Annotated in this window: 57 protein-coding genes, 1 tRNA gene and 1 riboswitch (2 of these 59 only partly in view); of the genes, 28 read left to right on the top strand and 30 right to left on the bottom strand. The window is 60.6% G+C overall.

Translation table 11 applies throughout. The annotated features are described in order from the left end of the window. From ACR0KJ_RS02125 to ACR0KJ_RS02105, 5 genes are all read right to left on the bottom strand, one after another. On the bottom strand, positions 1-2,487 hold the 5' portion of the coding sequence (locus tag ACR0KJ_RS02125) for a putative PEP-binding protein (RefSeq protein ID WP_480625872.1). The gene continues 75 nt to the left of window position 1, outside the view; 2,487 of the gene's 2,562 nt are visible here — the first part of the coding sequence; its start codon is at positions 2,485-2,487; its stop codon lies beyond the left edge, outside the window. Between the two features lie 68 nt (positions 2,488-2,555). Beyond that, a complete protein-coding gene (gene glyS / locus ACR0KJ_RS02120; protein ID WP_480626266.1) occupies positions 2,556-4,691 on the bottom strand; it encodes a glycine--tRNA ligase subunit beta in 2,136 nt (711 codons plus the stop codon). A gap of 57 nt (positions 4,692-4,748) precedes the next feature. Next, complete coding sequence (gene gltS / locus ACR0KJ_RS02115; RefSeq protein ID WP_480625871.1) at positions 4,749-5,963, bottom strand: sodium/glutamate symporter; 1,215 nt, start codon at positions 5,961-5,963, stop codon at positions 4,749-4,751. Between the two features lie 6 nt (positions 5,964-5,969). After that, positions 5,970-6,494: a DUF6446 family protein gene (locus ACR0KJ_RS02110; RefSeq protein ID WP_480625870.1), complete on the bottom strand. Its 525-nt coding sequence runs from the start codon at positions 6,492-6,494 to the stop codon at positions 5,970-5,972. Between the two features lie 155 nt (positions 6,495-6,649). Further along, on the bottom strand, positions 6,650-7,579 hold the full coding sequence (locus ACR0KJ_RS02105; protein WP_480625869.1) for a glycine--tRNA ligase subunit alpha: 930 nt from the start codon (positions 7,577-7,579) through the stop codon (positions 6,650-6,652). Between the two features lie 206 nt (positions 7,580-7,785). On the opposite strand from ACR0KJ_RS02105, the gene ACR0KJ_RS02100 reads away from it, so the two are divergent. Next, on the top strand, positions 7,786-9,528 hold the full coding sequence (locus ACR0KJ_RS02100; protein ID WP_480625868.1) for a serine protease: 1,743 nt from the start codon (positions 7,786-7,788) through the stop codon (positions 9,526-9,528). A 52-nt stretch (positions 9,529-9,580) separates the two neighbouring features. Here ACR0KJ_RS02100 and ACR0KJ_RS02095 read toward each other — a convergent pair whose 3' ends face one another. From ACR0KJ_RS02095 to metZ, 5 genes are all read right to left on the bottom strand, one after another. Then, the gene (locus ACR0KJ_RS02095; RefSeq protein ID WP_480625867.1) at positions 9,581-11,158 is read right to left on the bottom strand and encodes a 5-guanidino-2-oxopentanoate decarboxylase; all 1,578 of its coding nucleotides are present in this window, start codon (positions 11,156-11,158) and stop codon (positions 9,581-9,583) included. Next, positions 11,158-12,606: a TrkH family potassium uptake protein gene (locus ACR0KJ_RS02090; protein WP_170451465.1), complete on the bottom strand. Its 1,449-nt coding sequence runs from the start codon at positions 12,604-12,606 to the stop codon at positions 11,158-11,160. Before ACR0KJ_RS02090 ends, ACR0KJ_RS02095 begins: the two co-directional genes overlap by 1 nt. Positions 12,607-12,658: 52 nt before the next feature. Further along, positions 12,659-13,366 (bottom strand): hypothetical protein, encoded by a 708-nt coding sequence (locus ACR0KJ_RS02085; RefSeq protein ID WP_170451467.1) that lies wholly within the window; start codon positions 13,364-13,366, stop codon positions 12,659-12,661. Positions 13,367-13,651: 285 nt separating this feature from the next. Further along, positions 13,652-14,752: a GTP cyclohydrolase FolE2 gene (gene folE2, locus ACR0KJ_RS02080; protein WP_170451469.1), complete on the bottom strand. Its 1,101-nt coding sequence runs from the start codon at positions 14,750-14,752 to the stop codon at positions 13,652-13,654. A gap of 204 nt (positions 14,753-14,956) precedes the next feature. Further along, positions 14,957-16,147 carry an O-succinylhomoserine sulfhydrylase gene (gene metZ / locus ACR0KJ_RS02075; protein ID WP_480625866.1) on the bottom strand — a complete coding sequence of 397 codons (1,191 nt, stop codon included), beginning with the start codon at positions 16,145-16,147 and terminating at the stop codon, positions 14,957-14,959. A 65-nt stretch (positions 16,148-16,212) separates the two neighbouring features. Next, positions 16,213-16,290, bottom strand: a riboswitch (SAM riboswitch). Positions 16,291-16,423: 133 nt separating this feature from the next. Between metZ and ACR0KJ_RS02070 the strand changes: the two genes are divergently transcribed. Together ACR0KJ_RS02070 and ACR0KJ_RS02065 are read left to right on the top strand one after the other, a co-directional pair. Then, a complete protein-coding gene (locus ACR0KJ_RS02070; protein ID WP_480625865.1) occupies positions 16,424-17,359 on the top strand; it encodes a DUF726 domain-containing protein in 936 nt (311 codons plus the stop codon). A gap of 23 nt (positions 17,360-17,382) precedes the next feature. Further along, a complete protein-coding gene (locus tag ACR0KJ_RS02065) occupies positions 17,383-18,072 on the top strand; it encodes a glutathione S-transferase N-terminal domain-containing protein (protein WP_480625864.1) in 690 nt (229 codons plus the stop codon). A gap of 31 nt (positions 18,073-18,103) precedes the next feature. On the opposite strand, the gene ACR0KJ_RS02060 is transcribed toward ACR0KJ_RS02065, so the two are convergent. After that, positions 18,104-19,132 carry a VOC family protein gene (locus tag ACR0KJ_RS02060; RefSeq protein WP_480625863.1) on the bottom strand — a complete coding sequence of 343 codons (1,029 nt, stop codon included), beginning with the start codon at positions 19,130-19,132 and terminating at the stop codon, positions 18,104-18,106. An 84-nt stretch (positions 19,133-19,216) separates the two neighbouring features. Next, a complete protein-coding gene (locus ACR0KJ_RS02055; protein WP_170451479.1) occupies positions 19,217-19,582 on the bottom strand; it encodes an OB-fold nucleic acid binding domain-containing protein in 366 nt (121 codons plus the stop codon). A gap of 127 nt (positions 19,583-19,709) precedes the next feature. Between ACR0KJ_RS02055 and ACR0KJ_RS02050 the strand changes: the two genes are divergently transcribed. Continuing rightward, a complete protein-coding gene (locus ACR0KJ_RS02050) occupies positions 19,710-20,033 on the top strand; it encodes a 2Fe-2S iron-sulfur cluster-binding protein (protein ID WP_039534845.1) in 324 nt (107 codons plus the stop codon). Further along, positions 20,033-20,797 (top strand): FG-GAP repeat domain-containing protein, encoded by a 765-nt coding sequence (locus tag ACR0KJ_RS02045; protein ID WP_480625862.1) that lies wholly within the window; start codon positions 20,033-20,035, stop codon positions 20,795-20,797. The genes ACR0KJ_RS02050 and ACR0KJ_RS02045 overlap by 1 nt, the downstream gene beginning before the upstream one ends. Positions 20,798-20,889: 92 nt before the next feature. Here the strand turns inward: ACR0KJ_RS02045 and purD are convergent, their stop codons facing one another. Next, a complete protein-coding gene (purD, locus tag ACR0KJ_RS02040; RefSeq protein WP_480625861.1) occupies positions 20,890-22,152 on the bottom strand; it encodes a phosphoribosylamine--glycine ligase in 1,263 nt (420 codons plus the stop codon). Between the two features lie 76 nt (positions 22,153-22,228). Here purD and xseA point away from each other — a divergent pair, with 76 nt between their 5' ends. Next, the gene (xseA, locus tag ACR0KJ_RS02035; RefSeq protein ID WP_480625860.1) at positions 22,229-23,713 is read left to right on the top strand and encodes an exodeoxyribonuclease VII large subunit; all 1,485 of its coding nucleotides are present in this window, start codon (positions 22,229-22,231) and stop codon (positions 23,711-23,713) included. Positions 23,714-23,716: 3 nt separating this feature from the next. Further along, entirely contained in the window at positions 23,717-24,358 is a 642-nt protein-coding gene (locus ACR0KJ_RS02030; protein WP_480625859.1) for a glutathione S-transferase family protein, read from the top strand. 2 nt (positions 24,359-24,360) lie between these two features. On the opposite strand, the gene ACR0KJ_RS02025 is transcribed toward ACR0KJ_RS02030, so the two are convergent. Further along, entirely contained in the window at positions 24,361-24,756 is a 396-nt protein-coding gene (locus ACR0KJ_RS02025) for a hypothetical protein (RefSeq protein ID WP_170621598.1), read from the bottom strand. Positions 24,757-24,887: 131 nt separating this feature from the next. Here ACR0KJ_RS02025 and ACR0KJ_RS02020 point away from each other — a divergent pair, with 131 nt between their 5' ends. The 5 genes from ACR0KJ_RS02020 to ACR0KJ_RS02000 all read left to right on the top strand — a co-directional run bounded on the left by ACR0KJ_RS02020 (position 24,888) and on the right by ACR0KJ_RS02000 (position 29,138). Next, positions 24,888-25,523, top strand: a complete 636-nt coding sequence (locus tag ACR0KJ_RS02020; protein ID WP_480625858.1) for a lysoplasmalogenase family protein — start codon at positions 24,888-24,890, stop codon at positions 25,521-25,523. Positions 25,524-25,581: 58 nt separating this feature from the next. Further along, complete coding sequence (ftsY, locus tag ACR0KJ_RS02015; protein ID WP_480625857.1) at positions 25,582-26,721, top strand: signal recognition particle-docking protein FtsY; 1,140 nt, start codon at positions 25,582-25,584, stop codon at positions 26,719-26,721. A gap of 87 nt (positions 26,722-26,808) precedes the next feature. Beyond that, positions 26,809-27,711, top strand: a complete 903-nt coding sequence (locus ACR0KJ_RS02010) for an EamA family transporter (protein WP_480625856.1) — start codon at positions 26,809-26,811, stop codon at positions 27,709-27,711. Between the two features lie 16 nt (positions 27,712-27,727). Further along, a complete protein-coding gene (locus ACR0KJ_RS02005) occupies positions 27,728-28,333 on the top strand; it encodes an inner membrane-spanning protein YciB (RefSeq protein WP_170734515.1) in 606 nt (201 codons plus the stop codon). 136 nt (positions 28,334-28,469) lie between these two features. After that, positions 28,470-29,138, top strand: a complete 669-nt coding sequence (locus ACR0KJ_RS02000; RefSeq protein WP_170451495.1) for a Crp/Fnr family transcriptional regulator — start codon at positions 28,470-28,472, stop codon at positions 29,136-29,138. A gap of 191 nt (positions 29,139-29,329) precedes the next feature. Here the strand turns inward: ACR0KJ_RS02000 and ACR0KJ_RS01995 are convergent, their stop codons facing one another. The 7 genes from ACR0KJ_RS01995 to rpiA form a co-directional block, all read right to left on the bottom strand. Next, a complete protein-coding gene (locus ACR0KJ_RS01995) occupies positions 29,330-30,331 on the bottom strand; it encodes a DMT family transporter (protein WP_170451497.1) in 1,002 nt (333 codons plus the stop codon). Between the two features lie 146 nt (positions 30,332-30,477). After that, entirely contained in the window at positions 30,478-31,974 is a 1,497-nt protein-coding gene (locus ACR0KJ_RS01990) for a Do family serine endopeptidase (protein ID WP_480581682.1), read from the bottom strand. Between the two features lie 132 nt (positions 31,975-32,106). Then, on the bottom strand, positions 32,107-32,301 hold the full coding sequence (locus ACR0KJ_RS01985) for a DUF2065 domain-containing protein (RefSeq protein ID WP_170330952.1): 195 nt from the start codon (positions 32,299-32,301) through the stop codon (positions 32,107-32,109). After that, entirely contained in the window at positions 32,301-33,179 is an 879-nt protein-coding gene (gene hflC, locus ACR0KJ_RS01980) for a protease modulator HflC (protein WP_170451499.1), read from the bottom strand. Before hflC ends, ACR0KJ_RS01985 begins: the two co-directional genes overlap by 1 nt. Next, positions 33,179-34,321 (bottom strand): FtsH protease activity modulator HflK, encoded by a 1,143-nt coding sequence (gene hflK / locus ACR0KJ_RS01975; RefSeq protein WP_480625855.1) that lies wholly within the window; start codon positions 34,319-34,321, stop codon positions 33,179-33,181. The genes hflC and hflK overlap by 1 nt, the downstream gene beginning before the upstream one ends. Positions 34,322-34,393: 72 nt before the next feature. Further along, positions 34,394-35,752 carry a glutathione-disulfide reductase gene (gene gor / locus ACR0KJ_RS01970; protein WP_170621593.1) on the bottom strand — a complete coding sequence of 453 codons (1,359 nt, stop codon included), beginning with the start codon at positions 35,750-35,752 and terminating at the stop codon, positions 34,394-34,396. A 126-nt stretch (positions 35,753-35,878) separates the two neighbouring features. Beyond that, a complete protein-coding gene (rpiA, locus tag ACR0KJ_RS01965) occupies positions 35,879-36,667 on the bottom strand; it encodes a ribose-5-phosphate isomerase RpiA (RefSeq protein WP_480625854.1) in 789 nt (262 codons plus the stop codon). A 169-nt stretch (positions 36,668-36,836) separates the two neighbouring features. On the opposite strand from rpiA, the gene ACR0KJ_RS01960 reads away from it, so the two are divergent. Genes ACR0KJ_RS01960 through ACR0KJ_RS01945 form a run of 4 tightly spaced genes read left to right on the top strand, consistent with a single transcriptional unit; the run spans position 36,837 to position 40,311 of the window. Then, positions 36,837-37,538 (top strand): glutathione S-transferase family protein, encoded by a 702-nt coding sequence (locus tag ACR0KJ_RS01960; protein WP_480581690.1) that lies wholly within the window; start codon positions 36,837-36,839, stop codon positions 37,536-37,538. 1 nt (position 37,539) lies between these two features. After that, entirely contained in the window at positions 37,540-38,913 is a 1,374-nt protein-coding gene (locus tag ACR0KJ_RS01955; RefSeq protein WP_170451509.1) for an L-serine ammonia-lyase, read from the top strand. A gap of 21 nt (positions 38,914-38,934) precedes the next feature. Continuing rightward, the gene (locus ACR0KJ_RS01950; RefSeq protein WP_170451511.1) at positions 38,935-39,351 is read left to right on the top strand and encodes a GFA family protein; all 417 of its coding nucleotides are present in this window, start codon (positions 38,935-38,937) and stop codon (positions 39,349-39,351) included. A gap of 45 nt (positions 39,352-39,396) precedes the next feature. Further along, the gene (locus ACR0KJ_RS01945) at positions 39,397-40,311 is read left to right on the top strand and encodes a DMT family transporter (RefSeq protein ID WP_480625853.1); all 915 of its coding nucleotides are present in this window, start codon (positions 39,397-39,399) and stop codon (positions 40,309-40,311) included. On the opposite strand, the gene ACR0KJ_RS01940 is transcribed toward ACR0KJ_RS01945, so the two are convergent. Beyond that, positions 40,256-40,933: a thiamine diphosphokinase gene (locus ACR0KJ_RS01940; RefSeq protein WP_480625852.1), complete on the bottom strand. Its 678-nt coding sequence runs from the start codon at positions 40,931-40,933 to the stop codon at positions 40,256-40,258. The genes ACR0KJ_RS01945 and ACR0KJ_RS01940 overlap by 56 nt on opposite strands. A gap of 153 nt (positions 40,934-41,086) precedes the next feature. On the opposite strand from ACR0KJ_RS01940, the gene ACR0KJ_RS01935 reads away from it, so the two are divergent. Next, positions 41,087-42,637 (top strand): midas domain-containing protein, encoded by a 1,551-nt coding sequence (locus tag ACR0KJ_RS01935; protein WP_170451517.1) that lies wholly within the window; start codon positions 41,087-41,089, stop codon positions 42,635-42,637. 89 nt (positions 42,638-42,726) lie between these two features. Here ACR0KJ_RS01935 and ACR0KJ_RS01930 read toward each other — a convergent pair whose 3' ends face one another. The 5 genes from ACR0KJ_RS01930 to nthA form a co-directional block, all read right to left on the bottom strand. Further along, positions 42,727-42,963, bottom strand: coding sequence for a DUF2842 domain-containing protein (locus tag ACR0KJ_RS01930; protein WP_170451519.1), 237 nt, complete (start codon positions 42,961-42,963; stop codon positions 42,727-42,729). Further along, entirely contained in the window at positions 42,963-44,258 is a 1,296-nt protein-coding gene (locus ACR0KJ_RS01925) for an adenylosuccinate synthase (protein WP_170517796.1), read from the bottom strand. Before ACR0KJ_RS01925 ends, ACR0KJ_RS01930 begins: the two co-directional genes overlap by 1 nt. Before the next feature lie 215 nt (positions 44,259-44,473). Continuing rightward, positions 44,474-44,812 carry a nitrile hydratase accessory protein gene (locus ACR0KJ_RS01920; RefSeq protein WP_480625851.1) on the bottom strand — a complete coding sequence of 113 codons (339 nt, stop codon included), beginning with the start codon at positions 44,810-44,812 and terminating at the stop codon, positions 44,474-44,476. Beyond that, positions 44,809-45,486: a nitrile hydratase subunit beta gene (gene nthB, locus ACR0KJ_RS01915; RefSeq protein WP_480625850.1), complete on the bottom strand. Its 678-nt coding sequence runs from the start codon at positions 45,484-45,486 to the stop codon at positions 44,809-44,811. Before nthB ends, ACR0KJ_RS01920 begins: the two co-directional genes overlap by 4 nt. Continuing rightward, positions 45,483-46,097 carry a nitrile hydratase subunit alpha gene (gene nthA, locus ACR0KJ_RS01910; RefSeq protein WP_170451527.1) on the bottom strand — a complete coding sequence of 205 codons (615 nt, stop codon included), beginning with the start codon at positions 46,095-46,097 and terminating at the stop codon, positions 45,483-45,485. Before nthA ends, nthB begins: the two co-directional genes overlap by 4 nt. Positions 46,098-46,248: 151 nt before the next feature. Between nthA and secG the strand changes: the two genes are divergently transcribed. The 10 genes from secG (at position 46,249) to ACR0KJ_RS01860 (ending at position 54,685) form a co-directional block, all read left to right on the top strand. After that, positions 46,249-46,614, top strand: a complete 366-nt coding sequence (gene secG / locus ACR0KJ_RS01905) for a preprotein translocase subunit SecG (protein ID WP_170453086.1) — start codon at positions 46,249-46,251, stop codon at positions 46,612-46,614. A 160-nt stretch (positions 46,615-46,774) separates the two neighbouring features. Then, a complete protein-coding gene (locus ACR0KJ_RS01900; protein WP_170451529.1) occupies positions 46,775-48,418 on the top strand; it encodes a CTP synthase in 1,644 nt (547 codons plus the stop codon). 97 nt (positions 48,419-48,515) lie between these two features. After that, positions 48,516-49,292, top strand: coding sequence for an isocitrate lyase/PEP mutase family protein (locus ACR0KJ_RS01895; RefSeq protein ID WP_170451531.1), 777 nt, complete (start codon positions 48,516-48,518; stop codon positions 49,290-49,292). Positions 49,293-49,475: 183 nt separating this feature from the next. Further along, on the top strand, positions 49,476-49,925 hold the full coding sequence (locus ACR0KJ_RS01890) for a tellurite resistance TerB family protein (protein WP_170451533.1): 450 nt from the start codon (positions 49,476-49,478) through the stop codon (positions 49,923-49,925). A gap of 20 nt (positions 49,926-49,945) precedes the next feature. Beyond that, complete coding sequence (locus ACR0KJ_RS01885; protein ID WP_480625849.1) at positions 49,946-50,383, top strand: tellurite resistance TerB family protein; 438 nt, start codon at positions 49,946-49,948, stop codon at positions 50,381-50,383. Continuing rightward, positions 50,380-51,132, top strand: coding sequence for a phosphate/phosphite/phosphonate ABC transporter substrate-binding protein (locus ACR0KJ_RS01880; RefSeq protein ID WP_480625848.1), 753 nt, complete (start codon positions 50,380-50,382; stop codon positions 51,130-51,132). The genes ACR0KJ_RS01885 and ACR0KJ_RS01880 overlap by 4 nt, the downstream gene beginning before the upstream one ends. Before the next feature lie 125 nt (positions 51,133-51,257). Beyond that, positions 51,258-52,034, top strand: a complete 777-nt coding sequence (locus ACR0KJ_RS01875; RefSeq protein WP_170451539.1) for an amino acid ABC transporter ATP-binding protein — start codon at positions 51,258-51,260, stop codon at positions 52,032-52,034. Between the two features lie 33 nt (positions 52,035-52,067). Then, entirely contained in the window at positions 52,068-52,817 is a 750-nt protein-coding gene (locus tag ACR0KJ_RS01870; RefSeq protein WP_170451541.1) for a transporter substrate-binding domain-containing protein, read from the top strand. Between the two features lie 82 nt (positions 52,818-52,899). Then, positions 52,900-53,787, top strand: coding sequence for an ABC transporter permease subunit (locus ACR0KJ_RS01865; RefSeq protein WP_170517773.1), 888 nt, complete (start codon positions 52,900-52,902; stop codon positions 53,785-53,787). 91 nt (positions 53,788-53,878) lie between these two features. Continuing rightward, positions 53,879-54,685 (top strand): ABC transporter permease subunit, encoded by an 807-nt coding sequence (locus tag ACR0KJ_RS01860; protein WP_170451545.1) that lies wholly within the window; start codon positions 53,879-53,881, stop codon positions 54,683-54,685. 72 nt (positions 54,686-54,757) lie between these two features. On the opposite strand, the gene ACR0KJ_RS01855 is transcribed toward ACR0KJ_RS01860, so the two are convergent. Together ACR0KJ_RS01855 and ACR0KJ_RS01850 are read right to left on the bottom strand one after the other, a co-directional pair. Continuing rightward, positions 54,758-54,834 (bottom strand) — tRNA-His (locus ACR0KJ_RS01855). Positions 54,835-54,881: 47 nt separating this feature from the next. Then, positions 54,882-55,364 carry a GNAT family N-acetyltransferase gene (locus tag ACR0KJ_RS01850; RefSeq protein WP_170451547.1) on the bottom strand — a complete coding sequence of 161 codons (483 nt, stop codon included), beginning with the start codon at positions 55,362-55,364 and terminating at the stop codon, positions 54,882-54,884. Between the two features lie 77 nt (positions 55,365-55,441). Between ACR0KJ_RS01850 and ACR0KJ_RS01845 the strand changes: the two genes are divergently transcribed. Then, on the top strand, positions 55,442-55,630 hold the full coding sequence (locus tag ACR0KJ_RS01845) for a DUF6324 family protein (RefSeq protein ID WP_170451549.1): 189 nt from the start codon (positions 55,442-55,444) through the stop codon (positions 55,628-55,630). A gap of 6 nt (positions 55,631-55,636) precedes the next feature. Here the strand turns inward: ACR0KJ_RS01845 and ACR0KJ_RS01840 are convergent, their stop codons facing one another. Next, positions 55,637-55,840 carry the 3' portion of an MmcB family DNA repair protein gene (locus ACR0KJ_RS01840; protein WP_170451551.1) on the bottom strand. Its footprint extends 228 nt past the window's final position, so the window shows 204 of its 432 coding nt (coding positions 229-432); its start codon lies beyond the right edge, outside the window — the gene reads right to left on this strand; it ends in the stop codon at positions 55,637-55,639.

Raw genomic sequence — 55,840 nt, 5'->3', positions numbered from 1 at the left:
GGACACATAGTCAAAGCCAAGGTCCCGGCAAATCGCGATTGATTCGGGGTTCCCGCCGTGTTCGCCACACACCGAAAGCGTAACATCGGGTTTTGCCAGACGCCCCCGTTCGGCCCCGAGTTTCAGCAACTCACCCACGCCATCGGGGTCCAGCACATGAAACGGATCTTCGGTGAACACACCCTGACGGACATAAGCCGACATGAAACGTCCTGCGTCGTCACGCGACAGACCGTAGGTCATTTGGGTCAAGTCATTGGTACCGAAGCTCAAAAAGGCGGTGCTGGGGGCGATCTCCTCGGCCCGCAGGCAGGCGCGTGGTGTTTCCACCATGACGCCCAGACGGTATTCAAACTCCTGCCCCTGCTCTGCCGCAACCGCCGCCGCGACCGAGTCGATGCGGGATTTCACCAGTTCGACCTCGCGCTTGGCCGAGACCAGCGGGATCATCACCTCGGGTACCACGGGGGCACCGTTCTTGCTGGCCTCCAACGTCGCCTCAAAGATCGCGCGGGCCTGCATGTCATAGATTTCGGGCACGGTCACACCCAGACGCACACCGCGCAGGCCCAGCATCGGGTTATATTCGGTCATCGCCGCAACCCGGCGTTCCACATCCGAGACCGGCAAATCCAGCGCCTCGGCCAGTTCACGCTGGCCACTGCGGGTGGTCGGCAGGAATTCGTGCAAAGGTGGGTCGAACAGGCGGATACAGACCGGTTGACCCTCCATGATGCGGAACAGCTGCACGAAGTCCTCGCGCTGCATGGGCAACAGACGTTCCAGCACAGCCTCACGCCCGGACGATGTTTGCGCAAAGATCATCTCGCGCATCACGATCAGACGGCCGGGATCAAAGAACATATGCTCGGTCCGGCACAGACCAATGCCCTGCGCCTGAAAGTTCCGGGCGGTTTGTGCATCGGCGGGCGTATCGGCGTTGGCGCGTATCTCGATATCGCGCTCGGCGTCGGCCCAGCCCATAAGCGTTTGAAAACAATCGTCCAAAGCGGCTTCCAGCATCGCGGGTTGCCCCGCCAGAACCTGCCCCGAGCTTCCGTCAATGGTCAGCACGTCCCCGGTTTTGAACACCCGCCCATCCGGGGCGGTCAGCATTTTCTTCTTGGTCTGAAAGCGGATGTCGGACGCGCCGACGATACAGGGCAGGCCCAGACCACGCCCGATCACCGCCGCATGGCTGGTCATGCCGCCCTTCTCAGTCAGCACGGCCACAGCTGCGTGCATCCCACGCACATCCTCGGGCGAGGTTTCGCGGCGGACCAGAACACAGGCCTCACCCCGCGCCGCGCTGGCCTGCGCTTCGGCGGCGGTAAACACGATCTTACCGGTCGAGGCTCCGGGGCTTGCGCCAATCGCCGTGGTCAGCACATCGCGCTCGGCCTCGGGATGGACCTGACGGTGCAGCAGCTCGTTCAGCGCGTGGGGATCAACCCGCATCACCGCCTCTTGCTGCGGGATGATCCCGTCTTCGGCCAACCGAACGGCAATCCGCATCGCCGCACGCGCGGACCGCTGCACACGCACACCGTCCAGAATGTGCACATGGCCGTTTTCAATCACGAACTCGACCTGCATTTCCTCGCGCAGTTTCTCGCGCATCAACGCGGCCTGCGCCTTCAGGTCGGCGAACGCCTTGGGGGCTACCTCTTCCAGCGACTGCCCCCGCGGGTCCTTCTCAAGATACAGCGCCGAGACACCTTCGCCCAGCGCATCGCGCCCCTGACTCTGGCTCAGATATCGCCCCGTGATCTGGGGCATTCCGGTTTTGGAATCAACCAGTTGCAACACACCCGAGCCGCATTCACCCTGCCCCACGCCGGGGATCATTTCCTGAATGACCAGCCCAAGCCCCGCATCTGCTGGGGCCCCTTTGGCCTGACGCAGCAACCGGGCCGACGTTCCGTCCCATGCCCGCGCCATCGAGCGCAGAACGCCCACCAACTGCTCGCCCCGATCCTGCGGAAAGGCCTCGTCGGTCTCATCTTCATAGGCGCGCAGACTGTCCCGCAATCCGTCCATACCGACGGTATCGATATCGTCAAATACGTCGGCATCCAGACGCGCCACGTGAATGGCGTAGCTTTGCACAAATCGCAGCGACAAGGCTGCGGCGGCCTCGGACCCCATCTTTTCCGCGAAATCGCCGTATCGGGCTTCGTTCATACCAATATTCAGGATAGCCCCCGGACCGCCCCAATCCGGGTCTTCCGAACTGGGCCGCACGCACAACAGGGCGTCTTCGTCAAACTGGTCCAGAATCGCCGCGATATCCGGCACCTGCCCTTCCGCAATGCGGTGAACTGCATCGAAGGACAACGCCACCGTGCGAGGCACCGGCATCTCAAGCCGGACCAGACGTTGCAGACATTTCGCCCGCCCGCCATGGGTATTGGCAGCGATGGGCGCTTTGGGCGTGATGAGCGTGGTATGCGGGTTATTCTGCACTGCGGCACCTTTTGGTTTCACCGCAGCATAGGCAGCTTTACCCCTTGCGCAAGGGTGATATGGGCGCGCAAGGCCGCGCGCCCGGTGTCTTAGCCTTCGATCTTGGTCAGATCGGCGACGCTGGAACAGATCGTGCGGATCTGGCTCAGCAGGTTCAGACGGTTGCGGCGCAGGATGTCGTTGTCAGTGTTGACCTGCACATCCTCAAAGAACGCATCCACCGGGCCACGCAAAGCGGCCATGGCGGCCATGGCGGTCGGGAAATCCTCGGCCTTCAGCGCCGGATCAATCTGCGCCTGCGCCTGATCCAGCGCGGCAAACAGCGCCTTTTCGCTGTCCGTTTCAGCAAATTTCACATCCGCACCGTAGGAGTATTCGACGCCGTCCTTCTCCTCGGCCTGCGTCAGAATATTGTTGGCGCGTTTGAAGCCCTGCACGAGGTTCTCCCCATCCTCGGTCGCGATCACCGCATTCAGAGCGCGGGCGCGTTTGACCAGCAGGTTGAGGTCGTCATTCCCCTCCATCGCGATACAGGCGTCGATCACGTCGTGGCGGATGCCCTCGTCTCGGAGGAAGACTTTGAGGCGGTCGTGGAAGAAGGCGAGAAGGTCTTCGATTATTTTGAGTGTTTTTTCTGGATCATAAAGTGCCAATGCCGCTTCGTCGTCCTTGCGGTCTTGATCATTCCACTCACCCATAGGCTTGCCCACACGACGCCAATGGTTGGGGTAGACATGACCATTGTAGCCCATCGCAAGAATTTCCCGAAAACTCGGTGTGTCATTAAGGTGCAAGTCATTCTCTAACGCCAACCGAACAAAACCTAGCGCTGCCCGTCGCAACGCAAACGGGTCTTTCGAACCGGTCGGCTTCTCATCAATCGCCCAGAACCCGGTCAACGTGTCCAGCTTGTCGGCCAGCGCCACGGTCACCGACAGCGGCGCAGTGGGCACGTCATCCGATGGCCCCAGCGGCGAGTAATGCTCCTGTGCCACAGCAGCCACGGCGGTGTCCTCGCCTGCGGCTTCGATATAGTACCGCCCCATAAGCCCCTGAAGTTCGGGGAATTCATAGACCATCTCGGAACTCAGATCGGCCTTGGCAAGACGTGCGGCTTTCTCGGCCTGATCTGCATCCGCGCCGGTCACCGGGGCCAGTTCGCGGGCCAGCGCGGCGATGCGGTCGATGCGCTCGGCCTGCGTACCCAGCTTGTTGTGGAAGGTCACATTCTCCAGCGCGCGGGTCCATTGGATGATGTCCGATTTGGCAACGCGCAGGTCGTTCTCCCAGAAGAATTTCGCATCGGTCAGACGGGCCGACAGCACCTTCTGGTTCCCCGCCAGAATGGTCGCGCCATTGTCGGCGGTTTCGCGGTTGGCGACGGTGATGAAACGTTCGATCCGACCGGTCTTGGGGTTCCTCACGGAAAAGAACTTCTGATGCTCTTTCATCGAGGTCTGCAGCACCTCGGGCGGCAATTCGAGGAATTCCTCATCGATCTGCCCCATCAGCACCACGGGCCATTCGACCAAACCGGCCACCTCGGCCAGCAGGCCCTTGTCCTCGACCACTTCCAGACCGGCGGCAAAGGCCATGTTCTGGGCGTCGTTCCAGATATGCTCGGCGCGCTCGCTGGGCGACAGAACAACGAAAGCGCGTTTCAGTTGGGCGGCGTAATCCTCAAAGGAGTTAACCGAGAACTGGTTCGGCGCCATGAAGCGGTGGCCAGCCGTGGTGTCACCGGCTTTGATTCCCTCGATCTCCAACGGCACGACCTGCGCGCCAGTCTCATCATTTAGAATGCATAGGATCGAGTGCAGCGGGCGCACCCAGCGCATGGGACCACTGCCCCACCGCATCGACTTGGGCCACGGGAAGTTGCGGATGGTCGCCTCAAGCACCTCGGCCACGATTTCAGCCGCCGGACGCCCGGCTTTTTCGATGGTGGCGAAATAGACTGCGCCTTTGGGTGTGTCACGTTCCTCAAGCTGATCACGGGTCAGGCCCGCGCCGCGCAGGAAGCCCTCGATCGCTTTGTCCGGCGCGCCGACCTTGGGGCCTTTGCGTTCCTCGCGGATCGTTGGACTTTCCGCCAGCAGCCCCTCGACCGCCAGCGTCATGCGCCGGGGCGTGGTCAGGGCGGCGGCCCCGGCATAGGTCAGACCGGCCTCGACCAGACCATCGGTGATCCGCTTTTTCAGGTCCTCACCGCCGCGGGTCTGCATACGCGCGGGGATCTCCTCGGAAAACAGTTCGATCAGCAGGTCGGGCATTTTCGATCCTTAGAATGAAACGATCGTCTGGATGACGATGGCATTGGCGATATCCACAAAGAATGCGGATACAAGGGGCAGCACGATAAAGGCAATAGGCGACGGGCCATATCGCTTGGTTACGGCGGTCATATTGGCGATAGCGGTGGGGGTTGCGCCCAAAGCGAAGCCCCCGAACCCTGCTGCAAGCACGGCGGCGCGGTAGTTCGAGCCCATGACGGGGAACAGAACCCAGATCACAAAGACGACGGCAAACAGGGTTTGCGCAGTCATGATGACGACGATGGCCAGCCCCAGTTCCGCGATTGTCCAAAGCTGCAGGCTCATCAGCGACATGGCCAGAAACGCGCCCAGCGAGAATTCCGAGATCAGTGCCAGCGAAGGTGTGCGCGACACTTGCGGTGCATTCGGGGCAATCCAGTCGCGCAGATTGGCGATCACGATTCCCATGATCAGGCACGGAACAAACAGCGGTAGTTTCAGCCCGGCGGCCGTGATCGCCTCGCTCAGCACATATCCGAAGATGATAGCGAGGTTGAGGTGCAGAAGGACGCGCATGATCGTCAGGTGATCGATCTTGGAATTGCGCTCGTCCGCATCATCGGGAAGGCCGATTGTGTGTTCCTCATCCGGGCGCGCCGGTTGTAGGTTTCGGCCCTCGACCAGAACCCGCGCAATCGGCCCGCCGACAAGCGCGGCAAGAACAAGGCCAAGGGTCGCCACCGCGACACCCAACTCGGTCGCACCGTCCAGGCCAGTCACTTCGGCCACATCCGAGGCCCAAGCTATCGCCGTTCCGTGCCCGCCGATCAGGGAGGCTGAGCCAAACAGCACCCCGGCCTGCGCGGGATAGCCGAACGTCACCGCCCCGGCAGCACCAATCACGTTCTGGAATACGATAGTTGCAAGCGTCAGGATAAGCAGCAAAAACAGCGGCTTGCCGCCTGCAATCAAATCAGACAGCCGCGCATTCAGGCCGATCCCTGCAAAGAACACAACCAACAGGAAATCACGGGCCGCGAGGCCGAAGCTGAGTTCCAGATCAAACAGAAGATACAGCCCCAGCACGACAAGAGACGCCAACAGACCTCCGGTCACCGGCTCGGGGATGTTGAACTGGCGCAGCGCCGCGACCCGAGCGTTGACCTCGGCCCCGATCAGGTAGACCGCGAAGCCCAGCGTCGCCGTTAGAAAATCCGGGATCTGCAGGGTCTGCGCGTCCATGGCGTTTTAACTTTCAGGCCGGGGCGGGCATTCTTCGCCTACAACGGTGCCGTCATAGGCCTTTTCGCCACAATTGTTCAGCGCGTGCCAGATGTAACCTTTGCCATCCTGTGTGACAGCCACGATCCGATCCACGCCATAGTGGATATTCTTCTGCCCGATGAATGCCTGCGCCTGACCGGAGTCCAGAGCATCTGCCAGAGCGACCGCATCGTAACAATCAAACCAGCCCGGCGCGGTCAGGGGGGTCGCCTCGTCAGCCAACTGGTATGTCGATTGCAACTCATCCAGCGTCAGATCGGTGTCGAAACAGGCCCGAAACCGGATCGGAGAACTGTCGGCATCGATGGCCTGAAAACCCGAATATTCAATCGCAACCGGTGCATCGGCCCCTTCGACCAGCAGCGCCACGTCCTCACCCGGCGATGGCGCGACATCGTAATAGAACCCATAGACCTGCAAATAATACATCCCGCCGCCCGCAAGCGCGGCGGACACCAGAAGAAGGATGGCGAGCAATTTGCCAGTCATGTTTTGAAGGTCCCTCGTTCGCAGTCTTTCTCAGGTATTTCAGAGGTAGCGCGGGCTGCAGGACAGTACAGTCCGCCCGTCGCCCGCTGTCTAACTCTCAGTCCAAGGTCACCAAATCCCTGTGACCCTTGAGGTCGTATTTCCCGTCTGACGCATCAGGCCGCGTGCCCTGCGGCCTCGGTCTGAACAAAGGCATCCGCGCATTGTTTGGCCAGCGCCCGCACGCGCCCGATATAGGCCTGCCGCTCGGTGACCGAGATCACGCCCCGCGCGTCCAGCAGGTTGAAGATGTGCGACGCCTTGATGCATTGATCGTACGCGGGATGCGCCATGATGATGCGCTTGCCGGTTTTCGGGTCGTCATGTTCCTGCGCCAGAATGGAGGCGCATTCGGCCTCGGCCTCTTCGAAATGGCGCAACAGCACTTCGGTATTGGCCACGTCGAAATTCCAGCGGGCGTATTCCTCTTCTGTCTGTTTGAAGATGTCGCCATAGGTCAGCGGGCTGGGGGATTGCGGGTCGTTGAACGGCATGTCCATCACGTGATCGATGCCCAGCACATACATCGCCAGACGTTCCAACCCATAGGTCAGCTCGCCCGAGACCGGGGCGCAGTCATGGCCGCCGACCTGTTGGAAATAGGTGAACTGGCTGACCTCCATCCCGTCGCACCAGACCTCCCATCCCAGCCCCCAGGCGCCCAGGGTGGGGCTTTCCCAGTCATCCTCGACGAACCGGATGTCGTGCAGGTCCATATCGATGCCGATGGCCTGCAGCGAGCCCAGATACAGCTCTTGCAGATCCGGCGGGCTGGGTTTGATCAGCACCTGATACTGGTAGTAATGCTGCAACCGGTTCGGGTTCTCACCGTACCGCCCGTCGGTCGGGCGGCGCGAGGGCTGCACATAGGCCGCGGCCCAGGCCTTGGATCCCAGCGCGCGCAAGGTGGTCGCCGGATGGAAGGTCCCTGCCCCGACCTCCATGTCGTAGGGTTGCAGGATCGCACAGCCCTTGGACGCCCAATAGGTCTGAAGCCGCAGGATAATTTCCTGAAAAGAACGAGGTGCGCTGGACGGTTCGGTCATGACATTCCCTTTGGGCGTCGCTTGCGCCCTGTTCCGGTCGGTTTTGCCCTTCCTATGCAAGGGGCCAAGGGGCGTCAACGGGCCAATGGCCCCATGCTGTATCTGCACGGCCACACCGTAAATTCCCCGTATTCCCGCCATGGCATTTGAAGGACGAAATCGCGTATTCTGCGCCAAAGCACCAACACTGCATAAACGGGCAGACAATGACACGAGTTTTAACGGCATTTCTTTTGTTTCTTCTATTCGGCCTGCACGCCGCATCCGCTCAGCAAGACCAGGGCGTTTGGGTACAGGTCGAGGCTCAGCCTTCCTTGCGCGAGGCGCAGGAGCGCGCGCAGGTTTACGCCAGCGCCCTGCCCGATGTGAACGGGTTTCGTCTGAACAGCGGCTGGTACGCCATCGTCATTGGGCCTTACGCCCGCAGCGATGCCGAACAGGTTCTGCGCGTCTACCGCGCCGAAGGGGAAATCCCCCGCGACAGCTTCATCGCATTCTCCAGCGCCTTTGGTCAGCAGTTCTGGCCGGTCGGCGCCAACCTGCTGGACCGTGGAATCGCCACACCACCGGTAGAGCCCGAACCGCAGCCGGAACAAAACCTGTCCGAGGTGACACCGCAGGCGTCCGACGAAACCCGCGCGCAGGCGCTGCAATCCGAACGGCTGCTGAGCGCGCAGGAACGGAAGGACCTGCAAACCGCGCTACAGGCCGCAGGGTTCTATAACTCGACCATCGACGGAGCATTCGGGCAAGGCACCCGCCGGTCGATGGGCGACTGGCAGCGCTTTAACGGCTATGAGCCGACAGGCGTTCTGACCACCTTGCAGCGCAAGGCGCTGATTGATGACTACAACGCGCCGCTGATCAGCGTTGGCATGGCGCAATATGTGGACGATAAGGCCGGTATTGCGATGGACATGCCTTTGCAGGCATTGGCGTTTGATCGCTACGAAGCCCCCTTTGCCCATTTCAAGTCTGGTTCGGATATCGGAGCCAAGGCGCTGCTGATTTCTCAGAAAGGCGACAGATCCACGCTGCGCGCGTTGTATGAGGTGATGCAATCGCTGGAAATCGTACCGCTGGATGGCCCGCGCGAGCTGCGCGGCGACCGGTTCTCGCTGGAAGGGCGCGGCAATGGCGTTGTTTCGTTCACGCAAGCCAAGCTGGACGACGGGCGGATCAAAGGATTCACGCTGGTCTGGCCCGAAGGCGATGAGGCGCGCCGCCTGCGCGTTCTGGCGGCCATGGCGTCCAGCTTTGCGACCACCGACGCGGTTCTGGACGCAACCGCCGGGGCCAATTTGGATCAGCGGATCGATCTGGTTTCGGGCCTGCAAGTGCGCAAACCGCGCCTGTCCCGCTCGGGCTTTTTTGCCGACACAAGCGGCGCGGTGCTGACCGTGTCCGAGGCAGCGGACAATTGCACCCGGATCACACTGGATGGCGATCAGGAGGTTCAGGTCGCCTGGACCGATACCGATCTGGGTGTTTCTGTCTTGCGCCCCAACCAAAGCCTGGCCCCGATGAGCGTTGCCGCCTTCAGCGCAGGCACACCGCGCATTCAGTCCGAAGTGGCGGTGTCCGGGTATTCCTATCAGGGCGCACTGGGCGCCCCGACCCTGACCTATGGGCAAATCGCGGATGTTCGTGGTCTGAACGGTGAAGAAGGGGTCAAACGTCTGGCCCTGAACGCCCAGCCCGGCGATGCCGGAGGCCCCGTGTTCAACGACAGCGGCAATGTGGTGGGCATGTTGCTGCCGACACCCACCGAAGGACGCACCCTGCCCGCCTCGGTCAGCCTTGCGGCGACCGCGGACCGTTTGACGGACGTTCTGACACAGGCAGGCGTTTCCGGTCAGTCCGGCCCTGAAGAGGCAACGCAAATCTCGCCGAACGAATTGAACCGCCGCGCAACGGGAATGACTGTTCTGGTTCATTGCTGGGACTGATCCCAGCCCTATCCGCAGAAAAAGAAACGCCGCAGATTTCTGCGGCGTTTTCTTATTTCAGGATCTCCGGCGTGACGTGGATCAGCGTTGGAACCGGCGCATCGAACGCGGCCTTCACCGCCTCCTGCAGTGCAGCCAGAGTGCCGGGCGCGGCGGACCGTGCCCCAAACGCCTCGGCCAGTTTGCAGAAATCGGGATTGCGCGCCACGACCCCATTCGGCGCGATCTGACTGCGGACCATGCTGTCCTCAATCTCTTTCAACTTGCCGTTGTCCCACAGGATGATCGGCAGCGACAGGCCCAGTTCGACCGCGACGCCCAGTTCCTGCATCGTATAGTGAAACCCGTAATCCCCGGCGATCACAGCGGTTGGTTTGCCTCGCCGCGCCACAGCCCCGCCAATCCCCGCTGGCAGGCCATAGCCCAAGGTGCCAAAGCCGGTTGGGTGGTGCCAGTGATGGGGATAGGCCATATCCCAGACCTCTTTCGCGACATAGGCAAACTGGGTCATATCGGAATAGATCATCGTGTCGGCGGGCATCGTGGCGCGCAGAGCGTCAAGGATCGGTACGATGCCCGGACGTTCGGCATCAACCTCGGCCCGCCAACGGGCGCGCGCCTCGGCCACCTCTTCCTGCGTCCAGCCCGTGGCCGGATTCGCGTCTTCGGTGGCGACCCAAAGGGCGCGGGCAAAGCTTGTGCTATCCGCCTGAATCTTGATTGCAGCGCGGTGATGGTCTGACAGCACCTCGGGGTCCAGATCGACGCGGATCAAAGTGGCCGAGTGCCCCAGCTCTTTCCGCCAAAGATCAACCTCACCCAGTTCAGCCCCCACTGCGATGACCAAATCGGCCGAGGCGATCACCTCGGCGCTGCCGGGGCGCGGCAACATCGAGCCGAAGTCCAGGGGATAGTTCGCGCCAACCATGCCACGTCCGGCATAGGTGGTGAAACAAGCCGCACCCACCTGCGTCAAAATCTGCCGCCAGTCATTCGACCGGCATCCGCCACCCAGAATGAACAAGGGGCGTTTCGCGATGTTCAGCAAGGACACTACCGGCGCCACATCCGGCGGCAAAGCCTTGGTCCGCAGCGCGGGTTGGTTCGGAAACGGGGCCGGATCGGCATCCGCCTCAAGCTGTACGATCGGCACCTGAATGTGCTTGGGGCGGGGCCGCGACAGTTCGAATTCTTCAAATGCGCGTTCGATCAAGCCATAGGCGGCCTGCGCGGTATTCGCCTGTGCGGACCAATCGGCGACTGTACCCGCCGCCCCTTGCTGATCCTTCATCTGATGCAATTGCCCCCGCTGCGCGTGTGTCTCGTCCAGACAAGAGGACAGAACCAGCATGGGCACCGAGTCGCTATAGGCCTGCCCCATAGGCGTCATGGTATTGCACAGACCCGGCCCGGTGATCACATAAGCCACGCCCGGCTTGCCCGTCGCGCGCGCATATCCGTCGGCCATGAAGCCTGCCCCCTGCTCGTGCCGGGCCAGAACATGGTTGATCCCGGCCTCTTCGATGCCGCGGTACATTTCCTGATTGTGAACTCCGGGAATACCAAAGATCACGTCAACGCCACGATCCCTGAGCATATGCGAGATCTGCGCGCCAAGAGCTCTTTTCATCAGCTTCTCCAAAATTGAACGGTGAAGATTGCGTAAACGGCCAGCAACTCAAGCCGTCCGACCAGCATGCCGATGGTCAGCAGCCATTTCGCCGAGTCGTTCAGCCCGGCAAAATTACCCGCCGGACCGATCTGATCGCCCAGCCCCGGCCCCACGTTGGCCAGTGCTGTCGCCGCCCCCGAGACCGATGTTATGAAATCCAAACCGGTCAGGGCCAGCGCCCAGGACAGGACGCCCATGGACAACACGAAGAACATGAAGAAACTCATGACCGAAGTCAGGACATCGCGGCTGACAGGGCGTCCGTCGTAAAGCGGCATGAACACCCCATGCGGGGACCGGATGCGCCGGATCTGAGTTTTGATCGATGCAAACAGCAACTGGTACCGGAACACCTTGATCGAACAGGCGGTCGAGCCCGCGCAGCCGCCGATCAGGCCGATCAGGAAAAACAGCATCACCGGGAAACTGCCCCAGGTCATGTAGTTGACGCTGGCATAGCCGGTGCCCGAGATGATCGAGGTGATGTTGAACAGCGACTCGCGGAAGGCGCGCTCCCAGTGGTGCGGAAAGACGGACATCAGGAAGACGGCCATGACAACGACCAGAACGAAGATCGTCGCCAGAAATGCCTTGATCTGACTGTCCTGCCAAAGTGAGTTGGTCTTGCCGTTGGCCAATTGCACATAGCGGACAAACGGCAGCGCGGCGAGGATCATGAACACCGAGGCCGCATATTCCGCCGGACCGGTGAAGGTCGCGAACGAGGAATCGTAGTTCGAAAAGCCACCCGTTGCGATGGTGGTCATGGAATGAACTGTGGCGTCAAAGAAGCTCATCCCGAAGCTGGCGTACACCAGTCCGCACGCCAGTGTCAGAAACACGTAGATCAGGGAAATCTGGCCCGCAATCTCTTGCGCGCGCGGCAGGATTTTTCCCATGGTTTCAAACCCTTCCGAGCGGAAGATCTGCATCCCACCCACGCGCAGCTCGGGCAGGAACACCATGGCGACAACGATGATGCCGATGCCGCCCAACCATTGCAGGATGCCGCGCCACAACAAAAGGCCCTGTGGCAGATCATCCAGCCCGGATATTACGGTCGAGCCTGTGGTCGTCAGGCCGGACATCGCCTCGAAATACGCGTCGACAAAGCGCAGTTCCGTTTCACCGAACAGAAACGGGATCGCGCCAAAGACCGGCAGCGCGACCCAGACGCCGGTTGTCAGCACAAAGGTCTGCCGGATGGTCAGCCCCTCGCCCACCCCGTTCGAGCAGCTCATGGCCAGAACCGACCCGGTCAGCATGGTGATGATCGCGCTTTCCAGGAATACATACCATTCGCCGCGCCCTTCGATCAGGTCCGCGAGCATAGGAAACAGCATGGTCGCCCCAAGAATGGCGACCAGCAAGCCAATCACATATCCGACCGGGCGAATGTCCATCATGAGGCGCAGCGTTGGCGCGCCTGCCCGACCGTGTCAAGCCGATGATCCGCGATTACTCGTCGGATTTTGCAACAGGTTGCGGCATCACCGGTGGTTTTGAAGGCGCCCGGGTGCGGCGTGCCTGCGGCTTAGGCGCCTCGGAAGCGGCAGGTTTTGCCGTCTCGGGCGCTTTTGCCGGAGCCGCCTGAACAGGCTTGGCCGCAGGTTTCGGCGCTTGGGCAGTTTTGGCCTTGGGCGCGGTTTTTGCGACCGCTGCTTTGCGTGGGGCGGGTTTGGCAGCCGGAGTCTTGGGCGCAGTTTTGACCACCACCGTTTTTTCCGGCGTAGGTTTCGCTGCAGCTTGCTTTGCGGGTGCCGGCTTTGCCTCGGTGGTCTTTGCAACAGGTGCCGCAAGTTTCGGCGCGGGCGCTGCGGCTTTGCCGGGTGCTTTCGCCTCAGCTTCGGGCTTCACAGCCGGTTTGGCCACAGCGCGTGGTTTCGCGGTAAACTTGGCCGCAGGTGCCGATTTGGGCTTGGCCGCCGCAGGTTTCTTGACCGGGGTCGCCGCTGCACGCTTGGCAACCGGTTTGGTCGCAACGGGCTTGGCCTCTGCCGGAGCGGGTTTGGATGCCGTATTGTGCAACGCGTGGACCGGGGCCATGGGCAGTTCCAACGCCGAACGCGCCATGATCTGCATGATCTTGATTTGGCTCACCATGGCGTAACCTGCCACGCGAAACGCCGCTGCCTGAAGTTCCAGCGGTTGGGTAATCGGATTCATTACATGTCTCTCCTGTAGTAGCGATGCAGCCAGGTCTGTGAGAGTGTAAGACCCGCCCCGCTCCGATCGCTCGGGCGGCAGGTTGGGTATTGCAGTCCAAGGCGTGGCACGTCTCGGTGTCCCTCCGGGGCGGCACGCACACAGTACGCAGGCGTGCCGCAGCTGCATTCAGGACCATCCATACCTCAAACGACTGCGCAATTGCAGCATTTCTGCTGCATTGCGGCGAAAAAACGCTGGTAGTCGCACTATGCGATGAATTTTCAGCCGCTTACCGGCCGCGGTTCATCCCACGTGGAACAGAGTCGCAAACAATCTGGGATCAAGGCTGGCCGATTCGAATGTCGGCCCTTCGGTCAGAACCGATACCGCATCGTGGCTGTGAAGGCTTTCCTGATGGCTGGCAATCACGCGGAAATCGCCGACGTGGTGATCTGCCAGCAGCTCGGCGCAGAACAGACGCGCGGCATCCTCGACGAAAATCGGGTTGGCGGCGTTCAATTCGGCAAACGCCTGCTCGTCCTCGCGTTTGACCATGACCTGTGTTTCGGTCGGAACCGCGCGGCGGCACAGTTCGATCAGGTCTTCGAACCACAGGCAATCCGCGTCACGATCCACGACAACCGAAATCCGGGCGACCGACCGTTGCGAGTGTGGCGTTGCAAGCTGCCCGCGCTGAGACCTTGCATGTTCACTCAGCTCCAGCGAACAGGGGCACGTGGACGAATAGACATAGTCCAGATGCATGATCTTCTGGCGAACGCCGTTCTGTTCCACCAGTTCCAGCGCAATGTCGTAATACTGGTACCCTTCCAGCCCCGACCGCAGGCTTTTCACCTTGATCGGATAGGAGAACCGCATCTGGATACGCGCGTCAAAGCTGTCCAGATCGGTCAGATAATCGCTCAGCGCCGATTCCATCACTTCGAAACTGAACGTCCGCTCGGTATGTTTGTAGAAAGACCGCATGATCCGGGACATGTTGATGCCCTTTTTCTCGGCCTCAAGGCTCACCGTGCCGGTGATCGAGGTTTCCAGCGTCAGGACATCACCGTCCTTGCGGTGGAACCGGATCGGCAGTCGGAAATTGGAAATCCCCACATGCTGAATCTGTTGCTTTGCGCCACGGATCAGACTGGACGGGCCGTTTTGCAGATCGGGCAGCGATGCACGATAGGCGGCGTCCACGGCAAAGCCATCGGGATAGTCCCGCGCAAGGGTCGGATAATTCACCGCACCCGTCCCCGGCAAAAGACGCGCAACCGCCGGATCAAGCTGAGAGATTTCCAGCGACGACGCAGTCTCGGCCCATTTCCGCAGCACCTTCAGGGCAGCAGCAGCTTCATCACGATCCGGGGTGTCAATGTCGCGCGGGTGAACATTCATGGACTGAGGTTCCTCGATTGGTCGTCATTGATATATACCACGGCAAGTTATTTGCCAGATAAACCTACTACGCGTGCAATAGCAGTCCGGATCGAAATGAGTGACGCGTTTGCGGCATTTTCAGTCAAAAACCGCCCGCGAATGTAGCTGACAACCATTCAGCAGAGTAAATCCGGGGGCTGACAGGCCCCCGGCAGCGCCTTGTTAACCTTGCGAGGCTTTCAGCGCGTTCTGAATATCGGCCAGAAGATCGCCTGCATCCTCAAGCCCAACCGAAAGGCGGATCAGACCGGGTGTGATGCCCAACTCATCCTTCTGTTCATCGCTCAGACGTTGATGCGTGGTTGTGGCCGGATGGGTCGCGATGGACTTGGCGTCACCCAGATTGTTCGAAATCACGGGGATCGTCATCGCGTTCAGGAACGCAAACGCAGCATCCTTGCCGCCCTTGATGTCCAGCGACAGGACGGTGCCGCCCTTGCCGCCCAACTGCCGTTGCACCAGATCATTCTGCGCGTGCGTCTTCAGACCGGGATACAGGGTCCGTTCCAAGGCCGGGTGCCCTTCCAGCGCCTCGGCAATCTGCTGCGCGGACGCGGCCTGAGCGTTGACCCGCAGCGCCATGGTTTCCAGACCTTTCAGCATGATCCAGGCGCTGAACGGGCTCAGCGCACCGCCGGTGTGCTTCATATACGGCTCGACCGTGCCGCGAATGAATTCCTTCGTGCCAAGAATGACACCGCCCAGCGCGCGCCCCTGCCCGTCGATATGTTTGGTGGCCGAATAGATCACGACATCCGCGCCCTGTTCGATCGCGCGCGAGAACACCGGGGTCGAGAACACGTTGTCAACCACGACCAGAGCACCCACCGCATGGGCCAGTTGGGCCACGGCCTCGATATCGATCACTTCCAGCGTCGGGTTCGACATGGACTCGAAAAACACGGCCTTGGTTTCGGGCCGGATTGCCGCCTTCCACTGGTCCAGATCGGTGCCGTCCACAAAGCTCACGTCAACGCCAAAGCGGGTCAGGATGTTTTCGACGATGTACAAACAGGATCCGAACAGAGCTTTGGCCGAAACGATATGATCACCGGCCTTCAGCATCGAGGTCAGCGCGCCATTGACCGCCGCCATGCCCGATGCGGTGGCAAACGCGTCCTCGGCCCCTTCCAGCGCCGCAATGCGCTGCTCAAAGATCGAGACGGTCGGGTTGCCGTAACGCGCGTAGATGAACTCGTCCGGGCCACATTCCAGGAACCGGCCCTCGGCCTGTTCGGCGGTGTCATAAACGAAGCCCTGGGTCAGAAAGATCGCCTCGCTGACTTCATTGTACTGACTGCGACGGATGCCGCCATGGACGGCTTGGGTGCGTTTGTTCCAGCTCTCGCTCATGTCATTCCTTTCGGCCTCGATCCCCAAGGCGCATCAAAAAAACCCCAGACGCGGTCAAGCGAAAGGGGCCTTTCATCCTGACCTTTTAGCGGTGTTGTTTAGCGTGGCCCGCAATCCGGTAACAAATCGCCACGTGATGCTGTTGCCCTTACGCCGCAGTCGCGAATTCGTCAACCCCGACCGGGGCAACGTCACGGTTCTGTAATTGTTCATTCATCGAAGCGTCATAGCGTCATGACAAAGCAGCACCACAACATCTTGTATGAGGCAGAGCCAATGCCAGTAATCAGGATCAATGCTGTCGGCGGACACGCCCGGTTGCACGGCAGCCCCCGACCCATAAATGGGGTCTTGCGCCAAACGCGTCACACCAGCGGCCCGGTCATCATCATGACCCATGGCTACAAATACCGGCCCGATGACCCGAACGCCTGCCCGCACCTTCACATGCTGTCGCTGCGCCCCAAAGCAATGCCGTGGTACAGCCCCAACTGGCCGCAACATCTGGGCTTTGGCGCAGGGTTCCGGGATGAAGGGCTGGCCATCGCCTTCGGCTGGGACGCGCGCGGCCCGCTGTGGACAGCGCGGCGACGCGCGGTCGAAGCCGGGCGCGTTCTGGCCGATGTCATTCAACAGATGCGCAGTCTGAACCCCGATCGTCCCATACACTTTATCGGGCACTCCATGGGCACAGAACTGGCGCTGGAAGCGCTGCATCACATTCAGCCGGGGGTGCTGAACCGAATTGTCTCGCTGACCGGGGCCGTCTACCAATCGCGCGCCGTTGAAGCCTTGCAGACTGCCGCAGGTCGTCGGGCGGAATTCATCAACATCACCAGCCGCGAAAACGACCTGTTCGACTTCCTCTACGAAACGCTGATCCAACCGCCTGCACCGGGTGATCGCAGCATCGGGGCCGGTCTGAGCGCACCCAATGCCGTCACGCTACAGATCGACTGCTCTGCGACCGTGGATCACTTGTCCACTCTGGCCTTCCCCCTCGCGGCACCTCAGCGACGTATCTGTCACTGGTCCAGCTATACCCGACCCGGCGTTCTGCGCACCTACAACGCTTTGCTGCGCGACCCCGAGCGCCTGAGCCTGATCGCATTGCGGCGCGGTGTGCCCGACCAGCCGAACCGCCGCTGGTCACGGCTTTTTGCGGTGCCCTGCCCGCAAGCCCTCTTGCCGTTTGCGCAGAAAACTTCATGATTTCCTCAACCTGAGGAGACATCATGATCGATCTGTATTTCTGGCCCACGCCGAATGGCTGGAAAGTGTCCATCGCGCTGGAAGAGATGGGGCTGCCCTATACGACTCACCTGATCAACATCGGCAAAGGCGACCAGTTCGACCCCGCGTTTCTGAAGATCGCACCCAACAACCGCATGCCTGCGATTGTCGATCCCGACGGCCCCGGCGGCGCGCCCGTTTCCGTGTTCGAAAGCGGCGCGATCCTGATGTATCTGGCCCGCAAGACCGGGCGATTTTACGGCGAAACCGAGCGTGACCGGATCGCGGTCGAGGAATGGCTGATGTGGCAAATGGGTGGCGTCGGCCCCATGGCCGGACAAGCCCACCACTTCCTGAAATACGCCCCGCAACTGGACCCGCCACAGGACCTGCCCTATGCCAAGGATCGCTATCGCACCGAGGTCGGCCGGCTTTACGGCGTGCTCGACCGCCGACTGGCCGAGAATGAGTTTGTCGCGGGCGATTTCTACTCGATTGCGGACATGTCGATCTGGGGCTGGGCGAGCCTGTGGGAAGGGCAGCAACAAGTGCTGGACGACAAACCCCATTTTGCACGCTGGCTTGAAACGGTCAGCGCCCGCCCCGGCGTTCAGGCCGGTCGTGCGCTACATGCCGAATTGCGCGGCGATCATCGCGACAAGCAATCGCAGGGGGTATTGTTCAAGCGGTGAGCCGATTTTACCTTCCGTCTTGACCAAAGGATCAGATAACGCCCGCGACCGCAGCCAATATCACCCACAAGCTGAGAACAATCCACGTCCCGGTGATCAAACAGAACATCCCGGGCCGTGTTGCGCGGTCGATCGGCTCGACAAAATCAGCACGCCCGGTTCTGAGGGCAAGCCAGGTCCAGATCAGAAACAGGACACCCCAGAAAACCTGCAAATCCAAAAACACGGCAAGCCAAACGCATGTCACCGCGATCAGCGATTTCCACGCCAACCCGTGGATCTTGCGCGTCCCGTCAGAGGTCTGGCTATCGTCGGCTGCAGCCGAGGCACCAAACGCGGGCTGGAGCATGAAATGAGCACCCTGCCGGTCCGAGACCAATATACGCTCGTCCGGCAAGTCATTGTGATGGCACCCGCCCCGCGCTTTGATGCGCTGAACGGTGTCGGCCACCGATCTCACGCCGAAACATGGCATCCAATACCGAAACTTTCCCCGGATGGCCTCGGGCACCTCTTCGGCCTGTGCGACCACCGTGCCGTCGGGGTGGCGAATATCGTATCGGGGCCACGGGGTTGCCAGGCTTTTCTCAAATCGCCAGTTGAAGAGATCCGCGTAAAACGGTTCGATCAGCGCAATGTCCGGGACATGGTGAAATCGGGCCACAACTGCGCCGGGCCCCGACGTTGCAGAGGTGATATCCGGCCCCTCATACATTGTGAAACCCGCGCCTGATGGATCCCGGACCAGAGAAATGCGCGCCTCATTGCTGAACGGCTGGGGTTCCACTTCGATGATGACCCCTTCGTGCCGGCGTGCCTGTTCGACCTTCGCATCCAGATCATCGACATGGATATAGGACATCCAGAAAGACGGCATGTTCATCTGCGCCAACCGCTCAGGCATCGGGAAGATAGCCGCGACCTGCTGCCCGCTGATGCTGGCAAAGTCGTAGGCGCCATCGCCGCCGAAAGACCAGTTGAAGACGTCGCTGTAATCGGCTCTGGCCGCCTGCATGTCGTAGGTGGACAGGTCGGTCCATAGAAAATGCCCGTGTGCCATAGCGCCCTCTTCCCGTTTCGGTACCTACCCGAGCTATGACCGGAAATTCGGGCTGTCCAGAGGTCGCACTATACGCAGATTGCTTTATTGCCCCTCGCCCCGCACCAGCACATCCAGCATGTCTGAAATATCCTCGATCTCTTCCGCGATCACATGGGTCACCGAATGCGCCCGCTGCATCCGCCCCGTAACCCGCAGCAACCGACCCGATATCACCGCGCGGCGGAACTGCTCGTAAATCTTGCGCCAGACCACCACGTTCACGATACCCGTCTCGTCTTCGAGCGTGACGAAGATCACCCCCTTGGCGGTCCCCGGCCTCTGCCGCAGGATCACCAACCCGGCCACGGCCACGCGCGCGCCCTCGGGCGGTGCGGTCAACTGATCTGACGGCAAACAGGACGGCGGGCGCGGCCAGTCCCGCTTTGAAACCACGGGGCGAACAAGCATAAGAACAAAAATAGAACATATACACGGAAAGTCCAGACACGGCGTCACGAGTCGCAAATGGTACTGGAAAGACCTAAATGCCTTCACTAAGGAAGAATTCGAACATCGCAAAAGGAAGACGCACGCAATGGCAAAGATCACCTATGTCGAGCATGGCGGTACCGAACATACAGTCGAGGTCGCCAACGGACTGACCGTCATGGAAGGGGCCCGTGACAACAATATCCCCGGCATCGAGGCCGATTGCGGCGGCGCATGTGCCTGTTCTACCTGCCATGTCTATATCCACCCCGACTGGGTCGAGAAAATCCCCGCCAAGGATGACATGGAAGAGGATATGCTGGACTTCGCCTATGAACCCGACCCGGCCCGCTCGCGCCTGACCTGCCAGATCAAGGTCACCGATGCGCTGGACGGTCTGGTCGTGCAGATGCCGGAAAAGCAGATCTGATGCATCCCAAAGCGCCGCGCCTGCCCGTCCGCCTGTGGCAAGGATGGGCTCGCGGCGCGCTGACGGCCTTATGCATGTGGCTGGCGGGGGCACCCATGGCAACCGCCGACACCATAGCCTCTGCCCGATTCACAGAACCCACCACTCGTTATCCGCATGGCGTTCTGGGCGACACTATCGAATATGGCGCGCTGGAGCTCACCATCCAGACCGCTGACGCAAGCGCCAGCCCTTCAATATTGACGATACGTTTACCGCAAGACCGCGTTTTCGAAGACCTCGCGCCGCGGCTGGTGGATGTCACCAAAGACGGCTCACCCGAAGCCATTGTCGTCGAAAGCCAGGCCAACACCGGGGCACAGCTCGCGGTCTATGACGCACGCGGGGAAAAGATTGCCGCGACACCGCATATCGGTACACGCTTCCGCTGGCTCGCCCTCATCGCAGCGGCTGATCTGGACGGCGACGGCCATATCGAGATTGCCTATATCGACCGCCCTCACCTTGCCAAAACCCTGCGCATCTGGCGCTACCAAGACGATGCCCTGACCGAAATCGCCTCGCTCCCCGGTCTGACCAACCACAAGATCGGTGAGGATTTCATCTCAGGCGGCCTGCGCACCTGCGCCAACGGTCCGGAACTCATCGTTGCCAGCGCCGATTGGACCCGGATCATCAGTATCACGTACCAAAACGATTGGACCCAAACCGATATCGGCCCATTCGCCGGCCCCAAAAGCCTCGCCCAAGCCCTGGACTGCTGATCCGTTCTTCATCTGGCCAAAAATATCTCGGGGAGCGCGAGGGGCTGGCCCCTCGCCCAGAAAATTGAGACGGGCGCAGCCCGGCAATCAGATCACAGCGCCCGCCACCCGATATCCCGGCGGAAAAACCCATCGGGCCAGTCAACCCCATCCACCATCGCATAGGCCCGATCCCGCGCCTCCTGCAGCGTCTCACCCCGCGCGGTGACGTTCAGCACCCGTCCGCCCGAGGCCCGCACCAGCCCCTCAACCGCCTTGGTGCCCGCATGGAATACCATATTGCTGCTGTCTTCAGGCAGACCATCCAAGCCTTTGATAACCGACCCTTTCTCATACGCCCCGGGATAGCCTTTCGCGGCCATGACCACGGTCATCGCATGATCATCCGCCCAGTTGACGCGGGTCTCATCCAACCGCCCCTCGGCGGCTGCATGCATCAGGTCCATCACCTGCGCGCCCAGACGCATCATCAGAACCTGACACTCGGGATCGCCGAACCGGACGTTATACTCCACAAGACGCGGCTGCCCATCCTTGATCATCAGACCGGCATAGAGCACCCCCTGAAACGGAGCGCCCCGGCGTTTCATCTCGGCCATGGTGGGACGAATGATCTCATCCATAGCGCGGGCCTCGACCTCGGCGCTGAGAACCGGTGCAGGAGAGTACGCCCCCATACCGCCAGTGTTCAGCCCGGTGTCCCCTTCGCCAACCCGCTTGTGGTCCTGTGCCGTTCCAACTGACAGAATGTTCTCGCCGTCACACAGCACGAACAATGACGCTTCTTCACCATCCATGAACTCTTCAATGACCACTTCGGCACCTGCGCCACCGAACGCACCGCCGAACATGTCTTCGATGGCCTCCAGCGCGGTGCGTTCGTCCATCGCCACGATCACGCCCTTGCCCGCCGCCAGACCGTCAGCCTTGACAACAATCGGTGCGCCCTGCTCGCGGATATAGGCTTTGGCCGGTTCCGCCTCGGTAAAACGCGCATAAGCCGCCGTTGGTGCGCCAGAGGCATCGCAAATCTCTTTGGTAAAGCTTTTCGAAGCTTCCAGCCGCGCCGCCTCGGCCGAAGGGCCAAAGACCAGAACGCCTGCCTCACGCAGCCGATCCGCCACACCAGCTGCCAAAGGCGCTTCGGGGCCGACGATCACGAAATCAATCGCGTTGGCTTCGGCGAAGTTGACCACCGCGCCGCCGTTTTCGATGTCCAAAGACGCGCATTCAGCGATCTGAGCGATCCCGGCATTGCCCGGCGCAACAATCAGACGGTCGCATTTGGGGTTCTGCATCACCGCCCAGGCCAGGCTGTGTTCGCGCCCGCCGCTGCCGAGAATAAGGATGTTCATGGGGTCGTCTCCGATCTGCTTGGCCTCGCCTGCGCGGCGTTCTAAGCTGGCCGGGCATTTGACACAAGGCGCTGAAATGTCCGACCTGCTAGACGACCCCATTCCTGGCCAAAACACCCCTGAATATTCGGTTTCCGAGATATCCGGCGAGGTGAAGCGCACGCTCGAAGGGTCGTTCGGGCGAATCCGTGTGCGGGGTGAGGTCGGACGTGTGTTCAAGGCGCGCTCGGGTCACCTGTATTATGACATCAAGGACGACCGGAACGTGCTGGCCTGTACCACATGGAAAGGCCAGATCTCGGGCCTGTCGGTAGTGCCGGAAGAAGGGTTGGAGGTCGTTGTCACCGGCCGCCTGACCGCTTTTGGTGCTCAGTCGAAATATAACATGAACGTGGATGAGGTTGCAGTCGCCGGTCAAGGCGCGCTGATGGCGTTGCTGGAAAAGCGCAAGAAGCAGCTGGAAGCCGAAGGGCTGTTTGCCCCTGAACGCAAAAAGCCGTTGCCCTATCTGCCGCAAATCATCGGCGTTGTGACATCACCGTCCGGTGCGGTGATCCGGGATATTCTGCACCGCCTGCGGGATCGCTTCCCCCGCAAGGTTCTGATCTGGCCGGTCGCCGTGCAAGGCGCCAACTGCGCCCCCGAGGTCACGCGCGCCATCGAAGGTTTCAACGCGCTCACACCCGGAGGCGCGCTGCCCCGTCCCGATCTGATCATCGTCGCGCGTGGTGGTGGCTCCATCGAAGATCTCTGGGGGTTCAACGAAGAAAACGTGGCGCGCGCGGCGGCAGCCTCGGACATACCGCTGATCTCGGCTGTGGGTCACGAAACGGACACAACGCTGATCGATTTCGTCTCGGACCGCCGCGCGCCCACGCCAACAGCCGCTGCCGAACTGGCCGTGCCCGTACGGATGGAACTTCTGGCCTGGACCAACGAGCAAGGCGCACGCCTGTCCCGCGCGGCCAGCGACGCGGTCCAGCGCCGCGCCCAGCGTCTGCGCGATGTTGCCCGCGCTTTGCCGCGCCCGGACAGCTTGTTGAACACCCCCAGACAACGCCTTGATCTGATTGCAGAACGCCTGACCCCGGCCTTGAACCGAGGCGTGCAGAACCGCCGCCTGCAACTGGTCGAAATGTCCGCCCACCTGCGCCCTTCGACCTTGCGCGGTGTCGTCTCATCACGGCAGGAAAGCCTGCGCAACCTGTCCTCTCGCCTGTCCCTGCGCCCCATTCAGCGCGAGATCGACCAACAGCGGCAGGCCACCGCCCGGCTGGCCGAGCGTCTGAACGCAGCCCAAAACACCCGGCTGGATCGCCTGCGGCAGCAACTGGACGCCACGGATCGGTTGCGAGAAACGCTCAGCTACAAGGCCACTCTGGCGCGCGGCTATGCGGTGGTCCGCGCCGAAGGCGATGTGGTCACGACAAAAACACAGGCCGCCAAGCATCCGGTTCTGGAAATCGAATTTGCAGATGGTCGCCTGACGACCGGAGGGGCCGGTAAAACCCCTGCCAAAAAGGCCAAAGCGGACGCCCCGGATCAGGGCTCGCTGTTCTAAGCCATGCTGACGATCTGGGGCCGCAAAACGTCATCCAATGTGCAGGCTCTGATGTGGTGCGTCGGCGAACTGGGCCTGGATTATGAACGACACGATGTCGGCCATCGTTTCGGCGGTCTGGACACGCCGGACTTCGCGAACCTGAACCAAAACCGCACCATCCCCGTGATACAGGACGGCCCCAACCCACCCCTTTGGGAGACCGGAGCAATCCTGCGCTATCTCGCCGACCGCTACGGGCCCGACACCTTTTGGCCCAAAGACTCGGCTCATCGGGCCGAGGTCGACAAATGGGCCGAATGGGCCAAGATCAACATTGCGATGGCCTTCACCGTTCCCGTGTTCTGGCAGGTTGTGCGAACGGCCAAGTCAGAGCAGGATGAAAAATCCATCAACTCCGCCGTAAAAGCCCTTGAAAGAAAACTTGAAATTGCGGACACGCAGCTTGTAGGAAGGGCCTTCATTGCCGGAGCTGACCTGACTTTGGCCGACATCCAGTTGGGTCACATCCTGTACCGATATTATGATATCGACATCCCAAGGGCACCTTTACCAAATCTACAACGTTACTTTGACAGGCTGAGCCAGCGACCTGCGTATCAGGAACACGTCATGATCAGCTACGACGACCTTCGCGTAAACTAGGATCAGACCCCGACCTCGGGACCAAGGCACACCATGTCCTGGCCCAGATCCTCGATCCCATACAGCTCGGTTGCCTGAGGATCGCCGTCTGGCCGCGCGATCAGGCCACCGCCGGACCGTTTGAACACCCAGCATTGCGGATCCAGCCTGTCTTCGTAGACAAAACAGATCTGTTCCTCACGCTGATACCAGACGCCTTTCTTGCACTGCCCGTCCAGAAACGACCAGATGACACGCCGATCGGGCAGATACTGCTCAACCCCATAAACCTTCCCTTGGAAACCATAAAACAGGGTTTTTCCGCGCGTATACTCATCGAACTCCGCGCCGGAAAGCGCTGTTTGCGCGCCAACGGCTTGGGCCGAGAGGGCCAGTAGAATCGCAAGATACCTCACCATGCGACCATAGTGTCAGATACCGGCAGCCAAGGCTAATCGCATTGCCCGGTTTCGCCTGCCTCTACGTCACCTGTTGCCTGGGCTGCAGATCAGGAAGGACAGTAGGCCCAAAACAACCGAGAGGATACGACATGACCGTCCTGTTTTGGATCGCAGCGGCATGCGCACTGGTCTATCTCCCCTTGGCACCGCGCCCGGCAGGTGCTGCGCGAACGGTGCTCAAAACCGCCTCGGTCGCAGTGCTGGCCCTGATCGCAGCACTTGAAGGCGGCGCGATGCTGCTGATCGTCGCGCTGGCGCTCTGCGCGGTCGGGGACGCCTTGCTCTCACGCGAGTCCGAGGCAACCTTCATGGCAGGCATCGGCGCGTTTGCGGCAGGCCATATCGCCTATATTGCCCTGTTCCTGTCTCATCCTGCCAGCGCCGCAGACCTCATCCTTGATCGACCGGGGGTTTTCTGGTCACTGATCCTTCTGGGTGTCGTCGTCATGACAATCCTCCCGCCCCGCGCCGGCGATCTGAAGGTCCCTGTGCTGATCTATATCCCCATCATTCTCGGAATGGGAATATCGGTCCTGTCCCTGCCGCCCACTGGCATGCTGGTCTGGGCCCTTCCAGCCGCGCTGGCATTCATCGCCTCGGATCTGGTTCTGGCGACCGAAAAGTTCCTTCTGCCCCCAAACCACCCGGCCCTGAAACTCACACCCTATGCGATCTGGCCGCTCTATTGGGTGGCGCAAGCCGGGCTTCTGATTGCCTTTACCTGACCCTTTGCAACTCGGGTAAATCCGCATTAGGTGGGGGGAACACCTGCGGAGATCGAAAATGGCGTTTTTTTCAAAGCTGAAGGACAAGCTGTTCAAATCCTCTTCACGCCTTGAACAGGGGCTGGACGCCATTGTCGAAGACGGCGGTGAGGAAACCGCCGCTGATCCGGTGATCCCACAGCCCGAGCCCAAACCGCAGCCGGTGCCGGAGATTCCTACGCCCGTACCGACCACCGAGCCTGTCGAGGTGCCCGAGCCTGCCCCCGCAGACCCAACCCCGGCGCCTACGCCGCCCGAAGTCCCTGAAAACAAGGGGCTTCTGGGTCGTCTGTTCAGTCGCTCTGAAAGCAAAACCGAAATCCGCCGCACGCTGGATGACGATATGCTGGAACAGCTCGAAGAACTGCTGATCGCCTCTGACATGGGCGTCGACACCGCCTTGCGCGTCACTGCCAATATGGCCGAGGGGCGCTTTGGCCGCAAACTCTCGGCCCGCGAAATCAAGCAGTTGCTGGCGCAGGAAGTCGCCCGCGTGATGGAACCCGTTGCCCGCCCGCTGCCTATCTACCCCAAACGCCCACAGGTGGTTCTGGTCGTCGGCGTCAACGGCTCTGGCAAAACCACGACCATCGGCAAGCTTGCCAGCCAGTTCAAATCCGCAGGCAAAAAAGTCGTCATCGCCGCCGGAGACACGTTCCGCGCCGCCGCCGTCGAACAACTGCAAGTCTGGGGCGAGCGCGCAGGCGTCCCGGTTCTGACCGCCCCCGAAGGGTCCGACCCCGCCAGCCTCGCCTTCGACGCGCTGACCAAAGCACAAGAAGACGGTGCAGACCTGCTGATGATCGACACGGCGGGCCGCCTGCAAAACCGCGCTGACCTGATGGAGGAACTGGCCAAAATCGTGCGCGTCATCCGCAAGGTCGACGATACTGCCCCGCACAACACCCTGCTCGTGCTTGACGCCACCACCGGTCAAAACGCGCTCAGCCAGGTGGAAACCTTCCGCAATTTGGCCGACGTCTCGGGTCTGGTGATGACCAAACTCGACGGCACCGCCAAGGGCGGCGTGCTTGTCGCGCTGGCAGACAAATTCGGCCTGCCCATCCACGCCATCGGCGTCGGAGAACAAATCGACGACCTCGCCCCCTTCGACCCCGAGGAATTCGCCGCCGCCCTCACCGGCCTCGACCCAAGCTGATCCGATTCTTCATCTGGCTAAAAATATCTTCGGGGGTCTGGGGGCAGACAGCCCCCAGCCTCTCCCACCAGCACAAAGATCTGATACTTGAGCGACTGGCTGATCTCACTCGAAGGCACCGAAGCGGGCCACCAGCTTGCCCTTGGGCTGGCGCTGATGGCTGCCTTCCTGCACGCCGCGTTCGGCGCACTTCAAAAAGGCCGCCACGACCCGTGGCTGTCGCGGGGGGCCATCGACGCCTGCTATTGCCTGATGGCCGCCCCCTTCGCCTTCTTCGTCGTGCCATGGCCTGAACCCTATATGTGGCCCATCTTTGGGGTCGTCTGGCTGATCCACATCGCCTACAAAACGCTTCAAGCCATGGCCTATACCAAAGGCTCCTTTACGGTCGTCTATCCTGTCGTCCGGGGCACCGGCCCGCTGTTCACCGTGATCGGAGCCTATCTGCTGTTCGGGGAAACCTTTACAGGCACCCAGTGGCTGGGCGTGGCGGTCCTTCTGGCGGGGATATTCGGCCTCGCGATCTACAACCTGCGCTTTCTCGAAACCAACCGGGAAACGCTTGGCATCGCGCTGGCGCTGGCCGTGGCCACCGGGTTGTTTGTGGCGCTTTATACCACCTATGACGCCTATGGCATCCGCGCCACCGCCGACCCGTTCACCTTCCTTGCCTGGTTCTTCATGATCGACGGGGCCGCGATGCCGATCTACGCCTTCCTCAGATGGCGCGCCATGATCAACCGTCCGGCTATCGGGCCCCTGATGCTGCGCGGGCTTGCGGGCGGCATCATCGCGCCGTTGTCTTTTGGGTCCATCATGCTGGCCACGCGGCTGGACAAGGTGGGCGAGGCCGCCGTCTTGCGTGAAACTTCCACCGTATTCGCCGCCCTGATCGGCTGGCTGGTTCTGAAAGAAACCGTTGGCCCCAGACGCATTGCCCTGATGGCATTGATTGCATTGGGCGCCGTAATAGTTGAAATGGGCGGGTAAGCAGCAGGAAGACATGATGACAGGCAAAAAAGACATCAACCCGTTTCTGAAACAGGTGCTGGAGCTTGGGCCCCCGCTGGCCTTCTTCTTCATCTACCTGCGCCTGCGCGATGACAGCTTCCTGATCGGCGGCACCGAGTATTCGGGGTTCATTATCGCCACCATCATCTTCGTGCCGCTGATGCTGGCCGCGATGGGCATCCTTTGGTTCCTGACCGGGAAACTCAGCCGATTGCAGATTTTCACCGCCTTCATGGTCATCTTTTTCGGCGGGCTGACCGCCTGGTTCAATGATGAGCGGTTTTTCAAAATGAAAACCACGCTGGTCTATGGCGTTTTCTCGACGATTCTGGGCATCGGACTGCTGCAGGGGAAATCCTATCTGGCCTATGTGCTGGACGAGATGCTGCCGATGAAACACGAAGGCTGGATGATCCTGACGCGTCGTCTCTGCGCCTGTTTTGCTGTGCTGGCTGTCGCCAATGAAATTGTCTGGCGGACCTTGTCCACCGACCTGTGGGTCAAGATCGAAACCTTCGGCTTTCCGATTGCCCTGATGGCGTTCCTGATGCTGCAGTTCAGCCTGTTGCAAAACTACATGGACGACCCCGACCGCCAATAAACGGTTTGCGCCGTGGAACATGCCGTCGGGTTCAACCGTAAAGAGAGCAAATCCATACAAAAAACCTTGGCTTAGCGGGCAAGCTGTGAAAGGTTAAGGCACCACTCACCATTCACAGCCGGAGTTCACCGCCCGCATGACGGCCTTTCCCAATAGTGGCTTTTTGTCCGAAGCCTCAGACGAGCTACGAGATATGCTCTCGGCGCTTGCTTCCGAAATATCCCTGGACCAGGACGAAACCTTGTTTGAACAAGGGGATGAAGGCGATGCGCTTTATGCGATCATCGAAGGGACGCTTGAGGTGTCGTTTCTCGCCATGAGCGGCCGCAAACTGTCGCTGACCCTGATGCGCCCGGGTGAAGTCTTTGGTGAGATCGCCCTGTTCGACAGCGGCCCGCGCACCGCAACGGTTGCCGCGGCCGAGCCCACACGTGTCCTGCGCGTTAGGCGGCGCGATGTCATGAACCAACTCCGCCAACACCCCGATCTGGCCGTTGATATGGTGCGTCTGGCCGGTCTGCGCATGCGCTGGATGGGATCGCAATTGAACGAGCAGGTCTTTCTGCCGATGCCGATCCGACTGGCCCGCAAGCTGCTGCACCTGTCCAACCTGCAGGACAACCCCAACGAACGCATCACCTTGTCGCAAAGCGAACTGGCCGAGTTTGTCGGTGCAACGCGCGAAGCCGTGTCCAAGACCATCTCGACCTGGAAACGCGACAACGTGGTCGAGGCCTCCCGTGGCGGTCTGCAAATTCAGGATTTCGAAGCCCTGCGCGAGCTGGCCGAATCGGATTTGATCTGACGACAGATGCGCCCGTGTGAACTGGTTCACAGAACAGAACCCAGGTTCAAGCTAGCGTGATCTTGTTACCGTAGGAGGTCAGAGAATCATCCCCGATATCTGTCCACTGACCTCTCCCTGTACCTGAGCCATATGCTGTCCCGGCATATGGCTCATTTACCTTCAAGGGGGTGGCACGGCGGGTTTACGTGTCAGTACCGGCGGTTCACGCGCTTGCCGCGCAGCACCTTTCGGTTCTTTTGCTTTTCCCGAAGGAACACAAACAGGCCGGATCCCAGAATCAAAACGATCCCCCATACGACCGGCAGATCGGGCCATTCACCCCAGATCGCCCAGCCCCAAAAGATCGCCAAAGGCAGCCCCACATATTCGAACGGCGCTACAGTGGCCGCGTCGGCCATGCGATACGCCTGCCCCAAACAATAGCCGATGATGGCAGAATTCAGACCGAGGCCCGCAAAAAGCCAGACGTCTCGCCCCTCGGGCCAGACCCAGGCCCGCAGAAGAAACACAAGGCTTTCGTTCTCCAGCCCCTCTGCAAAACGCCCATCCCCGGCCACGGCCCAGAACAGGATGCTGATGGCGATGAACGCGGACTGGACATAGACCGCCATTGCAGACGCCTTGGATTTCGCGCCCAGAAACCGCGTCATCACGTTGTTCAGCGCATAGGTGAACGCCGCCGCCACGGGCAGTGCGTAAACCCACAGGCTGACTGAGCGCTCGGCCCCGCTTTCCCACGGGCGCGTCATGATGATCACACCGGCAAACCCCACCAAAACCGCGCCGATGCGCAACGGCCCGACCTTTTCGCCCAGCAGCGGAATGCTCAGCAACGTGATCATCAATGGCGCCACGAAGAAAACAGCCGTGGCCTCGGCCAATGGCATGACGGCCAGGGCGCTGAAAAAAGTGAGGTTCGCGATCACGATGAATATGGCCCGTAGCAGGTGCAGACCGGGTTGATCCGTTTTCAGAATGCGCCAGCCGCCTTCCAACTGAACCAGAGCCAGACTGAAGCCGATCCCGATAAAGGACCGGGCGAAAACCATCTGATGCAGAGGGTAACCGCCCGACAGGAACTTGATCATCATATCGTTGAACGAAATCGCCAACATGCCGAACAGGATGAAGGCGATGCCGACGGTAGGGTTTTGTAATTTCTGATGTTCTGCCACGGGATACCCTTTCATCCGGCCAGTAACACGGGCCTTGGGTCAGGTCACTTCCGTTTGCGACATAATGGATGGTCGCAATTCCCCGCCGTTCCAAAAGAAAAAGAGGCCCCGGATCGGAGCCCCTTTTCATGTCCTTACGACGCGTTCCTGCGCCCGGTCCGTTATTCCTCCAGACTCAGCGCCACAAAGCGTGGGTCACCGCCGCGACGGACCAGCAGCAGCAAGGATTTGCGCCCTGCAGTCCGGGCTTCTTCCATGCGCGCTTCAAGGTCCTCGACCGTCACAACCTTCTGCTGACCGGCTTCTGTGATCAGATCACCAGCGCGCAGGCCCTTGGCATAGGCCTCGGATGCTTCGTCCACATCCGACACCACCAGCCCTTCGGCATCCGCGTCCAGCCCCAGATCCTCGCGCAGCGTGTCGCTGAGCGGCGAGATTGTGAGGCCCAGAATGTCGGTGTTTTCGTCGGCTGGCGCGTCCGGGGTGTCCTCTTCCCCGTTCTCGGCCCGCTCGGCATCTTCACGGCGACCCAGAGTGACCAGAATGGTCTGCGTGGCACCATCGCGGCTGACCACAACGCGGACAGATTTGCCCACGGTGGTTTCGCCGACCTGACGCACCAGACCACGGGTATCCTCGACCTCGACCCCGTCAAAGCTGAGGATCACGTCGCCCGCTTTCAGCCCCGCATCCTTGGCCGGACCATCCGGCACGTCGCTGATCAACGCGCCACCGGGTTTTTCCAGACCCATCGCCTCGGCCATATCCTCGGTCACGTCCTGAATGCGTACACCCAGCCAGCCACGGCGAGTTTCTCCGAACTCGCGCAGCTGGTCGACCACTTTCACAACCACGTTCGAGGCCATCGAGAAGCCGATCCCGATCGAGCCGCCATTGGGCGACAGGATCGCGGTGTTCACGCCGATCACCTCGCCATTCATGTTGAACAAAGGACCGCCCGAGTTGCCCCGGTTGATCGCCGCGTCGGTCTGGATGTAGTCGTCATATGACCCGCTCAGCGCCCGGTTCCGGGCCGAGACGATCCCGGCAGAAACCGAGAATCCCTGCCCCAGCGGGTTGCCCATCGCGATCACCCAATCGCCGACGCGCGCAATGTCGCTGTCACCGAACTGCACATATTGCAGCGGCCCCGTGGCCTCGACCTTGAGCAGCGCGATATCGGTTTTCTCATCCGTTCCGATCACCTTGGCGGGCAGTTCTTTCTTGGGCTGACCGTCGCCCGGGAAGAACTCGACCAGAATCTCGTCCGCTTCGGCAATGACGTGATTGTTGGTCACGATGTAACCGTCCTCGGAGATCACAAACCCCGACCCCAGCGCATTGCTGCGACGGGGGCGATTGTCATCGTCGTCGTCCCCGTTTCGGTCCTGAAACTCGCGAAAGAAATCCTCGAACGGGGATCCTTCGGGCACGATACCCTGCGGTCCGGTCTGGCCTTCGATCAGCGTGGATGTGGTGATGTTCACTACCGCCGGGCTGATCTGCTCCGCCAGCGGCGCAAGGCTTTCCCCGCGCGCATAGGCCGCCACGGTTTGCGCCGCGATCAGGATCATCCCCGCAAATGCCAGCCACATCAGCCGCATGAAACCAACACCATCGTCCCGCCGGACGGAAATACTGCGTGCTTGTGCCTGCACTTGGGAACTCCTTGTCGTCAAATCCTTGTTGTCCGCCCGCAGGCAGACCTTTCTTGGCAACCAATGTAGTCGGTTTGTTCCCACTCGCAACTCAGGATCGCGGGGAAATCACCACCAAGTGAAACAGATGGGTTAAAACCCGACCTGATACGCGCCCCAAAGCAGGACCAGACCGCTGACAACACACAAAAGCCCTGCAAGTCGTCGCGCCTGTTCCGGCAATGATCGCAACGCCTCGAGCATACGTTCAATAAGCGAAGGGGCCAGCGCATAGGCCAGCCCCTCGACAATCAGAACCAGCCCGAAGGCCAGAAGGATCATACCCATTACTGGGTCGCCTGCCCGGTGGGCGATTTAAGGTAGTTGAAGAACTCGGAATCCGGGCTCAGCACCATCGAGCTGTTGCTACCGCCCAGCGCGCGTTCATAGGCCGACAGCGAGCGATAGAATTCGAAGAACTCCGGGTCTTTGCCAAAGGCTTCGGCGAAGATCGCGTTGCGTTCGGCGTCGGCTTCACCGCGAATGATCTCTGCCTCACGGTTGGCGTCGGACACCAGTTCCACCACGGTCCGGTCGGCCTGCGCGCGAACCCGCTGCGCGGCTTCGTTACCGCGTGCACGTTCGTCGGTTGCTTCACGCTCGCGTTCTGCCTTCATCCGGTCGAAGGTGGCTTCGAGGTTGGCCTGCGGCAGGTCGGTCGCTTTCAGGCGCACGTCGATCACGTTGACGCCCAGCGCCCGCGCTTCGGCAATCGCGCTGTTGCGGATGCGCAGCATCAGGGCCGCTCGGTCGGAACTCAGGATATCCCGCGAGGATACCGAACCCAGAACTTCCCGCGTTTCGGCGCGCAGGATGCGGTCCAGGCGATCTTCGGCGACCGGTACACCGCCAACACCAACGGCCTGACGGAACTGTTCAAGATCGGAGATCCGGTAACGCGCGAATGCGTCAACCACCAGACGACGATCATCCAGCGGGGTGACTTCCAATGGCTGCACGTCAATCGACAGAATCCGATCGTCGTACCGAACGACTTCCTGAATCAGCGGGATTTTGAACGCCAGACCGGGCTCTTCCTTCACGGCGACAACACGACCGAATTGCAGAACCAGCGCACGTTCACGCTCGTCCACGATGAAGATCGAGGACAACCCGGCAACGGCCAGAATTGCAACGATGATCAGGATAATGGGTGACTTACGCATCAGTTGCTCTCCGCGGCTGGGGTGCGACGCAGTTCGTTCAGCGGCAGATATGGCACAACGCCCTGCCCCTGACCGGTCGAGTTCTCGTCGAGGATGATCTTGTCGACATCACCCAGAACCTGCTCCATCCGTTCCAGATACAGGCGTTTGCGGGTCACATCAGGCGCTTTGGTGTATTCTTCGAGAACCGCGCTGAAACGGCTTGCCTCACCTTGCGCGCTGTTGATCTGCTGGGCGCGATAGGCTTCGGCTTCTTCCAGAACCTGCGCGGCTTCACCACGGGCTTCCGCCAGAACACGGTTGGCATAGGCGTCGGCGACGTTCTGCAGCCGGTCACGTTCCTGCGCAGCGGCCTGTACGTCGCGGAAAGCGGCGATCACGTCCTGCGGCGGGTCGGCCTTGTCAAAGTTCACACGGATGATGTTCACACCCGAATCATAGCTGTCCATGGTCGATTGGATCAGTTCCTGAAGACGCTCGGCAATGACGCCACGATCCCGGTTCAGAATCGGAGCCAGCTCGCTTTGCGCAATGATCTCACGCATCGCCGACTCCGACACGGCGCGAATTGTCTGGCGCGGGTCGCGCAGGTTGAACAGGAACTTGGCCGGGTCGTTGATGTTCCAGACGACCTGATAATCTATGTCGACCACGTTTTCGTCGCCGGTCAGCATCAGACCGTCGTCGCTGCCGCGTGTACCGCCCATATCTTCGGTTTGTTCACGGGTCACCGGGATAACCTCGGCGGTCACCACGGGCCAAGGCGCAAAGTTCAGACCGGGATTACCCACGGCTGAGAATTCGCCCAGAAACAGCTCAACAGACTGTTCTTCCGGCTTAACCGTGTAGAAACTTGCAGCCGCCCAAAGGCCAATCGCCACCAAGCCACCGATTATTACAGTGCCTTTGGTAAAGATCGGGCCACCGCCGCCCGAACCCTGACCATTGCCGCCACGGCCACCGCCGCGACCGCCCATCAGGACGCGCAGCTGTTCCTGGCCTTTTTTCATCAGCTCATCGATCTCGGGGATCTGCGGGCCGTCGCCTTCGGGGGGCTTGCGCCCGTCCCCGTTATTTCCCCGATTTCCTCCGTCGCCCGAGGAGCCTCCGCCCCCCCAGGGGCCACCGCTGTTGCCCGCCATATGTATCAATTCCTTCGTTTAGGCCCGTGTGATCACGGGGTCTCTTGTAACTTGTGTGCGCGCGCTTGCAAATCAAGCAGTGCGCACAGGTTGCCGCATTGTCACCAGTTCTTCGGCCATCACGGGATGAACCGCGACTGTACGGTCGAAATCTTCCTTGGTTGCGCCCATCTTTACGGCAATGCCTGCCAGCTGGATCATCTCACCCGCGCCCGGCGCAACGATATGACATCCCAGCACCTTTCGCGTCGCCTGACTGACAAGCAGCTTCATCAGAACCCGCTGCGTTCCTCCGGCAAACGCCTTTTGCATCGGTTTGAACGAGGTCGCATAGACCTCAATCGGCTCCTGCGCTGCCGCATCTTCTTCGCTGAGGCCCACGGTGCCGAATTCCGGCTGGGTGAAGATCGCGGTCGGGATCAACTCGTGATCCACAGGCGTTGGGTTGCCTTTGAACACGGTTTCGACAAAGGCCATGCCTTCGCGGATCGCAACCGGGGTCAGGTTCACACGGTCGGTCACGTCACCGATGGCGTAGATCGAAGGTACACCCGTCTGGCTGTATTCATCCACGATGATCTCGCCCTTGCGGCCGCGCTCGATCCCGACCTCTTCAAGACCCAGATTGTCGGCATTGGGCGCACGGCCCGTGGCATACATGACCACGTCGAACTGATCCTCGGTGCCATCCGTGGCTTTGACGCGGATCTTCTCGCCTTCTTTGGCCATCTCAAGCACGTTGGTGCCCAGACGCACATCGATGCCGTTCTGGCGCATCTCTTCACAGATCAGCCCGCGTGCCTCTTCATCGAAGCCGCGCAGGATTTGTGCCCCGCGATAGAACTGAGTGGTCTTTACACCCATCCCGTTCATAATCCCCGCAAACTCGCTGGCGATATAGCCGCCCCCGACGATCAGGATGCTTTCGGGCAGCTTCTCCAGGTGGAAAATCTCGTTCGAAGTAATCGCCAGATCCGAGCCCGGAAAGTCCGGTACAACCGGGCGACCGCCAGTGGCAATCAGGATGTGCTTGGCGGTCTTGCGAGTGCCATCAGCCAGTTCGACGGTATGCGGATCAACGACACGGGCGCGCTGATCAAAGCTTTCAACGCCGTTGTTCTTCAGGATATTGCGGTAGATGCCTTCCAGACGATCCAGTTCGGCCACCAGCTTGTCGTGGAACGTGTTCCAGTTCAGCGCGCCGGGCTGAATGTCCCAGCCATAGGCTTGCGCATCGCCGACCATGCCCGAAAACTCGCTGGCAAACACCATCAGTTTCTTCGGCACACAGCCCCGGATCACACAGGTGCCGCCATAGCGATCCTCTTCCGCCAGTGCCACTTTGGCTCCGTTTTCGCCAGCGGCGACGCGCGCCGCGCGAACCCCGCCCGAGCCGCCTCCGATGACGAACAGATCATAGTCAAAGCTCATGCTGGGTTCCTTCGTTCAGCTTTCAAAAAGTCTCTGGGTATCTGGGCGCAAAAACCAGACTGCCAACCCCTTGATGCACATATTTCGGTTTTTTCACGGATGCTTGCATCAAAGGTCGCGCCGGGATCAATCCGCAAGGTCCGAAAACAGGTTTTCGCGCGCGCCGCCGATCAATTGGTCCATCTCGATCGTGCCTGCATTGATATCGCGCAATTCGACCCGGCCATCGCCGTGGCCGACCACAACCTTGTCGCAGATGTCGATGAACAGGCCATTCTCGACCACACCCGGCACCTGATTCAAAACCAGTGCCATCTGGCGCGCATTACCGATCCGTTGCAGATGCAGGTCCAGAATGTGGTTGCCTTCATCGGTGACAAAGGGCGCCTCGCCATTCATGCGCAGGGCGGAAGTCGTGCCAAGCACATCCATCGTATCCAGCGCCTCTTCGATCAGGGTACGCGTGGTTTGCCAGCCGAACGGGATCACCTCGACCGGCAGAGGGAACGCACCCAGCGTTTCGACCTCTTTGCCTGCATCGGCGATCACCACCATCTGATCGCTGGCCGTTGCGACAATCTTCTCCTGAAGATGCGCGCCGCCGCCGCCCTTGATCAGGTTCAGATCACCGTCAAACTCATCCGCGCCGTCAATTGTAAGGTCCAGCCACCCGGCCTGATCCAGCGAGACGACCTCGATCCCGACCTCACGCGCCAGTTGCGCAGTACGGGTCGAGGTCGGGACACCCTTGAACCGCAACCCTTCTTGCTGCGCGCGCTCACCCAAACGTCGCACCAGCCAGGCGGCGGTCGAGCCGGTTCCCAATCCGACACGCATCCCGTCTTCGACCATCTCTGCCGCGCGTCGGGCCGCGACGTATTTTGCGGTATCGATTGGCGACAATTCTCCGGTCATTGGCAGCATTCCCTGATTGGTCTGCCAGACTTATACGGAATGCACATCGCGACTTCGAGACCCAATTCACCCGGCATCCCTGCGAAAGATGTCGCAAGACTACGCGTTTCCGATAGGAAACGTCGCAATCATGTCTTTTTGGATTTGCGGTGCGGTATAAATAGACCTCATGACGACGTCCTACCGCCTGCACTATGCCCCCGACAACGCCTCGCTGGTGATCCGGCTGGTGTTGGAAGAGATGGGCCAACCCTATGACACCGTTTTGGTCGACCGGCGGCAGAACGAACAGGACAGCGTGGCCTATCGTGCGCTGAACCCAAACGGGCTGATCCCGGTTCTGGAAACGCCCAACGGACCAATATTTGAAACAGCGGCCATTCTGTTGTGGTTGGCTGACACACATGGGCAACTTGCCCCTGCACCGGACAGCCCGGATCGGGCGGCGTTCCTGAAATGGCTGTTCTTTGCGTCAAACACGCTGCATGCCGATCTGCGCATTCTGTTCTATGCCGAGAAATACATCGATGCCGCGCAGGCCGAGCCTTTGCGCCAAGGTATCCGTCCAAGGCTGCGCACCCATCTGAAACATCTGGATACCGAGGCCGCAAAGGCCCCTGACTGGCTGAACGCTGACAAACCATCGATCCTGACCTACTACCTCGCCTGCATGATGCGCTGGATGGCGCTGTACCCGGCAAGCGCGGATCGCAGCTGGTATCAGTTGGCGGACACGCCGTATCTGCAGGCTATCCTGATGCAGCTTGAATCCCGCCCCGCGACCCGTGCGGCCGTTGCAGCCGAAGGTCTTGGTGTCACCCCGTTCACCTCTCCGATCCACGCCAACCCTCCAGAAGGCTCAGCTATCTGACATGTTCCTTTCCGTTTTTGATATGTTCAAAGTCGGCATCGGCCCGTCCTCATCACACACAATGGGCCCGATGGTCGCTGCGGCGCGTTTCCTTGACATGATGCGCGCCTCACCGTTTGAGTTCGCCGGGCTGCGCGGATCGCTGCACGGGTCATTGGCGTTTACGGGTGTGGGACATGCCACCGACCGGGCGACAATTCTTGGTCTGGCCGGGTTCGTGCCCGACACCTATGACAACGACAAGGCCGAGGCTGCCATGGCCGCGATTGCCGAGACGCATACGGTCACGCCTGAGGGGCTGCCGACCCTGAAGTTCGACCCCAAGGCAGATCTGGTCTTTGACTACGACCACAACCTGCCCGGCCACGCCAATGGCATGATCCTGATGGCCACCGATGCGCAGGGCGATGTGATCCTGCGGCAGGTGTTCTATTCCATCGGCGGCGGCTTTGTTCTGACCGAAGAGGAACTGGCCGAAGGCAAAGCGACAGATGAAGGCGCACCCGTTCCGTTCCCCTTCAAGTCAGCGGTCGAGATGCTGGAGATGGCCGCCTCCAGCGGTAAGTCCATCGCCCAGATGAAGCGCGAGAACGAAATCGCGCGCGGATGCGCGGACAGTTTCGCCAAAGGAAGCGCGCGTCTGTGGCAAGTGATGAACGATTGCATCGAACGTGGCCTGCACACCGATGGCATTCTGCCCGGCGGTCTGAGCGTGCGTCGCCGCGCCAAGGGCATCTATGACGCGCTGATGGCTGAACGCGGCATGAACCTGACTGCGCCGCACACGATCAACGACTGGATGAGCGTTTACGCCATGGCCGTGAACGAGGAAAACGCAGCCGGAGGCCAGGTTGTCACCGCCCCCACCAACGGTGCGGCGGGCGTTCTGCCTGCGGTTCTGCGCTATTACCTGGACCACGTGCCCGGTGCATCGGAAAGCCATATCGAGGATTTCCTGCTGACCGCCGCCGCTATTGGGGGTCTGGTGAAATTCAACGCCTCGATTTCGGGGGCCGAAGCGGGATGTCAGGCCGAGGTTGGCAGCGCCTCGGCCATGGCCGCCGCCGGTTTGTGCGCCGTGATGGGCGGCACGCCCGAGCAGGTGGAAAACGCCGCCGAGATCGCCTTGGAACATCATCTGGGCATGACCTGCGATCCGGTCGCGGGTCTGGTGCAGGTGCCCTGTATCGAGCGCAACGGCCTGGGCGCGATCAAGGCCGTCTCGGCCGCGTCGCTGGCATTGCGCGGGGACGGCAAGCATTTCGTACCCTTGGATTCCGTCATAGAAACCATGCGCCAGACCGGGCATGATATGCATGAGAAGTACAAAGAGACATCGCTTGGCGGCTTGGCTGTGAACATCCCAAACTGCTGAGGTCAGACAGGAGGCGGCATCATGCGTGGACATTGCCTATGCGGCAGGATCGCGTTTGAGGTTGATCCTCCGATCCTGTCCTGCGTCTCGTGTCATTGCGACAGCTGCCGCCGCCAATGCGCCGCACCCATGACCACCTATTTCGCGGTCCGCGACACCCAATGGCGCTGGACCAAAGAGGAACCGAAGAGTTTCAATTCCTCTCCCGGTGTCGTGCGCACATTCTGCCCGCATTGCGGAACGCCGATCTCTTTCCGCTCGGCCAAGATGTCGGATGTGCTGCACTTGTATGTTGCGACGCTGGAAACCCCCGAAGCGCTGCAACCGACCCTGCATGTGTCGCATGAAGAGAAACTGGACTGGCTGCATCTGGATGATGGTCTGCCGACCTGCACCGGCCCGGATTACACCAAGGTCCAACCCCTTCCGGACGCCTGAGAACAGAGCTTTCCCCCGCGCCGCGAAACCGCTAGCGTCGCGACCATGACCCAGGATCGTCCCGTATTCGGCATCGTTCTGATGCTCGGCTTTTGCGTGCTTGCGCCGCTTGGCGACTCGATGGCCAAGCTATTGGGGGAAACAACGCCTCTGGGCCTGCTGGTGCTGGTGCGCTTTGCCATACAGGCGGCGATTCTGATCCCGCTGATTGCAGTCACGGGACGGCCATGGCGCATGCGGGGGCGCGTTCTGCGGCTGACCCTGATCCGCACGGTTCTGCACATCATCGGCATAACCGCCATGTTCAGTGCGTTGCAGTTTCTGCCGCTGGCGGATGCAATTGCCATCGCCTTTGTCATGCCCTTCATCATGCTGCTGCTTGGGAGATACGTCTTGCAGGAAGAGGTCGGCCCGCGCCGCCTGATCGCCTGTATCGTCGGTTTCATCGGGACCTTGCTGGTGATCCAGCCCAGCTTTGCCGAGGTCGGATTGCCCGCCCTGCTGCCCCTGATCGTGGCCGTGGTTTTTGCCTTGTTCATGCTGGTGACGCGTCAGATCGCCAAGGAAACCGATCCGGTCTCCCTGCAGGCCGTGTCCGGGGTGTTTGCCACGGTCCTGCTGCTGCCGGTGGTCCTTTGGGGCACCAATGCGGGGATTTGGGAATTGTCCTTGATCATCCCCGCTGGCAACACCCACTGGCTGTTGCTGGCCATCGGCGTGCTGGGAACGGTCGCGCATCTGCTGATGACCTGGTCGCTGCGCTATGCGCCGTCGGCCACGCTGGCACCGATGCAATATCTGGAAATCCCGGTTGCGACCCTGATCGGCTGGCTGATCTTTCACGACTTGCCCGACGGGATCGCGGCGTTTGGCATTCTGATCACAATCGGTGCCGGGCTCTACGTCATTCTGCGTGAGAGGGCCACCGCCCGATCTGGTCCGACAGAAACGCCTGCATAACCTGATCCAGCGCCGCGCGCGGCACCATCAGCAACATGCCCGGCCCGTCCATATGCAGTTCGACATCCGACACCGCGCAGTTCGAGGTTCCGACCCGACCATCCGGTTCGAACACCAACCCTTCGATCGGCCATTCCAAACCCTGGCTGCGACCCGTGACACGCCGCATCGGAAACAAGGACACGATATCGCCGGGTGTCAGGTGCAGGGTGATCCGGGGCGGTGCGTGGAACACCACCTCATGTTCACCCAGCAGGATGCAGGGACGATCCAAGCGCGCGACCAGAGTGTTCAGAACCGCCAATTGATGATCCAACCGCCCGCCCAGAAACCCGGCGCCCAGCACCAGCGGGGCCTCTATGTGCCTCAGCGCCTTGTCGAAATCCGTACTGTTCTGCTCTGAGATTTGAAACAACCGATCCGCTGGCAGCTGCGCCTTCACAGGCTCACTCATCGAATCGAAATCGCCGATCACGGCCTCGGGAATTATGTCCGAATCGACCAAAATGGCCGCTCCGCCATCCGCCGCGACAACCGATCTGACGCGATTCAGCACCAAATCCAGGTCATCAAACCCGACAAATCCCCCTCCAAACAGGCCAATTGGACCGTTTGAACGCACAATCGGCTCATTTTTTCTAAGATTGATCATTTTTCCCGGATTTGGACACATTCAGACCACAAAATGATAGGTTCATGCAGAAAGTTCTGAGCCGATGTGTGTGCCCGATTCCGGGTAGGTTGGCTCTCGTAGTTTGTAGAGGACGTGCGTCTGATGGTACAGAATAACAAGGTATTGACCGTTTCTTATGGGACTTTCTCCTGCACTTTGGAAGGGTTTGACGACTCGTTCGAAACGATGAAGTCCATTGCCGAGTATTTTCGCGACCTCGCAGCAGATGACCGGTATTTCGGTTCGGAACCCCCCCAGCCCGACGCCGAGATGCTGACCCGTATTGCGCAGCGCGACGCCTCGCAGCACGTGGAAGCCCGGCAAAGCGAAAGCGGCCTGTTGCTGCGCGCCACCGAAGCCTCCCCCGCACCGTTGGCCGCGCCTGCCCCTGCCCCCGTACCATCTGAGGTGAACGTGGCCCGAACTCCGGCCCCGATGCCGGTGCACCAGCCCGCGCCGCAGACGTCGTTTGAACAAGCTGATGCCGTACCTGCCCCTGCTGCCGACAGCATCGCCGCAAAACTCCAGCGCATCCGCGCCGTGGTCTCGCATTCGGACGCCACCCCTGTCGCCTATTCCGAAGATGATGACTCGGCCCTGCTCAGCGCCGCCCCGGCTCCGGTTGACGCCGTAACCGCCGCGTTCGAGGCCGGTGCGCTGAGCGCCGAAGACCTCGAGCCGCAGAAGCCAACGTTCGAACCGCAGCCCGTGGCCATGAAAGAACCGGCGCCTGCTCCGGCCGCGTTCTTCGAAGATGAGGCGGAAGACGATCAGCCCGCCGATGTCTTGTTCTCGGATTTCGAAGATATCGCTGAAGACGATGCGGGTGATGATGGCATTCTGAACATCCTGAGCGATCACGAAGCGAAGGCGGAAGCCGAAGAAGAACCTCAGGAAGACGTTGCGCCCGGTGTTCTGACGCTGGACGACGAGGTCAACCTGCTGAACAAAATCTCGAGCGTCGAGGCAGATATGTCCGACCGCGTGGACCAGAAACAGCCGGATGAGCGCGCATCGGATCAGGACGTTCTACGCCTGATGGCCAAAGCTGATGAACAGATGGGCGACCCGGCCACCAGCGACGCGCGTGAGACATATTCGCACCTGCGCACTGCTGTAGCGGCCACCGAAGCCGAAGGTGAAATCGACAAGGCATCACCTGACCAGCAATACCGTGGCGATCTTGCCTCGGTTGTCAGCCCGCGCCGCCCGGAAATTCAGGTCACCAGCATGCGTCCGGAATCCGATGACGCCGCGCCGCTGAAACTGGTTGCAGAACAGCGTGTAGACGACGAAGCCGTCGAAGCCGGCCCGGTCATGCCCCGCCGCGTAACCACGCAGCAGGACGACAGCGCAGCGGATGAAGGCGGCTTTGCGCAATTCGCGCAGGATCAGGGCGCGCAGTCCCTGCCCGATCTTCTGGAAGCGGCGGCGGCCTATCTGTCCTTCATCGAAGGTCAGGAACAGTTCTCGCGCCCGCAGCTGATGAACAAGGTCCGCTCGTTGAAGCAGAACGAATTCAACCGCGAAGAAAGCCTGCGCTCCTTTGGTCAATTGCTGCGCGACGGAAAGATCCAGAAAGCAGGCGGTGGCCGGTTCGCAGCCTCGAACCTGATCGGTTTCCGCCCGGATGATGAACGCGCGGCGGGCTGATCACTCAATCAGAAAGACGAAGGGCCGAGAGATACCTCTCGGCCCTTTTCTTTTGCCAGCAGTTTAGGCGGCGATGTCTCAGTATCGAGTCAAGACTCGTCCGGATCCTCTTTGCCAACTCCCCGGAATACGAACTTGAAGGGCAAGGCCCAGACAATGCCAAGGGCAATGTAAACCAACAGCTCAACCAGGATCGACGGGCGATCCAGCCAGTTCACAACGGTCACCACCGCAACAATGTAAAGCGGCAGGCCGACCAGCAAAATCACCAGCGACCAGCGGCGGCGGGCCTTGTAACTCAGGCCCGGCTTTTTGTCCTTGCCCATCAATCTGCGAACGGGTCGGTCACCAGAATGGTGTCGTCCCGCTCCGGGCTGGTGGACAAAAGCGCCACGGGGCATTCGATCAGTTCTTCGACGCGGCGCACGTATTTGATCGCGTTGGCCGGCAGGTCGGCCCAGCTGCGCGCGCCTTCGGTGGATTCGCTCCAACCCGGCATCTCTTCGTAGATCGGGGTGCAGCGCGCCTGTTGGTCGGCAGCCGTCGGCAGATAGTCCAACCGCTCACCGTCCAGTTCATAACCGGTGCAGATTTTCAGCGTCTCGAACCCGTCCAGAACATCCAGCTTGGTCAGCGATATGCCGTTCACACCGCTGGTCGCACAGGTCTGGCGCACAAGGCAGGCATCGAACCAGCCACACCGGCGTTTGCGGCCTGTTACCGTGCCAAATTCGTGGCCACGGGTCCCCAGGCGCATCCCGTCATCATCGTCCAACTCGGTCGGGAAAGGCCCCTCTCCCACACGAGTGGTATAGGCTTTGACGATGCCCAGCACAAAATCAACAGACCCCGGGCCGATACCCACACCCGTCGCCGCCTGACCGGCAATCACGTTGGAAGAGGTCACAAACGGGTAGGTTCCGAAATCAATATCCAGCAACGCGCCCTGCGCGCCTTCGAACAGGATCCGCTTGCCCGCCTTGCGCTTTTCGTTCAGCACCTTCCAGACCGGGGCGGCAAACGGCAGTATCTGCGGCGCAATCTCTTTCAGCTGGGCGATCAGCTTGTCCCGATCCACGGCTTCGATGCCCAGACCCTTGCGCAACGGATCATGGTGCTGCAACGCGCGGTCCACACGCGCCTCAAGCGTCGCGTCATCGGCAAGATCGGCAACACGGACAGAGCGTCGCCCGACCTTGTCCTCATAGGCCGGACCAATGCCGCGACCGGTGGTGCCAATCTTCGTGCCCTTGCTGGCCGCCTCTTCCCGCGCACGATCCAGCTCGCCATGGATCGGCAGGATAAGTGGTGTATTCTCAGCAATCATCAGCGTCTCGGGCGTGATCTCGACGCCCTGCTTACGGATTGACGCGATCTCAGTGACCAGATGCCACGGGTCCAGAACGACGCCGTTCCCGATCACGCTCAGCTTTCCCCCACGCACCACGCCTGAAGGCAGTGCGTTCAGCTTGTAAACCTCGCCATCGATAACCAGAGTATGCCCCGCATTATGTCCACCCTGAAAACGCGCGATGACGTCCGCCCGCTCGCTGAGCCAGTCGACGATCTTGCCTTTTCCTTCGTCACCCCACTGGGCGCCGACAACAACCACGTTGGCCATATCCGGTCCTTTTCGTGCTGAGTAATCAAACTCGGCTCGTATAACGGGGCACAGAGGACAGGGAAACCGCTATTTCGCCGCAGATGTAAATCGCGCTGCCGCGCGATGCCTCCGGCGGGGATATTTATAGCCAGATGAAGATCGGATCCCCTGCTTCATCTGGCCAAAAATATCTCGGGGGAGACGCCCGGAACGGGCGGCGGGGGCAGCGCCCCCTACCCGCCTGGTCGCAAGTGGACGGGCTGGCCATGGGGTGTGGTCAGATACGCCTGCTCCCATGCGCGGTGAAGCATCTGCACGTCTTCCGGCAGCGCCGCGCCCTGTTCGACCAGCAACCCTTCGAGCGTTTCCAGCCAGGCGAGGAAATAGTCGTCACCGCCATCCAGTTCACGGTCCAGCCCGTTGCGCTTCAACGTGTCCGAAAACCGGGCCGCCCAATCGGGCCAGCCGAAACGTCCGGCTTCATTCAGGGCAACCGTTACGGCAAAGACCTGCGCGTGCCAGGGCTCGGCAAACACCGGTTCCGGCGCAGTATGGGTGGTGCAGTCGCTCATGCGGGCTCCAGATAGCTTTGCCAGAGGTCCAGCACGACCTCATCATCCGGGTGTTCGGGGGCGGCCCAAAGCTCGGACGCTGGGAAGACAACGGCATATAGCGGTTCCGGTGCTTCACCCAAACGATGAGCGTTGGAATCTGGCAGGACATGGGTGCCATGCAATCGCAGGATACGACCTCGCGCGCCGGCAGCATAGACAGGCAAGCGCGTGTGACCACCATCGACAAAGCGATTGGCAGCTGGTCGCGCTGTCACCACCTGCTGACCGATCGTAAAACGCGCGGCAACGTTTGAAGGCCGATCTGCTGGTCCGCCCTTTGCAAGTGCAGCGGCGACAGCCTCGGCCTTCAGCGTCTTGTCCGTCAACGGATGCGGCGCATCATCTCCGGCCCCTCGCAGATCATCCAGGCTCAGCACGCCTTGTTCGACCAACAGATCGGCAAGGCCCGAGAGCCATTTCTCATAGTAGGAAAACCAGGTGTAATCCTTGGGCGACAACCGCTCGCGCGCGTGGCGAGATATGTCGATGTTCCACTGCCCCAGAAAACCGGCAGCCAGCGTCACGGCCAAAGCCCGCCCGTGCCAGTCTTCGGCAAAGACCGGCGCGTCCTCAGCCTCGGGCCGGATTTCGCCATCGCCAAAGCGTCCGCCCATGTCGTGAACACGTGTCATGAGGGCACCTTGGGCAAGCCCGTCCCGATCATGCTGTCGCGTGTCACCAATGCGGTCAGCTCATCCTCGCCCATACCTTCTGTGCCTTCGGGACGCATCGGCAACACAAGGTACCGAATCTCGGCGGTCGAATCCCAGACACGCACTGCGGTGCTTTCGGGTAAGGTAACGCCGAACTCGGCCAGTACTTTGCGTGGCTCCCGCACGGCACGGGCGCGATAGGCATCGGATTTGTACCATCCGGGCGGGATACCCAGCAGCGGCCACGGGTAGCAACTGCACAGGGTGCAGACGACCATGTTGTGCTGCCGGGGCGTGTTTTCGACGGCGACCATGTGTTCACCCTGACGGCCGTAGTACCCCAGCTCGGCAACGACCGGCGTGGCATCTTCCAACAGTGCCGCTTTGAAATCAGGGTCGCTCCAAGCCTTTGCCACGACGCGCGCGCCGTTTTGCGGGCCGATCTTGTTCTGGTAGGTGTCGATGATCTCATCTAATGCTGCCGGATCGATTAGCCCCTTGCGGATCAGAATCGTCTCCAGCGCCTTGACGCGCAGCGCGGGTTCGGGTGGCAAAAGGGCGTGCGGGTGGTCGGGATCGTCATGAGGCATAGCCCGAAGCCTGCGTCAGGATTTATCGCTCTGTCCAGTCCCTTTGCTGTGATATGATACATCACGCGGGGTGATGTGAACTCGTGTCTTGCCCCCAAGTTGAAACTTGCATAAGTACCACGCGATACACGTCACGCTGCACGGGACCACCATGGAAAACGTTGTTCTCATCATCCACCTTCTTTTGGCTTTGGGCCTGATTGCCGTTGTGCTGATGCAGCGGTCCGAAGGCGGTGGCCTTGGCATGGGTGGCGGCGGCGGCGGTGCCATGACCGGCCGCGCAGCGGCGACGGCATTGGGCAAAGTGACCTGGATTCTGGCGGCCTGCTTCATCGTGACCTCGATCACGCTGACCATTCTGGCGGCGCAGAAATCCTCGGGCAGTTCGGTGATCGACCGTCTGGGCGTTCCGGCCCCTGCGGCAACCGAAGAAAGCACACCTGCGGTTCCGTCGGCAGATGATCTGCTGCCTCCGGCAGAAGGCGACAACGCGCCGCTGATCCCGCAGGCCGACTGATCCACTAGACCTAGAAACCTGAAAGAGAACTGCAACAGCATCTTGCGGTTCTCTTGCGCTATGCGCGCGAATCCTTTATACGTGAAGTCCCGTGATGCAGCGGTTTTTCGAAACCGTCGGGCAGCTGATTTTGACCTCTCACGGGAGCAGCCGAAAAACTATGGCGCGATTTATTTTCATCACTGGTGGTGTGGTTTCGTCCTTGGGCAAAGGACTGGCCTCGGCGGCCTTGGGCGCGCTGTTACAGGCCCGGGGATATTCGGTGCGCCTGCGCAAGCTGGACCCCTATCTGAACGTCGATCCCGGCACCATGTCGCCGTTTGAACATGGCGAGGTTTTCGTCACCGATGACGGGGCCGAGACCGATCTGGACCTTGGCCACTATGAACGTTTCACCGGCGTGGCGGCCCGCAAGACCGACTCGGTCAGTTCGGGGCGGATTTACTCCAACGTGTTGGAAAAGGAACGCCGCGGGGATTACCTCGGCAAAACCATTCAGGTGATCCCGCACGTCACCAACGAGATCAAGGATTTCATCGCCATCGGCGAGGATGAGGTTGATTTCATGCTGTGCGAGATCGGCGGCACTGTCGGCGATATCGAAGGCCTGCCCTTTTTCGAAGCCATCCGTCAGTTCAGCCAGGACAAGCCGCGCGGTCAGTGCCTGTTCATGCACCTGACGCTGCTGCCCTATATCAAGGCGTCGGGTGAGTTGAAAACCAAGCCGACCCAGCACTCGGTCAAGGAACTGCGGTCCATCGGTCTGGCCCCCGATATTCTGGTTTGCCGCTCGGAAGGACCGATTCCGACCAAGGAACGCGAGAAGCTGGCACTGTTCTGCAACGTGCGCCCGGACAGCGTGATCGCGGCGCAGGATCTTTCGACCATCTACGACGCCCCGCTGGCCTATCACCGCGAGGGTCTGGATCAGGCGGTTCTGGATGCGTTCCAGATCAGCCCTGCACCCAAGCCCGATCTGGCCAAATGGGAAGACGTCAGTGACCGCATCCACAACGCCGAGGGCGAGGTGAAGGTGGCCATCGTTGGCAAATACACCCAGCTGGAAGACGCCTATAAATCGATTGCCGAGGCGCTAACCCATGGCGGCATGGCCAACCGCGTCAAGGTCAAGGTCGAGTGGGTGGATGCCGAGATTTTCGACACCGAAGACGCCGCCCCGCATCTGGAAGGCTTCCACGCGATCCTCGTGCCCGGCGGGTTTGGCGAGCGTGGAACCGAAGGCAAAATCAAAGCGGCGCAATATGCACGTGAGCACAAGGTGCCCTATCTGGGTATCTGTCTGGGGATGCAGATGGCCGTGATCGAAGCGGCGCGCAATGCGGCGGGCATCGCCGAGGCAGGGTCCGAGGAATTTGACCACGAAGCGGGCAAGCGGCGGTTTGAACCCGTGGTTTACCACCTGAAAGAATGGGTGCAGGGCAACCACAAGGTCGAGCGCAAGGTCGGCGATGACAAAGGCGGCACAATGCGGCTGGGGGCCTATAACGCGGTTCTGGCCGACGGCTCCAAAGTGGCAGAGGTCTATGGCGGCACTCAGATTGAGGAACGTCACCGCCACCGCTATGAGGTGGACATCAAGTATCGCGACAAGCTGGAAAAGGCGGGCCTGAATTTCTCGGGCATGTCCCCCGATGGCCGGTTGCCGGAAATCGTCGAATGGTCGGATCATCCGTGGTTCATCGGTGTGCAATACCACCCCGAATTGAAATCCAAACCGTTCGATCCGCACCCTTTGTTCCGCGACTTTGTGCGCGCGGCCAAGGACACGTCGCGTCTGGTCTGATCCGGTCGCTGCAAAGTGATGTACCGACACAATTAAGCGCTTAGCGAATGCCCGGCATGGGGTTAACTGTTGAACAAGCTTCGACAGGAGATACCCCATGACCACCCAAGCCCAACACGCCGAAACCTTCACCCGCCTGCACAAGAAAGGTGATCCGGTCATCCTGTTCAACATCTGGGACGCAGGCAGCGCCGCGGCCGTGCGCGACGCAGGTGCGCAGGCGATCGCGACCGGCAGTGCCCCGGTCGCGATGGCGCAGGGGTTCAAGGACGGCGAGAATATCCCGCTGCAGGCCGCCTTGGACAATGCAAAACGCATTGTGGCCGCGGTCGATCTGCCTGTTTCTCTGGATTTTGAGGGGGCTTATGCCGCTGATCCTGACGGGATTGCGGAAAACGTATTGCGGGCCCTGGACTGCGGGGTGGTGGGCTTCAACTTCGAGGATCAGATCGTCGGCGGTGATGGCCTTTACCCCATTGCCGAGCAGGCCACACGGATTGAAGCGATGCGCAAGGCGTGTGATGCGGCAGGGGTTCCGGCCTATATCAACGCCCGGACCGATATCTTCCTGAAAGCGCACGCCGACACGCATAACGCAGCCATGCTGGACGACGCGGTTGCCCGTGCGGCGGCGTTCCAGTCCGCCGGGGCCAGCGGGTTCTTTGCCCCCGGCCTGAAGGACGAAGCGATGATTGAGCAGCTCTGCGCAGCAACGGAGCTGCCGGTCAACATCATCGCCCTGCCCGGCACCCCGGACACACCGCGATTGGCAACGTTGGGCGTGGCGCGTGTCAGCTATGGCCCAGTGCCCTATCGCCAGATGGTGGCATGGCTGACGGAACAGGCACGTGGCGCCATCGACTACGCCAAGTAGGCGTCTGGTGACCTAGATTCAGGGACCGGACAATCTCAGTATCCCGACGTGTCACAAAAATGCGGATACCAATTCGCCAAGGCTGGGCGGGATTCGGTCGCTCTCGGCGATCTTGTGAAGATTCATGCCTATGACGGGTAGTCCCAGCTTGGCGCGCCACAAAATATGGACTAACCTGACCTCATGTTGAAAAAGTTCTTTCAGGCGTTCAGACCGCCTCAGACCCAGCAACTGCCTGACCCTGATGCCGAACTGGCGTTGGGGGCGTTGATGGTGCGGGTGGCGCAGGCGGATCGCGATTACAAGCTGGAAGAAATCAGCCTGATCGACCGGATTCTGGCGCGCCTTTATCAGCATAACGCAATCGAAGCCGCCAAGGTGCGCGCAACCTGCGAGAAACTGCATGCAGCCGCCCCCGAAACCGACACGTTCGGCAAGCTGATCCGCGAGACCACGGGTCTTGAGGAGCGCATGGCCGCGCTGGACGCCCTGTGGGAGGTGGTGCTGGCCGATGGCGACTCGGATGAGGGTGAGATCAAGATCGTCGAGGAAGCCCGCGCTGCCATGGGGCTCAGCTTTAACGACAGCAAGGCCGCGCGCGAACGTGTGCAAAGCCGCTTGGAAGCCAGCTAAGCCACGTCTATATCTGTGTCATGTTTAGTGATTTTCTGTCCCGGCTGACCCAGCCCGATCCCGACCCGTTGGTCGAAAACGATGCCCGGCTGGCCCTGACGGCCCTGTTGGTCCGCATCGCGCGATCCGACAATGACTATGCCGACACTGAAATGGCCGGGATCGACAAGGTCTCGGCCGAGCGCTATGGCCTGTCACCGTTCGAGGCCGCAGCCCTGCGCGCCCAGGCCGAAGACCTTGAGGCCGAAGCCCCCGACACCGTCCGCTTTACCCGCGCCATAAAAGAGGCCGTCGCCTACGAGGATCGTATGGCCGTGGTTCAGGCTATGTGGTCAGTCGCGCTGGCCGATGGTCAGCGCACCGGCGAAGAGGATTCGCTGCTGCGTCTGGTTGTTAGCCTGTTGGGCGTCAGCGACGTGGATTCGGCGCGCGCCCGTCAGAAGGCTGCAAAAGCGTGACAGCGATGCTGGGCATGTATGACATGCCCGCCCTGCGCGCCGCCAATGACCGATTCTGGTCTTTGATCCATGCGAATCTGGGCTATGGCCCGCAGCATCTGGACCGATCCCGAGATGTCTGGGACGTCTGGCAGGATTCCGCTCTGATTTTTGCCCAGACCTGCGGGATGCCCTACCGCACCCGGCTGCATGGTCAGGTGCAGTTGGTTGGCACCCCGGATTACGACCTGCCCGGATGCCCCGCTGGCCATTATTGCTCGGTCCTTGTCGCCCGTGCGAATGATCCGCGCGATCTGGGCGATCTGACCAACGGAATTTTTGCGTATAATGAGGCGCTGTCTCAATCCGGTTGGGCTGCCCCGATCACGCATCTGACCGCGCTGGGTCTGGCTCCGACCCAGCTTTTGGAAACAGGCGGCCACGCGCTGTCCGCTCAGGCCGTGGCGGAGGGTCGCGCAGACTTTGCCTCGTTGGATGCGCTGACATGGGAGTTGCTGAAAGAGCATACAGATCTGGGCAGCCGTTTACGCGAAATCGCCCGCACGACCCCGACCCCTGCCTTGCCGTTCATAACCTCGCTCGGCCAAGATGCGGACCAGATCGCCAAGGCTGTTCGGTCCGCCATTGTGGACCTTTCGGATGATGACAGGCGGCGGCTTCACATCTGCGGGTTGATCGATATTCCGGCGGATCAATACCTTGCGGTTCCAACTCCGCCCACGCCCGAAGCATTTTCGCGCAGAAGCTGACCGATTTGGTCATACCCTCTGGCCATTTTGGTTGATTAACCGCACGAATCTGTGATTTGCGCATTGCATTGCGCCCGTTTTTCCGCCCTATTACCGCACCAATACCAACAACAACTGGACCTTCCGTGTCAGACGCATCTGCCGTAATCGAGATCAGGAACCTTCACAAAAGCTTCGGTAATCTCGAGGTGCTCAAGGGCGTGGACATCACCGCAAAACGCGGCGACGTCGTGTCCCTGATTGGCTCATCCGGCTCTGGCAAATCCACCCTTCTGCGTTGCTGCAACCTGTTGGAGGACAGCCAGCAGGGCGAGATCATGTTCAAGGGCGAGCCGGTGAAGTGGAACGGGTCAGGAAACGGACGTCGCCCTGCCGATCCCAAGCAGGTCCTGCGCATTCGCACCAACCTGTCGATGGTGTTTCAACAGTTCAACCTGTGGGCGCACATGACCATTTTGCAAAATGTCATGGAAGCTCCGGTAACCGTTTTGGGCCGTGACAGGGCCGAAGTGGAAGACAGCGCGCGTAAGTACCTTGAAAAGGTTGGCATCGGTGACAAATGCGACGTCTACCCCGCGCAACTGTCCGGCGGCCAACAGCAACGCGCGGCCATCGCGCGCGGCCTGTGCATGGAGCCCGAGGCGCTGTTGTTTGACGAGCCGACTTCGGCGCTGGACCCCGAGTTGGAGCAGGAAGTCATCAAGGTCATCAAGGACCTGGCCGCCGAAGGGCGGACGATGATCATCGTGACCCATGACATGAAGATGGCAGCGGATATCTCCAGCCATGTCGTGTTCCTGCACCAAGGCCGGATCGAAGAAGAGGGCACGGCCGAAGATATCTTTACCTCTCCCGAATCCGAACGGCTTCGGGGCTTTCTCTCTGCCACTCAGGCGGCATAGTTTCAAAAACAGAACCAAACTGGGGAGTAACCAATGAAAAACCTGATTCTGTCCACCGCAGCGCTGGCCCTAACCGCCGGTATCGCCATGGCCGACACGGTCCGCATGGGGACCGAGGGCGCCTACCCTCCGTATAACTTCATCAACGACGCCGGCGAGATCGACGGGTTCGAGCGTGAAGTGGGCGACGAGCTGTGCAAACGCGCTAATCTGGACTGCGAATGGGTCAAGAACGACTGGGATTCGATCATTCCGAACCTGGTTTCGGGCAACTACGACACCATCATCGCGGGCATGTCGATCACCGACGAACGCGATGAAGTTATTGATTTCACTCAGAACTACTTCCCGCCTGCAGCCTCGGCCTATGTCGGCGCATCTGATGGCGTTGACGTGAGCAGCGGCATCGTTGCGGCGCAGACTGCAACCATTCAGGCCGGTCACGTCGCCGAATCCGGCGCGACTCTGGTTGAATTCGCAACCCCGGAAGAAACCATCGCAGCCGTCCGCAACGGTGAGGCTGACGCTGTCTTCGCCGACAAGGACTTCCTGGTCCCGATCGTCGAGGAATCCGGTGGTGAGCTGGTCTTTGTCGGTGATGACGTCCCGCTGGGCGGCGGCATTGGCCTGGGCATCCGCGAATCCGATGGCGAGCTGCGCGGCAAGTTCGACGAGGCGATCACCTCGATGAAGGCCGATGGCTCGCTGAACGAGCTGATCGTCAAGTGGTTCGGCGAAGGCGTGCCGACCTATAACTCTGACGGTTCGGTCGTCACCAACTGATCTGCACACATGGGTTCGGCGCCCCTCATAGCGCCGAACCTGTCCTGGCCTTGCGCCGGGGCTGACGTTCGAAAGACGCCGTATGTTTTCCTATTGCGCTGATCCCGACACGCTGGGCACGTTCCGCTGGTTCTCGTGCTACCTGACCAACGGTGTGCACTGGTCGTTCTACCTGTCGTTTCTGAAGGTCCTCGGGTTGCTGGCCGTGACCGCCCCGGTCGCGCTGAGTTTCGGGTTTGCAGGTGCAATGGCAGCCCGGTCGCATTTCGCTCCGCTCAGCTGGTTGGGCAAAGGATACATCGCGGTCGTACGCGGCGTGCCCGACATCGCGTTCTTTCTGTTCTTTGTGATTGCTCTGGATCAGGCGTTCGAATGGACACGCCACCAAGTTATGTGTCCCGAATGGACCGACCCGGTGCGTCAGGGCAATGACTTCATCGTCTGTCAGGCCGCAAAACTGCCCTTGGGTAGCGCACCGGAATGGGTACACGAAACCTACGGGTTCGTGCTGGCCGTCATCACCTTCTCGATCGTCTTCGGTGCGTTTGCAGCCAACGTGCTGTTCGGCGGGATGCGGGCGGTTCCGCATGCCCAGCTTGAGACCGCCGAAGCCTATGGCATGACCCGCCGCCAGACGTTCTGGCGTATCCTCGTGCCGCAAATGTGGGTCTACGCCCTGCCCGGCCTGTCGAACCTGTGGATGGTGCTGATCAAGGCGACGCCACTGCTGTTCCTGCTGGGCATCGAGGACATCGTCTATTGGGCCCGAGAGTTGGGTGGCACCAAAACCTCGCGCTTCACCGATTACCCGCATGGCGACTGGCGCATGTGGTACTTCCTGTTCCTGCTGATCTTCTATCTCGGCATGACCCGCATCTCGGAAATCGTGCTTGAAAAGCTGATGCGCCGCCTGTCCCACGGTCAGGCCACCGCGGGCGGAGAGTTGCTGCGCAAGGAGACGACGGCATGACAATCGCGCTTCAAAACCTCAACCGGGTGCCGCACGCGATTGCAATGCAATGGCTTTCGCGCACGCGGTCTCCTTTGCAAGGAGCCCGGGCATGAGTTGCATCCAGACAATTCAGGACTACGCCCTCCGCTCTGTCGGCATTGGCGAGCGCTTGTTGCCCAAATCCGACTTTACCCTGTGCGAGCAGTTCACGCTGATTGGTTCGGGCATGATCTGGAATGTCTATTTCGGGATCATGGCCCTTGCGACCGGGTTCTTTCTGGCCACCGCGTTGGCCGTCGGCAAGGCGTCCCCGAACAAATGGATGCGCAAGCCTGCGGAATGGTTCATCTTTCTGTTCCGCGGCTCGCCTTTGTTCATCCAGTTCTTCTTTGCCTATTTCTTCTTCCTGTCGCTGAAGAAACCCTATCCGATGTTCGACGCCTTCACGTCGGCCTGGCTGGGGGCGCTGATCGTTCTGTTCCTCAATACCGCCGCTTATACGGGTGAGATCTTCTATGGCGCCCTGCGCTCGATCCCCAAAGGCGATATCGAGGCGGCGGATGCCTATGGCATGACCGGCTGGGCCCGCTTCCGCCGGATTGTATGGCCCACTATGTTGCGACTGGCATGGCCTGCATACACGAATGAGGCGATCTTTCTGTTCCACGCCACAACGCTGGTCTTCTTCTCGGCCTTCCCCGCCTGGCAACAACGCGGAGATGCGCTGTATTACGCCAGCTATTTCGCGGACAAGACGTTCAACCCGTTTGTGCCTTACCCGATTCTGGCCTTCTACTTCATCCTGCTGACGCTGGTGATCATCTGGGGCTTTGGACTGGTCAACAAACGCCTGAACCGGCATTTGCCCGCCGCGAAACAGAGCAAGATGAAGTTCAAACTGAACCTGGCGCGCTGAATTCAGGCGCGCCATTGGCACACCGCAATGACCCGCCAAAAAGCGCGAGTTTTGTGTTTCATATTGGGGAAGTGGTACCGCCTCCCTGGCTTGAACAGGGGACCTCTGGATCCACAATCCAGCGCTCTAACCAACTGAGCTAAGGCGGCACTCGTGAGGGGCGATTTACCGAACGCGCCCGGGGAATGCAAGAGGATTAAAGCTGAATTTTCCAGCTTTGTTCGACAAGATCGACCCCGAAAGACCGCACCGGTTTGCTGTCCACCAACTGCCAACCGGTGGCCTTGTACAGCGCGCAGGCGGCCTTGTGGCTTTCATGGGTCCATAGCTGCATCTGTCTGTATTCGGCAGCCCGAGCAAAACCCATACAGGTTGCCAAAAGCCGCTTGCCCAGCCCCAAACCGCGCGCCTCGGGCACCAAGAGGAACAGACGGAGTTTTGCCGTCTGGTCATCCAGCCTGACGCAAAAGATACTGCCCAACCGCTCTCCGTCCCGCTCGGCGATCCAGCCGCGCTCGCAGGTCGGATCATGATCCGCGATGAAGTCGTCGAGAATACGCGCCACCAGCGGGGCGAATGTCTCATCAAAGCCTTCGTCCCGCGCATAAAGCGTGCCGTGCCGTTCAACCAGCCACGGAGCATCTTCGGCCCGGAATTGTCTGAGATCCACATTTGCCATGCCATATCTGAGCGCATTGGCGGCTTGATTCTCAACCCCGCGCGCGCTAGCACGAGTGCTCAGTCCCGGAGGCGCGTATGGGTATCAACACCGAACGAGACATTCAGGCCAACCTTCAGATCGGGCCTACCGATCAGGGGATGGTGCGTTTGTTCATCGAGGCCGATGGCATCGAAATTCCAATGGATTTCGACCCCGAAGAGGCTGAAGAAATCGCCGACGAACTGCGCGCAGCAGCACAGGCGGCGCGCGCCGTCAAAGACTGACCAGCTTCAAATTCGCGGATCACGCAGCGCCAGCAGACGGCGGGCCGCGTCGGTTGCAAATTTCTGGATCATCTTCTTGCGCCGCGCCGGGGCCAGCTTGTCTTCGGGTGCCATTCTGATGATCTCTGCATCATAAGCGTCGGCGATGATCAGGCCGGTTTCCTCGGGCAACAGCTCGGTCGGGAACTCGGTATCCACGGCCCAAAAGAA

The organism is Ruegeria sp. AD6, from assembly GCF_056542325.1.
The sequence above is the reverse complement of the archived record's forward strand: the minus strand, read 5'-3'. Positions and strand labels throughout refer to the sequence as shown.

What these genes read in the sequence shown, in the direction of transcription:
- folE2 (WP_170451469.1), bottom strand. Translation starts at nt 14,752, where the DNA reads ATGAATGTTCACCCGCGCGACATTGACACCCCGGATCGTGATGAAGCT.
- ACR0KJ_RS01920 (WP_480625851.1), bottom strand. Translation starts at nt 44,812, where the DNA reads ATGAGCGACTGCACCACCCATACTGCGCCGGAACCGGTGTTTGCCGAG.
- ACR0KJ_RS01995 (WP_170451497.1), bottom strand. Translation starts at nt 30,331, where the DNA reads ATGAAAGGGTATCCCGTGGCAGAACATCAGAAATTACAAAACCCTACC.
- ACR0KJ_RS02070 (WP_480625865.1), top strand. Translation starts at nt 16,424, where the DNA reads ATGCCAGTAATCAGGATCAATGCTGTCGGCGGACACGCCCGGTTGCAC.
- ACR0KJ_RS01945 (WP_480625853.1), top strand. Translation starts at nt 39,397, where the DNA reads ATGACCCAGGATCGTCCCGTATTCGGCATCGTTCTGATGCTCGGCTTT.
- ACR0KJ_RS02110 (WP_480625870.1), bottom strand. Translation starts at nt 6,494, where the DNA reads ATGACTGGCAAATTGCTCGCCATCCTTCTTCTGGTGTCCGCCGCGCTT.
- ACR0KJ_RS01885 (WP_480625849.1), top strand. Translation starts at nt 49,946, where the DNA reads ATGTTTAGTGATTTTCTGTCCCGGCTGACCCAGCCCGATCCCGACCCG.
- gor (WP_170621593.1), bottom strand. Translation starts at nt 35,752, where the DNA reads ATGAGCTTTGACTATGATCTGTTCGTCATCGGAGGCGGCTCGGGCGGG.
- glyS (WP_480626266.1), bottom strand. Translation starts at nt 4,691, where the DNA reads ATGCAGACCCGCGGCGGTGAGGACCTGAAAAAGCGGATCACCGATGGT.
- ACR0KJ_RS02030 (WP_480625859.1), top strand. Translation starts at nt 23,717, where the DNA reads ATGCTGACGATCTGGGGCCGCAAAACGTCATCCAATGTGCAGGCTCTG.
- ACR0KJ_RS02105 (WP_480625869.1), bottom strand. Translation starts at nt 7,579, where the DNA reads ATGACCGAACCGTCCAGCGCACCTCGTTCTTTTCAGGAAATTATCCTG.
- ACR0KJ_RS01890 (WP_170451533.1), top strand. Translation starts at nt 49,476, where the DNA reads ATGTTGAAAAAGTTCTTTCAGGCGTTCAGACCGCCTCAGACCCAGCAA.
- purD (WP_480625861.1), bottom strand. Translation starts at nt 22,152, where the DNA reads ATGAACATCCTTATTCTCGGCAGCGGCGGGCGCGAACACAGCCTGGCC.
- ACR0KJ_RS01930 (WP_170451519.1), bottom strand. Translation starts at nt 42,963, where the DNA reads ATGGGCAAGGACAAAAAGCCGGGCCTGAGTTACAAGGCCCGCCGCCGC.
- ACR0KJ_RS01985 (WP_170330952.1), bottom strand. Translation starts at nt 32,301, where the DNA reads ATGGGTATGATCCTTCTGGCCTTCGGGCTGGTTCTGATTGTCGAGGGG.
- ACR0KJ_RS02005 (WP_170734515.1), top strand. Translation starts at nt 27,728, where the DNA reads ATGACAGGCAAAAAAGACATCAACCCGTTTCTGAAACAGGTGCTGGAG.
- ACR0KJ_RS01845 (WP_170451549.1), top strand. Translation starts at nt 55,442, where the DNA reads ATGGGTATCAACACCGAACGAGACATTCAGGCCAACCTTCAGATCGGG.
- ACR0KJ_RS01870 (WP_170451541.1), top strand. Translation starts at nt 52,068, where the DNA reads ATGAAAAACCTGATTCTGTCCACCGCAGCGCTGGCCCTAACCGCCGGT.
- metZ (WP_480625866.1), bottom strand. Translation starts at nt 16,147, where the DNA reads ATGAGCGAGAGCTGGAACAAACGCACCCAAGCCGTCCATGGCGGCATC.
- ACR0KJ_RS02085 (WP_170451467.1), bottom strand. Translation starts at nt 13,366, where the DNA reads ATGAATCCGATTACCCAACCGCTGGAACTTCAGGCAGCGGCGTTTCGC.
- ftsY (WP_480625857.1), top strand. Translation starts at nt 25,582, where the DNA reads ATGGCGTTTTTTTCAAAGCTGAAGGACAAGCTGTTCAAATCCTCTTCA.
- xseA (WP_480625860.1), top strand. Translation starts at nt 22,229, where the DNA reads ATGTCCGACCTGCTAGACGACCCCATTCCTGGCCAAAACACCCCTGAA.
- rpiA (WP_480625854.1), bottom strand. Translation starts at nt 36,667, where the DNA reads ATGACCGGAGAATTGTCGCCAATCGATACCGCAAAATACGTCGCGGCC.
- ACR0KJ_RS01865 (WP_170517773.1), top strand. Translation starts at nt 52,900, where the DNA reads ATGTTTTCCTATTGCGCTGATCCCGACACGCTGGGCACGTTCCGCTGG.
- hflC (WP_170451499.1), bottom strand. Translation starts at nt 33,179, where the DNA reads ATGCGTAAGTCACCCATTATCCTGATCATCGTTGCAATTCTGGCCGTT.
- hflK (WP_480625855.1), bottom strand. Translation starts at nt 34,321, where the DNA reads ATGGCGGGCAACAGCGGTGGCCCCTGGGGGGGCGGAGGCTCCTCGGGC.
- ACR0KJ_RS01895 (WP_170451531.1), top strand. Translation starts at nt 48,516, where the DNA reads ATGACCACCCAAGCCCAACACGCCGAAACCTTCACCCGCCTGCACAAG.
- ACR0KJ_RS01950 (WP_170451511.1), top strand. Translation starts at nt 38,935, where the DNA reads ATGCGTGGACATTGCCTATGCGGCAGGATCGCGTTTGAGGTTGATCCT.
- ACR0KJ_RS01900 (WP_170451529.1), top strand. Translation starts at nt 46,775, where the DNA reads ATGGCGCGATTTATTTTCATCACTGGTGGTGTGGTTTCGTCCTTGGGC.
- ACR0KJ_RS01960 (WP_480581690.1), top strand. Translation starts at nt 36,837, where the DNA reads ATGACGACGTCCTACCGCCTGCACTATGCCCCCGACAACGCCTCGCTG.
- ACR0KJ_RS02055 (WP_170451479.1), bottom strand. Translation starts at nt 19,582, where the DNA reads ATGCTTGTTCGCCCCGTGGTTTCAAAGCGGGACTGGCCGCGCCCGCCG.
- nthA (WP_170451527.1), bottom strand. Translation starts at nt 46,097, where the DNA reads ATGCCTCATGACGATCCCGACCACCCGCACGCCCTTTTGCCACCCGAA.
- ACR0KJ_RS02095 (WP_480625867.1), bottom strand. Translation starts at nt 11,158, where the DNA reads ATGAAAAGAGCTCTTGGCGCGCAGATCTCGCATATGCTCAGGGATCGT.
- ACR0KJ_RS02090 (WP_170451465.1), bottom strand. Translation starts at nt 12,606, where the DNA reads ATGATGGACATTCGCCCGGTCGGATATGTGATTGGCTTGCTGGTCGCC.
- ACR0KJ_RS02060 (WP_480625863.1), bottom strand. Translation starts at nt 19,132, where the DNA reads ATGGCACACGGGCATTTTCTATGGACCGACCTGTCCACCTACGACATG.
- ACR0KJ_RS01860 (WP_170451545.1), top strand. Translation starts at nt 53,879, where the DNA reads ATGAGTTGCATCCAGACAATTCAGGACTACGCCCTCCGCTCTGTCGGC.
- secG (WP_170453086.1), top strand. Translation starts at nt 46,249, where the DNA reads ATGGAAAACGTTGTTCTCATCATCCACCTTCTTTTGGCTTTGGGCCTG.
- ACR0KJ_RS02020 (WP_480625858.1), top strand. Translation starts at nt 24,888, where the DNA reads ATGACCGTCCTGTTTTGGATCGCAGCGGCATGCGCACTGGTCTATCTC.
- ACR0KJ_RS02050 (WP_039534845.1), top strand. Translation starts at nt 19,710, where the DNA reads ATGGCAAAGATCACCTATGTCGAGCATGGCGGTACCGAACATACAGTC.
- ACR0KJ_RS02065 (WP_480625864.1), top strand. Translation starts at nt 17,383, where the DNA reads ATGATCGATCTGTATTTCTGGCCCACGCCGAATGGCTGGAAAGTGTCC.
- ACR0KJ_RS01935 (WP_170451517.1), top strand. Translation starts at nt 41,087, where the DNA reads ATGGTACAGAATAACAAGGTATTGACCGTTTCTTATGGGACTTTCTCC.
- ACR0KJ_RS01925 (WP_170517796.1), bottom strand. Translation starts at nt 44,258, where the DNA reads ATGGCCAACGTGGTTGTTGTCGGCGCCCAGTGGGGTGACGAAGGAAAA.
- ACR0KJ_RS01850 (WP_170451547.1), bottom strand. Translation starts at nt 55,364, where the DNA reads ATGGCAAATGTGGATCTCAGACAATTCCGGGCCGAAGATGCTCCGTGG.
- ACR0KJ_RS02000 (WP_170451495.1), top strand. Translation starts at nt 28,470, where the DNA reads ATGACGGCCTTTCCCAATAGTGGCTTTTTGTCCGAAGCCTCAGACGAG.
- gltS (WP_480625871.1), bottom strand. Translation starts at nt 5,963, where the DNA reads ATGGACGCGCAGACCCTGCAGATCCCGGATTTTCTAACGGCGACGCTG.
- nthB (WP_480625850.1), bottom strand. Translation starts at nt 45,486, where the DNA reads ATGACACGTGTTCACGACATGGGCGGACGCTTTGGCGATGGCGAAATC.
- ACR0KJ_RS02045 (WP_480625862.1), top strand. Translation starts at nt 20,033, where the DNA reads ATGCATCCCAAAGCGCCGCGCCTGCCCGTCCGCCTGTGGCAAGGATGG.
- ACR0KJ_RS02100 (WP_480625868.1), top strand. Translation starts at nt 7,786, where the DNA reads ATGACACGAGTTTTAACGGCATTTCTTTTGTTTCTTCTATTCGGCCTG.
- ACR0KJ_RS02025 (WP_170621598.1), bottom strand. Translation starts at nt 24,756, where the DNA reads ATGGTGAGGTATCTTGCGATTCTACTGGCCCTCTCGGCCCAAGCCGTT.
- ACR0KJ_RS01955 (WP_170451509.1), top strand. Translation starts at nt 37,540, where the DNA reads ATGTTCCTTTCCGTTTTTGATATGTTCAAAGTCGGCATCGGCCCGTCC.